This window comes from Phytobacter massiliensis JC163, assembly GCF_000321045.1.
GTDB classification, from domain to species: Bacteria; Pseudomonadota; Gammaproteobacteria; order Enterobacterales; family Enterobacteriaceae; genus Phytobacter_A; species Phytobacter_A massiliensis.
In genome coordinates this window covers 178439-233786 of sequence record NZ_HE578947.1, presented here as the reverse complement: position 1 = coordinate 233786, position 55348 = coordinate 178439, and the positions used below count along the sequence as shown (strand labels likewise).

General features: G+C 57.1%; 59 protein-coding genes, 2 tRNA genes and 2 pseudogenes (1 of these 63 only partly in view). 12 read left to right on the top strand and 51 right to left on the bottom strand.

Annotation, left to right across the window (positions count from 1 at the left end; translation table 11 throughout):
- Window positions 1-1685, top strand: the 3' portion of a protein-coding gene (locus ENTHG_RS15255; RefSeq protein ID WP_044181388.1) for a bifunctional 2',3'-cyclic-nucleotide 2'-phosphodiesterase/3'-nucleotidase. 259 nt of this gene lie to the left of the window's left edge; only the last 1685 of its 1944 coding nucleotides appear in the window; its start codon lies off the left edge, out of view; its stop codon occupies window positions 1683-1685.
- 40 nt (window positions 1686-1725) lie between these two features.
- On the opposite strand, the gene ENTHG_RS15250 is transcribed toward ENTHG_RS15255, so the two are convergent.
- On the bottom strand, window positions 1726-2109 hold the full coding sequence (locus tag ENTHG_RS15250; protein ID WP_044181385.1) for a winged helix-turn-helix transcriptional regulator: 384 nt from the start codon (window positions 2107-2109) through the stop codon (window positions 1726-1728).
- A gap of 84 nt (window positions 2110-2193) precedes the next feature.
- Here ENTHG_RS15250 and ENTHG_RS15245 point away from each other — a divergent pair, with 84 nt between their 5' ends.
- From ENTHG_RS15245 to ytfE, 4 genes are all read left to right on the top strand, one after another.
- Entirely contained in the window at window positions 2194-3042 is an 849-nt protein-coding gene (locus tag ENTHG_RS15245) for an SDR family oxidoreductase (protein ID WP_044181383.1), read from the top strand.
- Window positions 3043-3121: 79 nt separating this feature from the next.
- Window positions 3122-3946: an AraC family transcriptional regulator gene (locus ENTHG_RS15240; RefSeq protein WP_044181380.1), complete on the top strand. Its 825-nt coding sequence runs from the start codon at window positions 3122-3124 to the stop codon at window positions 3944-3946.
- A gap of 75 nt (window positions 3947-4021) precedes the next feature.
- Window positions 4022-4993 carry a DMT family transporter gene (locus tag ENTHG_RS15235; protein ID WP_044181377.1) on the top strand — a complete coding sequence of 324 codons (972 nt, stop codon included), beginning with the start codon at window positions 4022-4024 and terminating at the stop codon, window positions 4991-4993.
- Window positions 4994-5093: 100 nt separating this feature from the next.
- Complete coding sequence (ytfE, locus tag ENTHG_RS15230; protein ID WP_044181374.1) at window positions 5094-5756, top strand: iron-sulfur cluster repair protein YtfE; 663 nt, start codon at window positions 5094-5096, stop codon at window positions 5754-5756.
- 76 nt (window positions 5757-5832) lie between these two features.
- Here the strand turns inward: ytfE and cycA are convergent, their stop codons facing one another.
- Together cycA and bamJ are read right to left on the bottom strand one after the other, a co-directional pair.
- Complete coding sequence (gene cycA, locus ENTHG_RS15225) at window positions 5833-7242, bottom strand: D-serine/D-alanine/glycine transporter (protein WP_044181371.1); 1410 nt, start codon at window positions 7240-7242, stop codon at window positions 5833-5835.
- A gap of 296 nt (window positions 7243-7538) precedes the next feature.
- Complete coding sequence (gene bamJ / locus ENTHG_RS15220) at window positions 7539-8159, bottom strand: BamJ family beta-barrel-assembly machinery protein (RefSeq protein WP_044181369.1); 621 nt, start codon at window positions 8157-8159, stop codon at window positions 7539-7541.
- 266 nt (window positions 8160-8425) lie between these two features.
- Here bamJ and ENTHG_RS15215 point away from each other — a divergent pair, with 266 nt between their 5' ends.
- Complete coding sequence (locus ENTHG_RS15215; RefSeq protein WP_044181366.1) at window positions 8426-9076, top strand: LysM-like peptidoglycan-binding domain-containing protein; 651 nt, start codon at window positions 8426-8428, stop codon at window positions 9074-9076.
- Between the two features lie 34 nt (window positions 9077-9110).
- Here ENTHG_RS15215 and ENTHG_RS15210 read toward each other — a convergent pair whose 3' ends face one another.
- The 5 genes from ENTHG_RS15210 to rpsF all read right to left on the bottom strand — a co-directional run bounded on the left by ENTHG_RS15210 (window position 9111) and on the right by rpsF (window position 11639).
- Window positions 9111-10049 carry a DMT family transporter gene (locus ENTHG_RS15210; RefSeq protein ID WP_044181363.1) on the bottom strand — a complete coding sequence of 313 codons (939 nt, stop codon included), beginning with the start codon at window positions 10047-10049 and terminating at the stop codon, window positions 9111-9113.
- A gap of 151 nt (window positions 10050-10200) precedes the next feature.
- Complete coding sequence (gene rplI, locus ENTHG_RS15205) at window positions 10201-10650, bottom strand: 50S ribosomal protein L9 (RefSeq protein ID WP_044181360.1); 450 nt, start codon at window positions 10648-10650, stop codon at window positions 10201-10203.
- A gap of 41 nt (window positions 10651-10691) precedes the next feature.
- Window positions 10692-10919, bottom strand: coding sequence for a 30S ribosomal protein S18 (gene rpsR / locus ENTHG_RS15200; protein WP_000135199.1), 228 nt, complete (start codon window positions 10917-10919; stop codon window positions 10692-10694).
- Between the two features lie 4 nt (window positions 10920-10923).
- Window positions 10924-11238 carry a primosomal replication protein N gene (gene priB, locus ENTHG_RS15195; RefSeq protein ID WP_044181358.1) on the bottom strand — a complete coding sequence of 105 codons (315 nt, stop codon included), beginning with the start codon at window positions 11236-11238 and terminating at the stop codon, window positions 10924-10926.
- 5 nt (window positions 11239-11243) lie between these two features.
- Window positions 11244-11639, bottom strand: a complete 396-nt coding sequence (rpsF, locus tag ENTHG_RS15190) for a 30S ribosomal protein S6 (protein WP_044181355.1) — start codon at window positions 11637-11639, stop codon at window positions 11244-11246.
- 344 nt (window positions 11640-11983) lie between these two features.
- Between rpsF and ENTHG_RS15185 the strand changes: the two genes are divergently transcribed.
- Window positions 11984-12256, top strand: a complete 273-nt coding sequence (locus tag ENTHG_RS15185) for a DUF1471 domain-containing protein (protein WP_044181353.1) — start codon at window positions 11984-11986, stop codon at window positions 12254-12256.
- Between the two features lie 126 nt (window positions 12257-12382).
- On the opposite strand, the gene ENTHG_RS15180 is transcribed toward ENTHG_RS15185, so the two are convergent.
- The 6 genes and pseudogenes from ENTHG_RS15180 to ulaA form a co-directional block, all read right to left on the bottom strand.
- Window positions 12383-13069, bottom strand: a complete 687-nt coding sequence (locus tag ENTHG_RS15180; protein WP_044181350.1) for an L-ribulose-5-phosphate 4-epimerase — start codon at window positions 13067-13069, stop codon at window positions 12383-12385.
- Window positions 13069-13923 (bottom strand): L-ribulose-5-phosphate 3-epimerase, encoded by an 855-nt coding sequence (locus ENTHG_RS15175; protein WP_044181347.1) that lies wholly within the window; start codon window positions 13921-13923, stop codon window positions 13069-13071. The genes ENTHG_RS15180 and ENTHG_RS15175 overlap by 1 nt, the downstream gene beginning before the upstream one ends.
- 9 nt (window positions 13924-13932) lie before the next feature.
- On the bottom strand, window positions 13933-14586 hold the full coding sequence (gene ulaD / locus ENTHG_RS15170) for a 3-keto-L-gulonate-6-phosphate decarboxylase UlaD (RefSeq protein WP_106403282.1): 654 nt from the start codon (window positions 14584-14586) through the stop codon (window positions 13933-13935).
- Between the two features lie 12 nt (window positions 14587-14598).
- Window positions 14599-15063 (bottom strand): PTS ascorbate transporter subunit IIA, encoded by a 465-nt coding sequence (ulaC, locus tag ENTHG_RS15165; RefSeq protein WP_044181346.1) that lies wholly within the window; start codon window positions 15061-15063, stop codon window positions 14599-14601.
- A 9-nt stretch (window positions 15064-15072) separates the two neighbouring features.
- The gene (gene ulaB, locus ENTHG_RS15160; RefSeq protein WP_044181344.1) at window positions 15073-15378 is read right to left on the bottom strand and encodes a PTS ascorbate transporter subunit IIB; all 306 of its coding nucleotides are present in this window, start codon (window positions 15376-15378) and stop codon (window positions 15073-15075) included.
- Window positions 15379-15392: 14 nt separating this feature from the next.
- Window positions 15393-16789 (bottom strand): annotated as a pseudogene (gene ulaA / locus ENTHG_RS15155) (PTS ascorbate transporter subunit IIC).
- A 361-nt stretch (window positions 16790-17150) separates the two neighbouring features.
- Between ulaA and ulaG the strand changes: the two are divergent.
- Window positions 17151-18216: pseudogene (gene ulaG / locus ENTHG_RS15150) on the top strand (L-ascorbate 6-phosphate lactonase).
- Between the two features lie 118 nt (window positions 18217-18334).
- Window positions 18335-19090 carry an HTH-type transcriptional regulator UlaR gene (gene ulaR, locus ENTHG_RS15145; RefSeq protein ID WP_044181342.1) on the top strand — a complete coding sequence of 252 codons (756 nt, stop codon included), beginning with the start codon at window positions 18335-18337 and terminating at the stop codon, window positions 19088-19090.
- 9 nt (window positions 19091-19099) lie between these two features.
- On the opposite strand, the gene yjfP is transcribed toward ulaR, so the two are convergent.
- The gene (gene yjfP, locus ENTHG_RS15140; protein ID WP_044181340.1) at window positions 19100-19849 is read right to left on the bottom strand and encodes an esterase; all 750 of its coding nucleotides are present in this window, start codon (window positions 19847-19849) and stop codon (window positions 19100-19102) included.
- A gap of 209 nt (window positions 19850-20058) precedes the next feature.
- Between yjfP and bsmA the strand changes: the two genes are divergently transcribed.
- Entirely contained in the window at window positions 20059-20364 is a 306-nt protein-coding gene (gene bsmA / locus ENTHG_RS15135; RefSeq protein WP_044181339.1) for a biofilm peroxide resistance protein BsmA, read from the top strand.
- A gap of 139 nt (window positions 20365-20503) precedes the next feature.
- Window positions 20504-20779 (top strand): DUF1471 family protease activator YjfN, encoded by a 276-nt coding sequence (gene yjfN, locus ENTHG_RS15130; protein WP_044181336.1) that lies wholly within the window; start codon window positions 20504-20506, stop codon window positions 20777-20779.
- Between the two features lie 85 nt (window positions 20780-20864).
- Here the strand turns inward: yjfN and ENTHG_RS15125 are convergent, their stop codons facing one another.
- The 33 genes from ENTHG_RS15125 to nnr all read right to left on the bottom strand — a co-directional run bounded on the left by ENTHG_RS15125 (window position 20865) and on the right by nnr (window position 53646).
- Entirely contained in the window at window positions 20865-22484 is a 1620-nt protein-coding gene (locus ENTHG_RS15125) for an isovaleryl-CoA dehydrogenase (RefSeq protein ID WP_044181333.1), read from the bottom strand.
- A gap of 84 nt (window positions 22485-22568) precedes the next feature.
- Window positions 22569-23732 carry a glutathionylspermidine synthase family protein gene (locus ENTHG_RS15120; protein WP_044181330.1) on the bottom strand — a complete coding sequence of 388 codons (1164 nt, stop codon included), beginning with the start codon at window positions 23730-23732 and terminating at the stop codon, window positions 22569-22571.
- Window positions 23733-23734: 2 nt separating this feature from the next.
- Window positions 23735-24385 (bottom strand): DUF1190 domain-containing protein, encoded by a 651-nt coding sequence (locus ENTHG_RS15115; RefSeq protein WP_052332720.1) that lies wholly within the window; start codon window positions 24383-24385, stop codon window positions 23735-23737.
- The gene (locus ENTHG_RS15110; protein WP_044181326.1) at window positions 24385-24783 is read right to left on the bottom strand and encodes a DUF350 domain-containing protein; all 399 of its coding nucleotides are present in this window, start codon (window positions 24781-24783) and stop codon (window positions 24385-24387) included. The genes ENTHG_RS15115 and ENTHG_RS15110 overlap by 1 nt, the downstream gene beginning before the upstream one ends.
- Window positions 24784-24798: 15 nt before the next feature.
- On the bottom strand, window positions 24799-25458 hold the full coding sequence (locus ENTHG_RS15105; RefSeq protein ID WP_044181324.1) for a YjfK family protein: 660 nt from the start codon (window positions 25456-25458) through the stop codon (window positions 24799-24801).
- Window positions 25459-25461: 3 nt separating this feature from the next.
- A complete protein-coding gene (locus ENTHG_RS15100) occupies window positions 25462-26163 on the bottom strand; it encodes a PspA/IM30 family protein (RefSeq protein ID WP_044181321.1) in 702 nt (233 codons plus the stop codon).
- A 12-nt stretch (window positions 26164-26175) separates the two neighbouring features.
- Window positions 26176-26580 (bottom strand): YjfI family protein, encoded by a 405-nt coding sequence (locus tag ENTHG_RS15095; protein ID WP_044181318.1) that lies wholly within the window; start codon window positions 26578-26580, stop codon window positions 26176-26178.
- A gap of 212 nt (window positions 26581-26792) precedes the next feature.
- Window positions 26793-27524, bottom strand: coding sequence for a 23S rRNA (guanosine(2251)-2'-O)-methyltransferase RlmB (gene rlmB, locus ENTHG_RS15090; protein WP_044181313.1), 732 nt, complete (start codon window positions 27522-27524; stop codon window positions 26793-26795).
- 103 nt (window positions 27525-27627) lie between these two features.
- Window positions 27628-28161 (bottom strand): ATP-binding cassette domain-containing protein, encoded by a 534-nt coding sequence (locus ENTHG_RS15085; RefSeq protein ID WP_052332719.1) that lies wholly within the window; start codon window positions 28159-28161, stop codon window positions 27628-27630.
- Window positions 28158-28427, bottom strand: coding sequence for an ATP-binding cassette domain-containing protein (locus ENTHG_RS26285; protein ID WP_052332718.1), 270 nt, complete (start codon window positions 28425-28427; stop codon window positions 28158-28160). The genes ENTHG_RS15085 and ENTHG_RS26285 overlap by 4 nt, the downstream gene beginning before the upstream one ends.
- On the bottom strand, window positions 28424-29416 hold the full coding sequence (locus ENTHG_RS15080; protein ID WP_044181312.1) for an ABC transporter ATP-binding protein: 993 nt from the start codon (window positions 29414-29416) through the stop codon (window positions 28424-28426). Before ENTHG_RS15080 ends, ENTHG_RS26285 begins: the two co-directional genes overlap by 4 nt.
- Window positions 29409-30266 (bottom strand): ABC transporter permease, encoded by an 858-nt coding sequence (locus ENTHG_RS15075; RefSeq protein WP_044181309.1) that lies wholly within the window; start codon window positions 30264-30266, stop codon window positions 29409-29411. Before ENTHG_RS15075 ends, ENTHG_RS15080 begins: the two co-directional genes overlap by 8 nt.
- A complete protein-coding gene (locus ENTHG_RS15070) occupies window positions 30266-31222 on the bottom strand; it encodes an ABC transporter permease (RefSeq protein ID WP_044181306.1) in 957 nt (318 codons plus the stop codon). Before ENTHG_RS15070 ends, ENTHG_RS15075 begins: the two co-directional genes overlap by 1 nt.
- 12 nt (window positions 31223-31234) lie before the next feature.
- Window positions 31235-32797, bottom strand: coding sequence for an ABC transporter substrate-binding protein (locus ENTHG_RS15065; RefSeq protein WP_044181304.1), 1563 nt, complete (start codon window positions 32795-32797; stop codon window positions 31235-31237).
- Window positions 32798-32820: 23 nt separating this feature from the next.
- On the bottom strand, window positions 32821-34038 hold the full coding sequence (locus tag ENTHG_RS15060) for a M20 family metallopeptidase (RefSeq protein ID WP_044181302.1): 1218 nt from the start codon (window positions 34036-34038) through the stop codon (window positions 32821-32823).
- Window positions 34039-34092: 54 nt separating this feature from the next.
- A complete protein-coding gene (locus tag ENTHG_RS15055; RefSeq protein ID WP_044181299.1) occupies window positions 34093-34869 on the bottom strand; it encodes an ABC transporter ATP-binding protein in 777 nt (258 codons plus the stop codon).
- On the bottom strand, window positions 34869-35639 hold the full coding sequence (locus ENTHG_RS15050; protein WP_044181291.1) for an ABC transporter permease: 771 nt from the start codon (window positions 35637-35639) through the stop codon (window positions 34869-34871). Before ENTHG_RS15050 ends, ENTHG_RS15055 begins: the two co-directional genes overlap by 1 nt.
- Complete coding sequence (locus ENTHG_RS15045; protein ID WP_044181288.1) at window positions 35636-36637, bottom strand: taurine ABC transporter substrate-binding protein; 1002 nt, start codon at window positions 36635-36637, stop codon at window positions 35636-35638. Before ENTHG_RS15045 ends, ENTHG_RS15050 begins: the two co-directional genes overlap by 4 nt.
- A gap of 82 nt (window positions 36638-36719) precedes the next feature.
- Window positions 36720-37445, bottom strand: coding sequence for a cysteate racemase (gene cuyB / locus ENTHG_RS15040; RefSeq protein ID WP_044181286.1), 726 nt, complete (start codon window positions 37443-37445; stop codon window positions 36720-36722).
- Window positions 37438-38454 (bottom strand): D-cysteate sulfo-lyase, encoded by a 1017-nt coding sequence (gene cuyA, locus ENTHG_RS15035; RefSeq protein WP_044181281.1) that lies wholly within the window; start codon window positions 38452-38454, stop codon window positions 37438-37440. The genes cuyB and cuyA overlap by 8 nt, the downstream gene beginning before the upstream one ends.
- A 209-nt stretch (window positions 38455-38663) precedes the next feature.
- On the bottom strand, window positions 38664-41108 hold the full coding sequence (gene rnr, locus ENTHG_RS15030) for a ribonuclease R (protein WP_044181279.1): 2445 nt from the start codon (window positions 41106-41108) through the stop codon (window positions 38664-38666).
- Window positions 41109-41146: 38 nt separating this feature from the next.
- Window positions 41147-41572 carry a nitric oxide-sensing transcriptional repressor NsrR gene (gene nsrR / locus ENTHG_RS15025; protein WP_044181276.1) on the bottom strand — a complete coding sequence of 142 codons (426 nt, stop codon included), beginning with the start codon at window positions 41570-41572 and terminating at the stop codon, window positions 41147-41149.
- A gap of 150 nt (window positions 41573-41722) precedes the next feature.
- Complete coding sequence (purA, locus tag ENTHG_RS15020; protein ID WP_044181273.1) at window positions 41723-43021, bottom strand: adenylosuccinate synthase; 1299 nt, start codon at window positions 43019-43021, stop codon at window positions 41723-41725.
- A gap of 103 nt (window positions 43022-43124) precedes the next feature.
- Window positions 43125-43322: a DUF2065 domain-containing protein gene (locus tag ENTHG_RS15015; RefSeq protein ID WP_044181270.1), complete on the bottom strand. Its 198-nt coding sequence runs from the start codon at window positions 43320-43322 to the stop codon at window positions 43125-43127.
- 74 nt (window positions 43323-43396) lie between these two features.
- Window positions 43397-44401: a protease modulator HflC gene (hflC, locus tag ENTHG_RS15010; RefSeq protein ID WP_044181267.1), complete on the bottom strand. Its 1005-nt coding sequence runs from the start codon at window positions 44399-44401 to the stop codon at window positions 43397-43399.
- A gap of 2 nt (window positions 44402-44403) precedes the next feature.
- Entirely contained in the window at window positions 44404-45663 is a 1260-nt protein-coding gene (gene hflK, locus ENTHG_RS15005) for an FtsH protease activity modulator HflK (RefSeq protein ID WP_044181262.1), read from the bottom strand.
- Window positions 45664-45744: 81 nt separating this feature from the next.
- Window positions 45745-47025, bottom strand: coding sequence for a ribosome rescue GTPase HflX (hflX, locus tag ENTHG_RS15000; RefSeq protein ID WP_044181260.1), 1281 nt, complete (start codon window positions 47023-47025; stop codon window positions 45745-45747).
- Between the two features lie 75 nt (window positions 47026-47100).
- Entirely contained in the window at window positions 47101-47406 is a 306-nt protein-coding gene (gene hfq / locus ENTHG_RS14995) for an RNA chaperone Hfq (protein WP_044181258.1), read from the bottom strand.
- A 120-nt stretch (window positions 47407-47526) separates the two neighbouring features.
- Window positions 47527-48453 (bottom strand): tRNA (adenosine(37)-N6)-dimethylallyltransferase MiaA, encoded by a 927-nt coding sequence (miaA, locus tag ENTHG_RS14990; protein WP_044181257.1) that lies wholly within the window; start codon window positions 48451-48453, stop codon window positions 47527-47529.
- Window positions 48446-50302 carry a DNA mismatch repair endonuclease MutL gene (gene mutL / locus ENTHG_RS14985; protein ID WP_044181255.1) on the bottom strand — a complete coding sequence of 619 codons (1857 nt, stop codon included), beginning with the start codon at window positions 50300-50302 and terminating at the stop codon, window positions 48446-48448. The genes miaA and mutL overlap by 8 nt, the downstream gene beginning before the upstream one ends.
- 9 nt (window positions 50303-50311) lie before the next feature.
- Window positions 50312-51649, bottom strand: coding sequence for an N-acetylmuramoyl-L-alanine amidase AmiB (gene amiB / locus ENTHG_RS14980; protein ID WP_044181254.1), 1338 nt, complete (start codon window positions 51647-51649; stop codon window positions 50312-50314).
- A 16-nt stretch (window positions 51650-51665) separates the two neighbouring features.
- Window positions 51666-52127: a tRNA (adenosine(37)-N6)-threonylcarbamoyltransferase complex ATPase subunit type 1 TsaE gene (gene tsaE / locus ENTHG_RS14975; RefSeq protein ID WP_044181252.1), complete on the bottom strand. Its 462-nt coding sequence runs from the start codon at window positions 52125-52127 to the stop codon at window positions 51666-51668.
- Window positions 52099-53646 carry a bifunctional ADP-dependent NAD(P)H-hydrate dehydratase/NAD(P)H-hydrate epimerase gene (gene nnr / locus ENTHG_RS14970; RefSeq protein ID WP_044181250.1) on the bottom strand — a complete coding sequence of 516 codons (1548 nt, stop codon included), beginning with the start codon at window positions 53644-53646 and terminating at the stop codon, window positions 52099-52101. Before nnr ends, tsaE begins: the two co-directional genes overlap by 29 nt.
- Between nnr and queG the strand changes: the two genes are divergently transcribed.
- Window positions 53645-54784, top strand: a complete 1140-nt coding sequence (gene queG, locus ENTHG_RS14965) for a tRNA epoxyqueuosine(34) reductase QueG (RefSeq protein WP_044181248.1) — start codon at window positions 53645-53647, stop codon at window positions 54782-54784. The two genes, nnr and queG, sit on opposite strands and share 2 nt — an antisense overlap.
- Here queG and ENTHG_RS25855 read toward each other — a convergent pair.
- The 3 genes from ENTHG_RS25855 to ENTHG_RS14955 form a co-directional block, all read right to left on the bottom strand.
- A complete protein-coding gene (locus tag ENTHG_RS25855) occupies window positions 54767-54820 on the bottom strand; it encodes a hypothetical protein (RefSeq protein WP_202595307.1) in 54 nt (17 codons plus the stop codon). The genes queG and ENTHG_RS25855 overlap by 18 nt on opposite strands.
- 233 nt (window positions 54821-55053) lie before the next feature.
- Window positions 55054-55129 (bottom strand) — tRNA-Gly (locus ENTHG_RS14960).
- Window positions 55130-55211: 82 nt separating this feature from the next.
- Window positions 55212-55287 (bottom strand) — tRNA-Gly (locus ENTHG_RS14955).
- Window positions 55288-55348: the final 61 nt, after the last annotated feature.

Genomic DNA, 55348 nt, shown 5'->3' with positions numbered 1-55348 from the left:
TGGCGGCGAAAGGGCTGAAAGCGGGAGAAGTACACCCGGTTTATCAGGCCATGAACACGCTGGATTACGCCGTCGGTAACCTTGGCAACCATGAATTCAACTACGGCCTCGACTACCTGCATAACGCGCTGGCCGGCGCGAAGTTCCCTTACGTTAACGCCAACATTATTGACGCCAAAAGCAAAAAGCCCCTCTTCACGCCTTACCTTATTAAAGAGACCGCGGTGACCGATAACGAGGGCAAGCCGCAGACGCTGAAAATTGGCTATATCGGTTTTGTACCGCCGCAGATTATGGTCTGGGACAAGGCCAATCTGAGCGGCAAAGTGACGGTAAATGACATCACCGAAACCGCGAAGAAGTATGTGCCGGAGATGCGGGAAAAAGGGGCGGATCTTGTGGTGATCGTCGCCCACTCCGGCCTCTCTGCTGACCCTTACCAGGCGATGGCGGAAAATTCCGTTTACTACCTGAGCGAAGTGCCGGGCGTTGACGCCATTCTCTTCGGCCATGCCCATGCGGTCTTCCCGTCGAAAGATTTCGCCAGCATCAAAGGCGCGGATATCGAGAAGGGTACGCTGAACGGCGTGCCATCGGTGATGCCGGGCATGTGGGGCGATCATCTGGGCGTAGTGGACCTGGTACTTAACAACGACGGAGGCAAATGGCAGGTTACCTCGTCAAAAGCCGAGGCGCGGCCCATTTACGACGCCGCGGCGAAGAAATCGCTGGCGGCGGAAGACAGCAAGCTGGTTAGCATTCTGCAACCCTCTCACGACGCCACCCGGGAGTTTGTCGGCAAACCTATCGGCAAATCCGCTGACAATATGTACAGCTACCTCTCGCTGGTGCAGGATGACCCGACCGTTCAGGTAGTGAACAACGCGCAGACCGCCTACGTGCAGCACTTTATTCAGGGCGATCCGGATCTGGCGAAGCTGCCGGTACTTTCCGCCGCCGCGCCGTTCAAAGCGGGCGGCCGTAAAAACGATCCGGCAAGCTTTGTCGAGGTTGAGAAAGGCCAGCTTACCTTCCGCAACGCGGCGGATCTCTATCTTTATCCCAACACGCTGGTGGTGGTGAAGGCGACCGGCAAAGAGGTAAAAGAGTGGCTGGAGTGTTCCGCCGGACAGTTTAACCAGATCGATCCCAACAGCGATAAGCCGCAGGCGTTGATCAACTGGGACGGCTTCCGCACCTATAACTTCGATGTGATAGACGGCGTGCAGTATCAGATTGATGTGACGCAGCCCGCCCGTTACGACGGCGAGTGTCAGAGCGTAAATCCGCAGGCCGAGCGCATCAAGAACCTCACCTTTAACGGCAAACCCATCGATCCAAACGCTCTGTTCCTGGTGGCAACCAATAACTACCGCGCCTACGGCGGCAAATTTGCCGGTACCGGCGACAGCCATATCGCCTTCGCCTCGCCGGATGAGAACCGCTCTGTGCTGGCGAAGTGGATAAGCGACGAGTCGGCACGGGCTGGCGAAATCCACCCGGCGGCGGACAATAACTGGCGGTTAGCGCCCATCCACAGCGACAAAGCGCTGGATATTCGCTTCGAAACCTCGCCGTCAGACAAAGCGGCGGCCTTTATTAAGGAAAAAGCGCAGTACCCGATGAAAAAAGTCGGCAACGACGACATCGGCTTTGCGCTCTACCAGCTGGATTTAAGGAAGTAATGTTGGTTTACCCGGAGCGACGTGCGCGCATCCGGGTAAATCAGGCTGCAGCCTCATGATTCGCCAGCACCTGCGGCAGGTTCAGCTCAATCCAGTCCGCCAGGTCCGCCACCTTCGCGCTCACCTCTTCACCCAGCGGCGTCAGGCTGTACTCCACATGCGGCGGCACCACCGGATATGAGACGCGACGGAGAAAGCCGTCCTGCTCCAGCGCCTGCAATGACTGGGCCAGCATCTTTTCACTGACGCCGCCCATCTTGCGGCGTAAATCACTGAACCGGTGCGTACCGTCGCGCAACGCCACCAGAATCAACACGCCCCAGCGGCTGGTGACATGTTTAAGCACATCCCGCGACGGGCACGCCTCGGCAAAGAGGTTGCCTTCACGCAGCTGCTCGCTAAGGGTCAGATTCGCTGTTTTCATACTTACCTTTTTGTACGTACTTACTAAAAGTTAGTTAAGGTGCTAGTGTGCCACAACACCAGACAAAGACGAAGAGGAAACATCATGATCGCAGTTACCGGCGCAACCGGCCAGCTTGGCGCACTGGCTCTTGAAGCATTACTAAAAAACGTCAACGCTGGCGAACTTGTCGCTATCGTTCGTAATCCGGCCAAAGCCGACGGCCTGGCGCAAAAAGGGGTAAATGTGCGTAAGGCGGATTATACCGACCAGGCGGCATTTACCGCCGCGCTGGCCGGGGTGGACAAACTGCTGCTTATCTCTTCCAGCGAAGTGGGGCAGCGTGCGGCCCAGCACCGCAATGTCATCAACGCCGCGAAAGCCGCCGGGGTGAAATTTATCGCCTATACCAGCCTGTTGCATGCGGATAGCTCCCCGCTCGCGCTGCGCCTGGAGCATGTCGAAACGGAAAACATGCTGGCGGAATCCGGCATTCCCTTCACCCTGCTGCGTAACGGCTGGTACAGTGAAAACTACCTTGCCAGCGCGCCTGCCGCCCTGCAACACGGGGTATTTATCGGCGCGGCGGGTGAGGGCAAAATCGCCTCGGCGACCCGCGCGGATTACGCCGCTGCCGCCGCCCGCGTGGTGAGCGAAGACGGTCACGCTGGCAACGTATATGAACTGGCGGGGGATGAGGCCTGGACGCTCAGCGAGCTGGCGGCGGAGCTCAGCAAACAGAGCGGCAAGCCGGTGGTTTATCAGAACCTGAGCGAAGCCGATTTTGCCGCCGCCCTTAAAAGCGCAGGGCTGCCGGAGGCCTTTTCGGATCTGCTGGCGGATTCCGATGTCGGTGCCTCGAAAGGCGGGCTGTTTGATGACAGCCGCACCCTGAGCAAACTGATCGGCCGCCCCACCACGTCCATCGCCGAAAGCATCCGCAGCACGCTGTAACTGTTACAAACTGGTTAATTTTTGTAGCATGCCGCCGGGTCATCCTCAATAATAAGGTGTGACCAGGCGGAGAAGAACAGTGGAAGGCGTACCGGAACAGTTCATAGACGAAAGAGACAGCGCGCGATTTCGCCATCTACCCGCATTGCCGGGGGTGGAGCTTTATCATGCGCATATCTCCCGCTACGCCTTCGAACCCCATACCCATGAAGCCTTTGGCATCGGCGCGATAGAAGCCGGCGCAGAGCGGTTTCGCTACCGCGGCGCGCAGTACATCGCCCCGGCGAACTCTGTCGTCACCATGAACCCGGATGAGCTGCACACCGGTGAAGCGGAGACCGCTGACGGCTGGCGTTACCGGATGGTGTATCTCGATCCCGCCCTGCTGGAAGAGGCCATCGGCATTCGCCACTGGTGGTTTAACGACGTCACCCGCCACGATCCCCGCCGTACACGGCAAATTTGCACGCTTATTCACGGCCTCTGGCACACTGACGATGCGCTGGCGCAAAAGGGGATGCTGCTGGATCTAATCGACACGTTCCGCCCGCTGGCGCGCCATGCGCCCGCCCGCGCGGAAGGCGCGCACCGCTTTGAACGGGTACGCGACTATCTGCACGATAATTTCATGCGCCCGCTAACCCTGGACGAACTGGCGCAGGTGGTCTCCCTCAGCCCGTACCATTTTCAGCGCCAGTTTAAGGCCCATTTTCACGTCACGCCGCATCAGATGCTGATGGCTATCCGGCTGTGGCGCGCCAAAACGTTTCTTACCCAGGGAATGGCCGCCGCCGATGTCGCGGCCGCCACCGGTCTTAGCGACCAGTCCCACCTGACCCGCGCCTTTACCCGCCGGTATGGCATCACCCCCGTGCGCTACCAGAAACAGGTGGCGCCGCGTTAATGCGCAACCTCATACAATATTCCGCCCGCCCTCTGCCCTACACTCTTGCCGCAAACGGTAAACAGGAACGACGAAATGGTTAGCGGCGTGTTGTATGCCCTGCTTGCGGGGATGATGTGGGGGTTAATTTTTGTCGGGCCGCTGCTGGTGCCGGACTATCCGGCGGTATTGCAGTCTACCGGGCGCTATCTGGCGCTGGGGATAATCGCCCTGCCGCTGGCCTGGCTGGGCCGCCAGCGTTTACGCCAGCTTAAACGCGCGGACTGGCTGACCGCCCTGGCGCTGACCATGATGGGCAACCTTATTTACTACGTCTGCCTTGCCAGCGCTATTCAGCGCACCGGCGCGCCCATCTCCACGATGATAATCGGCACCCTGCCGGTGGTGATTCCCGTCTTCGCCAACCTGCTCTACAGCCAGCGCGACGGCAAGTTCGCCTGGCGTAGCCTGGCCCTCGCGCTGCTGTGCATCGCCGCAGGACTCGGTTGCGTCAATATCGCGGAATTGCGCGGCGGGCTGGTGGATTTTTCCTGGTGGCGCTACGGCTCAGGCATTCTGCTGGCGCTAATATCCGTCGTCTGCTGGGCGTGGTATGCCCTGCGTAATGCCCGCTGGCTGCGGGAAAACCCTGATAAAAACCCGATGATGTGGGCGACCGCCCAGGCGCTGGTGACGCTGCCGGTTTCTTTGCTGGGCTACGTTGCGGCCTGCCTGTGGCTTAACGTACAGCAGCCCGACTTCGCTCAGCCTTTCGGCCCGCGTCCCGCCGTGTTTGTCGGCCTGATGCTGGCTATTGCGGTGCTCTGCTCGTGGGTGGGCGCGCTGTGCTGGAATATTGCCAGCCAGCGGTTGCCCACGGTGATTGTCGGGCCGCTTATCGTTTTTGAAACGCTGGCGGGCCTGCTGTACACCTTTTTACTGCGTCAGAGCATGCCGCCTTTGCTCACGCTGTGCGGTATCGCCCTGCTGGTGTGCGGCGTGGTGATGGCGGTACGGGCCAAACCGCAAAAGCCGCGCGTAAAGTCCATTTCCGACGCTATCTCATAAGCGTCGGCTACGGACGATTTACCCCGCCCCGAAAGGGGTATATCATCGAATTAAAGATGCATTTAAAATACATGTTATAAATTCAGATGAGGTAATCGTTATGGCTTTCCGTGACCAACCGCTGGGCGAACTGGCGCTCTCTATTCCTCGCGCTTCCGCCCTGTTTCGCAAATACGATATGGACTACTGCTGTGGCGGCAAACAGACGCTGGAGCGTGCAGCGGCACGCAAGGAGCTGAATATCGACGCCATAGAAGCAGAGCTGGCGACGCTGGCCGAACAGCCAGTAGAGAAGGAGTGGCGCACAACCGCGCTGAGCGAAATCATCGATCATATTATCGTGCGTTATCATGACCGCCACCGCGAACAGCTGCCGGAGCTTATTCTGCAAGCGACCAAAGTGGAGCGCGTTCACGCCGACAAACCGAACGTGCCGAAGGGGCTGACCAAATATCTCTCTATGCTGCATGAGGAGCTCTCCAGCCATATGCTGAAAGAGGAGCGCATTCTGTTCCCGCTTATCAAACAGGGCATGGGCAGCCAGGCGAATGGGCCAATTAGCGTGATGGAAAGCGAGCATGACGAAGCGGGTGAACTGCTGGAGGTGATTAAGCACATCACCAATAATGTCACGCCGCCGCCGGAAGCGTGCACCACCTGGAAAGCGATGTACAACGGCATTAATGAATTAATCGACGATCTGATGGAACACATCAGCCTGGAAAATAACGTTCTGTTCCCGCGTGCCCTCGCTGGAGAATAAAAAAAGGCGCCTGAGAGCGCCCTGATTCATGGAAGTCTTCTGAGCCGCCTGCGCGGCTCTTTTTTATGGCTGCAAATTAGCGTTTGTCCGCCAGACGTTTTTTCCCAACGACCAGCCAGCCCAGACCCAGCACGATAAACCACAGCGGGGTCACCATCAGCGCCTGCCGCGTGTCCGCTTCCAGCGTCAGCAGCGCCAGCACGAAGACAAAGAACACCATGCAAACCCAGCACATCAGCTTGCCAAGCGGCATCTTATAGGTGGATGCGGCGTGCAGCTGCGGACGGTTTTTACGATAGGCCAGATACGAGCAGAGAATAATTGTCCAGACGAACATAAACAGGATCGCTGAGACGGTCGTGATCATGGTGAACGCGGCAATCGCGCTTGGATTCACATACAGGATCACTACCCCGCCCAACAGACAGATGCAGGAGAAGGTCAGCCCTTTTGCCGGTACGGCGCGTTTTGAGAGCTTACCAAACGCCTTCGGCGCGACCTTATCCTGCGCCAGGCCAAACAGCATGCGGCTGGTGGAGAAGACGCCGCTGTTAGCGGAAGAGGCGGCGGAGGTCAGCACCACAAAGTTAATAATGCTTGCCGCAGCGGGCAGCCCCACCAGCACAAACAGTTCCACAAACGGGCTCTTATCCGGCACCACCGAACTCCACGGCGTGACCGACATAATCACTATCAGCGCAAACACGTAGAACATGATGATACGAATCGGAATAGAGTTAATCGCACGCGGCAGCGACTTCTCGGGATCTTTAGTCTCTGCGGCGGTGGTGCCCACCAGCTCTATGCCCACAAAGGCGAAGACCGCTATCTGGAAACCGGCAAAGAAACCGCTGATGCCTTTCGGGAACCAGCCGCCGTCATTCCACAAGTGCGCGAAGGAGGCTTCCACCCCGGTCGGCGATTTGAAATGCATCAGTACCATCACCAGCCCGACCACGATCAGCGCCACGATGGCGACAATCTTGATCATGGCGAACCAGAACTCCATTTCGCCAAACATTTTTACCGTGGCGAGGTTCAGGCTCAGCAGCAGCACCACTACGGCCAGGGCCACGATCCAGTCGGAAAGACCAGGGAACCAGAACTGGGCGTAAGCGGTGATCGCCACCACGTCCGCCATACCCGTTACCACCCAGCAGAACCAGTAGGTCCAGCCGGTGAAATAGCCCGCCCAGGGGCCAAGCAGATCGGCGGCAAAATCGCTGAACGACTTATACTCCAGGTTCGACAGCAGCAGCTCGCCCATCGCACGCATAACGAAAAAGAGCATAAAGCCGATGATCATATAAACAAAAATGATCGACGGCCCCGCCAGACTGATGGTTTTCCCCGAGCCCATAAATAGCCCGGTCCCGATTGCGCCGCCGATAGCGATAAGCTGAATATGCCGGTTTGTGAGATTTCGCCGTAGCGATTGTTCAGTCGACGCCTCTTCACCGGCGACAACTTTAACCTGATCTACCATGTTTATTTCCTGTCTGTGTTGTTGGGCTCTTCTGGCCTTTATGTGCATCAATCGTCCTCTCGGGGACGCAACGATATTAGGTAAGAATCGGCGGGATGAATACTCTGAATTAAATGTGATGTTAAATATTTGTTTAAAGTGAGTAGCATATCACTCAGACGACGCGATATAGCTCACAAAAATACACCAGCTAAGCGCAGGTGCAAGATAATATATCGGTATTTATATCATTTATGAATGATTCGCGCAGAAAGCGCGCTTCCTCTCATCGCAGGAGGAGAGGAAGCGATGGAACATTACAGGATTTCCAGCAGTTCCACTTCAAAAACCAGGGTGCTGAACGGCGGGATAGAGGCACCCGCGCCACGCTCGCCATAGGCCAGGTTATGCGGAATGGTCAGTTCCCATTTAGAGCCTACCGGCATCAGGGTCAGCGCCTCGATCCAGCCTGCGATAACGCCGTTCACCGGGAATTCCGCCGGTTCGCCGCGGGCAACGGAGCTGTCAAACACGGTGCCGTCAATCAGCTTACCGGTGTAGTGCACACGCACGCGATCGGTGCGTGCCGGGATCGCGCCTTCGCCCTGGGTGATAACACGGAACTGTAAACCAGACTCGGTGCTGTTTACCCCTTCGCGCTCGCGGTTCTCATCAAGGTATTTCACCCCTTCCGCCGCCATCTCTTCAAAACGAGCACGACGCACCGCATCAGCACGTTCATGGATTTCACGCAGCGCGCGATGCACCACATCCACCGGCACCGCAGGCTGTTTGCCTGCCAGCGCGTCCGCGATACCTGCGACCAGCGCTTCCGGCAACAGCCCCTGCAGACCGGAGTCACTAAGCTGCTGACCGACCTGCAAACCAATGCCGTAGCTGGCCTGCGCTTCGATGGTGTCAAACGTTGGGGTTGTCATGGCTTTTCCTTTCATCGCTTTTTAAAGTAGCGCGCAGCATAACAGTCGTGCCGCGGCGGGTAAACTTTGTCGCGGGAAAGATGACAAATCGCAGAGAAACGGAAAGAATAGACCCGGTAAGATATTTCTCAATATCGTGCAGTGAAACAAAGCATTACGCCGACCAGCAGACTGTTCGCCATCTTCACGCGACATGTAACGCCCATTATTTAGCGTATATACTCAACCAGACAGGATAAAAAATGACGCGGAGCAGGAGGAAAGCCATGCCCGGGCGCTTTGAACTGAAACCTACCCTGGCGAAAATCTGGCACGCCCCGGATAACTTTCGCATTATGGACCCGCTGCCGCTCATGCATCGTCGGGGAATCATCATCGCCGCCCTGCTGATGATTATCGGCTTTCTGCTGCCTGCGAACGACGAGCAGCCTGTCTCCTCAACCAGCCGCGAAGCGCAGCTGGATTTGCAGTCCCAGTCACAGCCGTCCTCTTCCGGGCAGGCGTTCCCGGTACAAAATCAACAGACCGCGCCCGCGCTTAACGAACCGCAGCAGACGGCCCCTCTTGAGCCGGAGCCGGTGCAGGAGCAGCCGCAGGATGAGGTGCAGGACGAGGCACAGGCGCCCGTATCTGCACCTGCCGCGGGCGGCATTGAACAGCAGTGGCGCAGCTATCGTATCGAACAGGGGAAAACGCTGGCGCAGCTTTTCCGCGACCATAACCTGCCGCCAACCGACGTCTACGCGATGGCGAAAGTGGAAGGGGCTGGCAAGCCGTTAAGCAGTTTGCAAAGCGGGCAGATGGTAAAAATCCGTCAGAACGCCAGCGGCGTGGTCACCGGACTGACCATTGAAGGCGCAGATGGCCAGGTGCTGTTCACCCGGCAACAGGATGGCAGCTTTATTCGCGCTCGCTAATGAGTTACCCCGGCGCGCCGGGGTAACGCTTATCTTATGCGGCTTTCCTGCCGACTTTATTCACCCACCAGATGCCGGAGCAGACCAGCACCAGCGCAACCGCATATTTCCATTCGAGAATATTTTCCCCCAGGAACATAGCCGACAACAGCACGCCTGAGACCGGGATCAGGAAGTTGAACGGCGCAATCATGCTTACGCGGTTGTACTTGAGCAGTACGCTCCACAGCGCGAAGGCGATAGAGGAGAGCAGCGTCAGGTAGCCCAGAATAGCGACCGAGGCGATGCCGTGTACCGCCAGCGAACCGCCAAAAATATAGCCGCCCACCGTTAGCGCCACCCCGCCAAATGCCAATTGGTAGCCCGTCATGACCATCGGATCGATAGTCTGGGAGAGGCGTTTACCGTAGAGCGTAGACGCCGACAGAATCAGCGCCGCCAGCATCACAAACCCGTCCCCCATCAGGCTAAAGCTGAAATCCAGCAGGCCGTTGCTGAGGTTAACCACCATCACGCCGGCAAAGCCCAGCACGCAGCCGAGGGTTTTGTTATAGCTCAGCTTATCGTTGTGGTAGATAAAGTGCGCCAGCAGCACGCTAAAGAAGGTGCCGGTGGCATTAATGATCGAGCCTTTTACGCCGGTAGTGAAAGCAAGGCCGATATAAAAGAAGGTGTATTGCAGCGAGGTTTGCGTCAGCCCCAGAAGCACAAGCTGCCCGTACTGGCGAGGCGCCAGAATAGTCAGCGGCCTGCGCTGGGCGGCGGCAAGCATCAGCAGCAGCAATCCGGCGAAGATAAAACGATAACCGGCGAAGACGATCTTTGAGGGGATATCGTCCGCGGCAATCTGGAAAATTTCATAGCCGCTCTTGATCGCCGGATAGGCGCTTCCCCACAGCAGACAACATAGCGCCGCACCCGCATAGGCCGCATGCTTGCGGGCAAAAAGCGGCGGCTGGCAGACATTTTCCATGCTTGCACCATTTCAAAATAACGTTTTATTTTGGATTATCGCGGAAAGGATAAGGAATAGCTATGAAGAAAACCGGGAAGCGGGAAGGCGCACGCAGAAAAGCAAAACGCCGGCACAGGGCCGGCGTTTTTACGCAACGTCAGAAACTGAATTACTCAGCAACAACGTTAACGATCAGTTTAGCGAATACTTCGCTGTGAACCTGGAAGTCCACTTCGTGTTCGCCAGTGGTACGCAGAACGCCGTTCGGCAGACGAACTTCGCTCTTAGCCACTTCAACGCCAGCTGCAGTTACAGCGTCAGCGATGTCGCGAGTACCGATGGAACCGAACAGTTTACCTTCGTCGCCAGCTTTAGACGCGATGGTTACAGTTTCCAGGGCGTTGATTTTCTCAGCGCGTGCATTGGCAGCAGCCAGAACGTCAGCCAGTTTAGCTTCCAGTTCAGCGCGACGTGCTTCGAAGTATTCAACGTTTTTCTTGGTAGCCGGAACAGCTTTACCCTGCGGTACCAGGAAGTTACGAGCATAGCCCGCTTTAACGTTAACCTGATCACCCAGGCTACCCAGGTTTGCTACTTTATCAAGCAGAATAACTTGCATTACCTTATCCTCTCAAAGTCGTATTAATGGACCGTGACCGATTACTGATGACGATCAGTGTACGGCAGCAGGGACAGGTAGCGAGCGCGTTTGATAGCGCGAGCCAGCTGACGCTGGTATTTTGCACGGGTACCGGTGATACGGCTCGGGACAATCTTACCGCTTTCGGTGATGTAGTTTTTCAGCGTAGCGATATCTTTATAGTCGATCTCTTGAACGCCTTCCGCGGTGAAACGGCAGAACTTGCGACGACGGAAATAACGTGCCATTTGGCTAGTCTCCAGAATCTATCAATTCAATCTGCTCGGCATGCAGAACCATTTTGCTCAGGCCGTTCTTTGCCTTGTGGCAAGAGATGAACCCCTGAACGGTTATGCTGCTGCCGACCGTTATACTGTGAGTAATGGCCTGGTTTTCGTGTCCGCTAATGATAACGGGCATTTGGCACCATGCCTGCCGGTGAAAACCGGCTTCCTCCTGCACCGAACGATGCTCAAGCATCAACTGGCAGTGAGGAATTCCTGACGGGCTGACCTTACGAAGTGGGGTCCTGCATACAATGCCGGACAGCACCAGACGGTTGGTCATCAGGATTACTCTTCAGAATCCCCAGCATCAGCATCGTCTGCGGTTTCGTTGGCGAAATCATCGCGACGCTCACGGCGCTCGTCTTTCGCTTTAACCATCGGAGATGCTTCGGTAACAGCGTGCTTAGTACGCATTACCATGCTACGGATAACGGCATCGTTGAAGCGGAAAGTCGTTTCCAGCTCATCGATAACTTCCTGCGGTGCTTCAACGTTCAGCAGAACGTAGTGAGCTTTGTGCAGTTTGTTGATCGGGTAAGCCAGCTGACGGCGGCCCCAGTCTTCCAGACGGTGGATCTTGCCTTCTGCACCAGTGATGGCAGCAGAGTAACGCTCGATCATGCCCGGAACCTGTTCGCTCTGGTCAGGATGGACCATAAAAACGATTTCGTAATGACGCATCGAATTGCTCCTTACGGATTATTCAGCCTCCTGTCTGGGTCAGCCGAGGCCCGGGGAGGCAAGGAACGTGTTAAAGGTCGGCTGAAAAATTGACGCGTCATAATACTTATCTACCCCACCAAACTCAAGCTGATTGCGTAAATAATTCGCACTAAGCGCAAAGCTGCTCTACAACGGCGAATTAAAATTAACCATCATGCGTTACGGCAATTTTTTGAACGACTGCATCAGAAATGGTCGCGATAGGTTTTGCCGCAAACGCGTAGACTTTAAACAAACCTCAAGACGACGGGAGGATGCATGTTCTGACGGTCTCGGTGTAAGCAGTTTTGGAGCGCAATACTATGAAAAACATCGCAATATTACTTACGGCGCTGCTTATCAGCGCAAACGCGGCAGCGGCCATCAATAGTGACGGTCAGCAAGCCCAAAATATGGATGATGTGCGAAGCCTGGGCGTTATTTACATTAATCATAAACTCGCCACGGACAGCGAAGCAGATCGCACACTAAAAGAAGAAGCAGAAGCCAGGGGAGAGAAATATTACCACTCTGCTCTGTTCCGCCTGGCTGGCAGCCGCGGTGTTATTGCCGCCGGTGCCGATATTTATCGCTAGACGCAGACAGTTTACCCTTGCCATCACAATTTCGCCCCCGCAAAGCGGGGGCTTTTTTTGCCTGAAAATGGCCCCGGACGACCGGTTACGTTCACCCGAAGATGAGGTTATCCGGGGCGCTATCCTTTACTTCTGCCCGTAGTAGGCGTTGGGGCCATGCTTGCGCATGAAATGTTTGTCCATTAACCAGCCGTCGATGGGCTTAAGCTGCGGATTAATCCCGCGCGCAATCCACGCCATTCGCGCTACCTCTTCCATGACAACGGCGTTATGTACGGCATCGGCGGCATCCTTACCCCACGCGAAGGGGCCGTGCTGATACACCACTACTCCCGGCGTATGCAGCGGTTCAACATCGCCCAGCGTTTCAACGATCACCTTGCCGGTATTCGACTCATACGCCTCTGCCACCTCTTCCGCGCTTAGCCCCCGGGTACAGGGAATGTCGCCATAGAAGTAGTCAGCATGCGTCGTACCGAGCGCCGGAATCGGCAGCCCCGCCTGAGCCCAGGCCGTCGCATGCGTTGAGTGGGTGTGAACAATGCCGCCAAGCGACGGATAGCGCAGATAGAGCGCCAGATGCGTCGCGGTATCGGATGAGGGACGATAGCGCCCTTCCACCACCTTGCCATCTATATCGACAACGACCATATCCTCCGCCGACATGGTTTCATAGGCGACGCCGCTGGGCTTGATTACTACAAGGCCACGCGCGCGATCGATGGCGCTCACGTTCCCCCAGGTAAAGGTCACCAGCCCATGACGCGGCAAGTCCATATTGGCCTCGAACACCTGCTGCTTTAGCTTTTGCATTATGCCGCCTCCACCAGGCCTGCACGGGCCATACGCGCCTTCACCCAGTCGCGGGCTTTCGCCACTTCCGCTATCGGGTCTTCCGCCGTTTCACTCCACATCTCAATCAGATACGGACCGCAGTAGCCGCTTTGCCTGAGCGTGGCGAAGCAGCTTTCGAAATCCACGACGCCTGTGCCGAAAGGAACATTTTTAAATACCCCCGGGCGGGTGTCTTTAACATGCACCGCCACGATATGCCCGGCACCAGCCAGCAGCTCCATCTGCACGTCGTTATCCCAGGCGGAAAGGTTGCCGATATCAGGGTAGAGCTGAAACCACGGGTTGTTCAGGTAGTGGGCATAGCCCAACGCCTTGCTGATGGAGTTCATCAGGGGATAATCCATGATCTCCATCGCCAGCGTCACCTGCGCGCGGCTGGCCATCTCAACGCTCTCTTTCAGGCCGTCACGGAAACGGCGACGCGTTTCATCGTTGGCCTCCTGATAGTAGACATCGTAACCCGCAAGCTGAATCACCCGAATGCCGACATCCTGTGCGAACGCGATGGCCTTGCGCATGATCTCCAGCCCCGTGGCGCGGATTGCATCGTCTTCGCTCCCCAGCGGAAAGCGCCGGTGCGCGCTCAGACACATGGACGGCACGCGCACGCCCGTTTCAGCAATGGCCTGCACCAGCGCCAGCCGCTCTTCCCGGCTCCAGTCCAGACGCGCCAGCCGCAGATCGGTTTCATCAACTGACATTTCGACAAAATCGAACCCTAACTGTTTTGCCAGCTGCAGCCGTTCCAGCCAGCACTCCCCGGCGGGGAGCGCTTTTTCATAGATACCAAGCGGATTCTGTTTCGACAGCATATCCACTCCTTAACCCCATAGCTGGGCGATGGAGCGTTTGAACTGCCGGGCGGCTTCCACCGGTGAAGCCGCATCGCGGATGCTGCGACCGGCGATAAAGACATGGATCGGAATGCCCTTGAACAGCGGGAGATCCTCCAGCGCCAGGCCGCCCGTCACCGTTACTTTGAAGCCCATGTCCGCCAGGCGTTTAATGGCGCTGATATCCGCCTCGCCCCAGGCGACGCCTGCCGCCTGCGCATCACGGCTGCGGTGGTACACCACCTGCTGAATGCCCGCGTCGCGCCACTGCTGCGCCTGCTCCCAGGTCCAGAAGCCGGTCAGTTCAATTTGCACGTCGCCGTTGAACTCTTTCGCCACGTCCAGCGCGCCTTTCGCGGTATTGATATCGGCGCAGCAGATGACGGTGACCCAATCGGCGTTAGCCTCAAAACACATTCTGGAGAGGATTTTCCCGGCGTCGGCGATTTTAGCGTCCGCCAGAACAATTTTATGCGGATAGAGCGCCTTAAGGTCGCGTACTGCGCGCACCCCTTCGCCAACGCATAAAATGGTGCCGACCTCGATGATATCCACCTCTTCGGCAATTAAACGGGTAGTTTCATAAGCGTCAGACAGCGTCTGGTTATCCAGCGCTACCTGCAACATCGGTAAATCAGACATGGTTAATGCTCCTTATGCCGCCGCCGTGGCGTTATCAATCAGTTCCAGCACTTCCTGCGCGGTACGGCAGGCGCGCAAACGGTCAAAATTCTCTTCATCTTCAAACAGATTGACGATCTGCATGATCCCTTCCTCCTGGTGCGTGCGCGCATCTACCGCCGCCAGGGTGATAAGAATATCGACCGGATCGTTGTCTTCATGGTTAAAGGCGAGAGGCGTTTTTAGCGTCACCAGCGCGAAGCCATTTTTCTTCACCCCCTCCTCAGGACGCCCGTGCGGCATGGCAAGCCCGGGCGCGATCACAAAGTAGGGACCGAACCGCGCTACGCCATCCAGAATCGCCTGGTAGTAACAGGGCTCGACAACATCCGCCTCTACCAGTAAATCCACGCCAATCTTCACGGCTTCCTGCCAGGTGCTGGCTTCGGCCTGCAGGCGAATAGCGTTATTTTCCGCCAGCGAATCTCGTAGTTTCATGGCGAATCCTTATTTCACATCCTGCGGAAAATGGGCGCCGATCACTTCCATTAGCTTCGGGCCAAAATCCGCAGCGGAGAGCATATTGCGAACCCCAACGACATATTTGTTGCCGCTGACTTCAATTTCGCTGGCGACGTGAGTAGACGCGATAATAATGTCCGCTCCGTTGAGCTCGCTCTTATATTCCCCTACCGCACAACTGTTTACCGTGTGATCGACCTTCTGCTGGGTAAGGAACTGGTCGACTTTCATTTTCATAATCATGGAGCTGCCTTGCCCACAGCCGCATACGGCAAGAATACGAACGGTCATAATTAAACTCCTTGTTAAACAGTGTGTTCTGTCAGTTGTTTTTCCGCGTCTTCCTCAGCGCGCAGAGCGCGTCCGGCGAAGAACATATAAGCCAGTGCAATCAGAATAATGACGGCCATAAACACCAGGCCAAGCGACGCGAACCCTTGCATCATCGGCGGTGCCAGAATTGACCTGTCTGCCATCCCCATCCACGCGCTCATGCCGGTCAGTTTTACCGCCCATACGCAGCCAAAGATTTCGATCATGCCCATCACCAGGCAGATCTTGATAGCCGCACGCCAGCCGCCAAAATGGTTAGCGAAGACGCCAATGGTGGCGTTGGAGAAGAACATGGGGATAAAGCCAGGAATGATCAGGATAGAGGAGCCGCACCCAACAAGGATGCCCACCGCAATAAGCTGCCCAATGGTGCCCCACATAAAGCCCCATACCACCGCGTTGGGCGCGAAGCTATAGATAGCCGCGCAGTCAATGGCCAGTACGGCGCCGGGAATTAAACGCTGTGAAATTCCGTTAAAGGCCTCTGACAGTTCCGCCACGAACATGCGCACGCCCTGAGTGATGATGAAAATCGCCACCGCGAACTGAAAGCCGGTTTGCAGGATATAGATGGACCAGTGTGTCGCCCCGGCCATTGCCTGGAGCGTATCAAGGCCGAACGAAAGGAGGATTGCGCCAAAAAAGACCGTCATGACAATGGCGGTGGAGACGATGTTGTCATGGAAAATGTTAAGCCAGCCGGGCAGTTTCAGCTCTTCGACGCTCTCTTCTTTTTTGCCCAGCCAGGGCGCAACTTTGTAAGCTATCCACGAGGCAAACTGCTGCTGATGGCCGATGGAAAAACCGCAGTTATCCGTGACCTCCTGCGTAGGTTTAAACATCATATTGGAGGTAATACCCCAATAGAGCGAAACCAGCACCGCGGTACAGATAATCGTGGTCCACATGGAGTAGCCGAAGATAAAAAAGAACACCGCGATCAGCCCGGCCTGCTGGAACATGATATGCCCGGTGAGCATGATGGTGCGAATACCGGTAATGCGGCGCAGCAGGACGTAAATGATGTTTAACGCCAGCGCGAGAAGCACCGCGTACCCGACCCAGCTGTACGCCTCGCCCATCCGTTCGATGGTCGCCATCATAGAGGCGTAAGTGTCAGAGATAGCGCCGTTAATGCCGTAAACCTCGGACATTTTGGCGACAACAGGCTTAAACGTGCTGGTCAGTATCCCTGACCCTGCCTGCAAGAGCATAAAGCCGATTATCGTCTTTATCGTTCCCTTCACGATAACGCTGGCGCTTTTACGCAGCAGGATATAACCGATGCAGGTCACGATACCCAGTAACAACGGGGCATTCGTCATAACCTGGTTAAAAAAACGGTGAAGATGTTGTAGAGGATCTCCATAACTCGCTCCAGTATCAAATTGCCGCATCTGCGCAACACAGCAGAAAGAGATGTCACTCTATCAATCACAAATAATCACCAAAAGATTGGATATGATTATTTGTGATGTATCACGCAAATTATTTGCTGATTTGCACTGATGAATACATCGCCGCTATTACATCAATTAAAAAAATATTCAAAATCATAAATATAAACACGAAAAGCAACTTCACCCGGCGGCGGAGATGGTTGTTTACCTCGCTGTTGCCGCGCTTTTTTAGGCCGTTACCCCCATTGCAACCGTGATAAAACTATGAAAATATAAATCATAAGTTGTCATTTTATGATTGTTAATGAATGTAACGGCAAGGAGCGAACGATGAGTAAGATTGACACCATTACACGGGAATCGTGGATACTGAGCACCTTCCCGGAGTGGGGAAGCTGGCTGAATGAAGAGATCGAACAAGAGCGCGTAGCGCCGGGCACCTTTAGCTATGTGGTGGCTGGGGTGTACCGGTATATGGCTAAAATCGGAAGGCGGCGCGAATGTGTGCGTCGATTTCTGGTGCGGTACGGGCAAACAGACGCACGGCAATCCGCTCATGAAAACGGGCCATCAGATGCAACGTATGGCGGGGGTTAAAAAGCTGCAGCCCAACCTGCGCACGACGCCGTTTGTTCTCGATCCGTTTGCTATTCGCCAGGTAGATGCCATCCTTGCGACCCACGATCATAACGATCATATTGATGTCAATGTCGCCGCTGCCGTGCTGCAAAACTGCGCGGATGACGTGCCGTTTATCGGGCCGCAAACCTGTGTCGATCTGTGGGTTGGCTGGGGCGTGCCGAAATCACGCTGCATCGTGGTGAAACCCGGCGACGTGGTGAAAGTAAAAGATATTGAAATTCACGCGCTTGATGCCTTTGACCGCACGGCATTAATTACCCTTCCCCCGGAGCAAAAAGCGGCGGGCGTCTTACCCGACGGTATGGATCTGCGTGCGGTTAACTATCTCTTTAAAACGCCGGGCGGCACGCTCTACCACAGCGGTGATTCGCACTATTCCAACTACTACGCCAAACACGGCAATGAGCATCATATTGACGTGGCGCTCGGCTCCTACGGCGAGAACCCACGGGGCATTACCGACAAAATGACCAGCGCGGATATCCTGCGTATGGCGGAGTCGTTGAAGGCGAAAGTGGTTATCCCTTTCCACCACGATATCTGGTCCAATTTCCAGGCCGATCCGCAGGAGATCCGCGTGCTGTGGGAAATGAAAAAAGACCGGTTGCAGTACGGCTTTAAGCCCTTTATCTGGCAGGTTGGCGGCAAATTCACCTGGCCGCTCGACAAGGATAATTTTGAGTACCATTACCCGCGCGGCTTTGATGACTGCTTTACCATTGAGCCAGATTTACCGTTTAAATCATTCCTGTAAGAAAAGCGGGCATGGAAACATGCCCGCCACTGCCCCGTTGATATTGTGCACTTACTTTTAGTATTTTCAGGCTATTTCAAATATCATCTTTCGACATCATTTATTATCGGAATAGCTCATGACGGAAGCGCAACGACATCAAATACTGCTGGATAAACTGGCGCAAACGGGCTTCATCACGGTGGAGCAAGTCATCGCCAGCCTTGGTGTTTCGCCTGCGACGGCTCGCCGTGACATCAATAAGCTTGATGAGAGCGGTAAATTAAAAAAAGTGCGCAACGGCGCAGAGGCTATCAGCCAGCAACGCTCGCGCTGGACGCCAATGAATATTCACGAGGCGCTACATCACGATGAGAAGGTGCGTATCGCCAAGGCCGCTTCGCAGCTGGTTAACCCGGGCGAAAGCGTAGTCATCAACTGCGGTTCAACCGCCTTTTTGCTTGGCCGCGAAATGTGCGGTAAACCGGTGCAAATCATCACTAATTATCTGCCTCTCGCTAACTACCTGATTGATCAGGAGCATGAGAGCGTGGTGATCATGGGCGGGCAGTACAATAAAAGCCAGTCGATTACCCTTGGCCCGCAGAGCAGTGAAAACAGCCTTTATGCCGGGCACTGGATGTTCACCAGCGGCAAAGGACTGACGGCAGAAGGGCTTTATAAAACCGATATGCTTACCGCCATGGCCGAGCAGAAGATGCTCAATATGGTCGGTAAGCTGGTGGTGCTGGTCGATAGCAGCAAAGTCGGCGAACGGGCAGGCATGCTGTTTAGCAGCGCCGAGCAGATAGACTTAGTGATTACCGGTAAACAGGCCAACCCCGACATCCTCAGCAGGCTGGAGGATCAAGGGGTGAAAATTATGCGCGTGTAGCGGCTTCACTCAGAGGTGACGGGAGAAAAAACGCACCGTCGCCTCCAGCGCATCGGGGGTAATACGGTGTTTAACCCCCGCCTCCCACAGGCAGGTGAGCTGTTTATCCAGCTTCTGTTCTGACATCGCCTGCTGCAGGCGCAGGGTCTCAACGGCAGGCACGACATCATCCTCTTCACCGTGCCATAGCAGGAGCGGCCGATCCGCAAGCGTCGACAGCTGCGAGGAAACATCCCATTTTGCCAGCGGCGCGGTGATAGCATCGAAGCGTGCCTGCTCTTCCGGCGACGTTACCGTAAGGGGCGGAAAGAGGCTGCGCGACAGCGTTGAGAAATAGCCCGACCCCATCAGGCTCGCCACGCAGCGAATCTGGGGGAACTGCGTCATCAGGCCAAGCGCCGTCATCCCGCCCATTGAAGCGCCGCCAACCGCCAGACGATCGGCGTCAACTAACCGCCGGGCATGGAGCGCTGCGCAAAGCCCGGCAAACTCATTGAAATTGCCCTGCAGGATTTGCCAGAAATGGGATAAGCGCTGCCGGGCATCGCCGTTAAAACGGGCGCCATGCTCTGGCGCATCCGGCATAATGACCCGCATCCCCGCCTGTGCAAGCGCCACCGCGAAATAGCTGTATACCAGTTTGGATGAGGTAAACCCGTGGTAGAAAATAACACAGGGTAACGGCTCCACGCTTTTCCCCGTCGGAAAGGCATGCAGCGTTTCGATATTCGCAAAATGAGTTACTTCGAGTTCAACCATTATTCCCCCGTGATCTATAGTGCAGATATGCCACCGGTCTTTAAACGATGCAAGCGGGAATATGTCAGCGATTTTCTTTTGTCCACACAAAAATTACGCCTGGATCGCATTTTCATTCGAAAGTCTGGCGCCTGAGCGCAAAATGGGAACATTCCCCCTAATACAGATTTATTACCTCACTACACTATGGCTATCAGGAGACATAAAAGATGATTCGCTGGTTCATCCCTTTTATTTTGGCGCTGTTGTTAAGCGGATGTAGCGTGCTGGAAGGTAAGCCGCAACCCGCGCCGCCAGTAAGCGATCGTCCGCAGGAAATTAGTCGCAATCAGACGCAGGGCCTGCAGGAGATTGGCGCATTCAGCGTGACGGTGCTCGGTTCGCCGATGGATGTGGAAGATGAAATTAAAGCCAGAGCCACCGACGCCAAAGCTGATTACTACGTCATATTAATGATGGATGACACTGTACTTCCGGGCCGCTGGTATGCAAGAGCGCTGTTATATCGTCAATAACGCGTAACGGCTTGCGGGTTTAAGGAAGATTTACACTGATTTGCGTCCTTTTATGTTTGCCTGTGCACAATGGAATGTATGGATTTTCGCGCGAAGGAGTGCCCTGTCATCAATCGGGGTAACGTGAAATGGAGCGGATATGAAACGATCTCTTGCCTTAAACTCACTGTTGTTTTCTCCGGGGCTATCCGGCGCAGCAGCGCAGTCAGCAGAGTTCGCGAGTGCGGACTGCGTTACCGGGCTGAATGAAATCGGTCTGATTTCTGTTGATAACATCTTTGGCAGCCCCCAGGATGTTGAACGGGTCATCGCGCTGAAAGCGGATGAACAGGGCGCGTCCTGGTACCGCATTATTCATATGCAGGAAGAGCAGCGGGTTGATAACTGGCGCGCGCAGGCCATTCTGTACGCCTGACGGCCCTTTAAACAGCAGCATTGGGATCGTTGCCCGGGTAGCGACAGCGCCCCCGGACTCCCGGATGTGGGCGACAGGGTTTAAATCAGCCAACGCCGCCCGTCGCGCGCCCGAGCACGTCTGCACGCACCTTTTCCTCTAGCGGAGTAACGCCGCGTGAGTCGAGCATCAGCCGACACCAGGCCTGGGCTACTGGCGGCGAGGCAAAGCGCAGCATCTGTGCGCCGGCGGCCAGCAAAAACAGCTGCTGAGTCACTTCGCATCCCTGGGTTTCATTGAGTTTATGCAGCCTTTGCTGTAGCTGTCGCCAGGCCCGATCGAAATGGCGATCCTGGCCTTTCACCGCGCCAAACTCCTCCTGCAGCATGGCATGAATGCCCGGCTGTTTACTGATGACCCGCAGCACATCCAGGCACATAATATTGCCGGCCCCTTCCCAGATACTGTTTACCGGCATTTCACGGTAGAGGCGCGGTAACTCGCTCTCTTCGCAGTACCCGATACCTCCCAGCACCTCCATCGCCTCCGCCACAAAAGGTATGCCAGCCTTACAGACGGCAAACTTGGCAACTGGGGTAAACAGCCGCGCCCATAGCGCCGCCTCTGGATTGGCCCGGTTATCCCATGCCCGCGCCAGGCGGAAGAGAAACGCGGTTTGCCCTTCAAGCTGTAACGCCATGCGGCTGAGCACTTCACGCATCATCGGCTGGTCAACAAGGTTTTTACCAAACGCCTGACGCTGATGGGCATGATACAGCGCCACCGAGAAGGCGCGCCGCATCAGGCCATGGCTACCCAGCGCACAGTCAAACCGCGTCAGGCCGCCCATTTTGAGGATCTGCCGGACGCCATCGCCCTCTTCACCCAGCAGCCAGCCGTGAGCGTCGGGAAACTCGGCTTCGCTGCTGGCATTGGAACGATTGCCCATTTTCTCTTTTAGCCTTTCCAGACGAACAGTGTTTCGCTGTCCATCCGGCAAAAAACGCGGGACGAAAAAGCAGGAGAGTCCCCCTTTCGCCTGCGCCAGCACCAGATGCGCATCGCTTTGCGGCACCGAGAAAAACCATTTATGCCCCACCAGCCGGTAAAAATCGCCGCATTTATCGGCCCGGGTGGTGTTGCTGAGAACATCCGATCCCCCCTGCTTTTCGGTCATCCCCATGCCAATCAGCAAGCCCCGTTTCTGCCCACCGGGCGCGAGATGAGGATCGTAACGATCGCTTAATAAGGGGCCGATCCAGTCGGCAAACGGCGCGGGCAGGCACTGTTGCAGCAGCGGCGTAGCGGCAAACGTCATGGTGACAGGACACAGCGATCCCGCCTCGACCTGCGCGTGAAGAATAAAACGGGCGGCGCGGGCGACAAACGCCCCGCTGCGCGCGTCTTCCTGCCAGGCAAGATTATGTACCCGGTTGGCGCACAGCCCCTGCATCAGTAGATGCCAGGCCGGATGGAAACGCACATCGTCCAGCCGCGCTCCGGTCGCATCGTAGCGCAGCAGTTCAGGCGGATTAGCGTTCGCCAGCCTGCCGAGCTCCAGCGATTCCGCTGTACCCAGTTGCTGGCCGATACTGGCGAGCAGTTCAGCATCCCAACCGGCACCCTCACGCATTACGGCGTCGTACAGCGCGCGGTCTGAAAGGAAAAGGTTACTGTTATTAAGCGGCGTGGGCTGGTTGAAAACGGTGTGGGTTTGCCAGTGCATTGTGTCTCCCTCCGTTGCAAGCGGTAGCGAACAGTATGAACAGCTTTCCGCGATACTGAACGAAGGGAGGTCACAAAATGAGGATTAGCCCGCGATATAGTGCGGAACAAACCGCGAAGTATCTTTTGTAATCAGTGAATTATCTTCGCGGATGCCCATTCCCACCGCTTCATCATCCACAATCCAGCTACCCAACAGGGTATAGCTATCGCCAAAACGGGGCAGCGGCGCAAACGCCTGATAGATAACCGGTTCTTCGGCATAGTCGCCGTCGGCGCTATCGATGATATTTTGCATGCCGTCATAAATGGTGATGTTGCCCCCTTCGCGGGAAAAAAGCGGCTTCTGTACGTAGCTGCCGCCAGCGGGGATCGCGGGTGACTCGCCATCAAACCAGGCGGGCAGCAGGTTTGGATGGTCAGGGAAGTAACGCCACAGCAGCGGCAATAAGCCTTTGTTGCTTAAGATGCTTTTCCACAGCGGCTCAAGCCACTGCTCGCGGCGCTTACACAGCAGCGGGCCGTTTTCATCGCGCATCATCCACTCCAGCGGATAAAGCTTGAAAGCCCGGCGGATCACGTTGTCATCAAGGTCAGTAAGCACGCCGCCAACGCCAAGGCCAAGCTCTTCCACATAGAGAAAACGGGTATCCAGCCCGGCCTGGCGGGCGCAGTCCTCCAGATAGAGAACGGTACCGCGATCTTCCGTCGACTCCTGGCAGCAGCAGAAATAGAGCGGGTCGCTACCGTAGAGCTCGCCAAAGCGGGCAATCAGTTTGTCCTGAATAGCGTTGTACTGATCGGCATCGCGCGGAATAATGCCGGCACTGGCGGCATCCGTCATCCACAGCCACTGGAAATAGGCTGACTCATACAGCGAGGTAGGCGTATCGGCGTTGTACTCCAGCAGCTTCACCGGCCCGTTTCCACACCAGACAAAATCCATACGCCCATAGAGAGACGGATCCCCATCGCGCCAGCTCTGCGCGATGGCGTCCCAGTAAAGCGGCGGGATCGCCAGCTGCTCCATAATATGCTCATCCTTTACCGCCCGCCCGACGATATCCAGACACATCTGGTGCAGTTCTGCGGTGGGCTTTTCGATCTGCTCCTCAATCTGGCGCAGAGTGAAGCGATAAGCGCGACTTTCATCCCAGTAGACTTCGTCATCAATAATGTGAAAATCGAAGCCGTGGTCCTCGGCGATTTTATCAAGCCCGGGCCGGACCGGTACGTTATGGCGTAGCATCTTTAGCCTCCCCAGCTGCCGCGGGCGCTGGAGGAGCGGCCATAGCCGCCGCGTGAGACGGTCGCCACTTTTTTGGTGGCGTAGCCGGCGTGGCCGTCCGCCGAGGTACCTTTGTTCCCCGTTCGCCAGGTGTAGTCGCCCGCAGTGGTGCGCCATACCGCACGGGAGGCGTAAGAAGAGCCGCCGCTGCTGTAGGTGTACTCTTCGTCACGATCTTTACGTATCGCTTTGCTGAGCAGGAACCCGGTAAGCACCGGCGCCCAGCTGTTGGCAACGTTATCGTAGTAGCAGTGATCGTAAGTGTGCGCACACTGCGACTGTGACATGCGGTGCGGAATGCCAGCCTCGAATTTCGCTTTTGCGTTGTTCCAGGCGTCCGTACACAGCTGTGCGCTGTTGCCGTCGTTAACGCAGTCCTGCGGCGAGGTATAAAAAACGCCGTCCCCGTCGTTGTCGTTACTGCTGTCGCTGCTGCACCCTTTCAGTACAAAAAAGGCCGCGCCGCCCATAATCGCCAGAGTTAAAAAGCGCCCGCTTTTACGTCCTGACTGGCTATTCCTGTAGGTGCCGTTATAGCGCTGCCCCCGGCTCTGCGCCGGCGACATGACAGGTTTATTCTGTCTTCTCTGTTTTTTCTTGCCATGATCGTCCATTACCATGTCATACACGCTGCGTTAAAAATACCGCCTGCCAGCGCCGCGGTGCCCATAAATAACCCGGCGGCGAAGTTGCGGTTAATGATCTTTTCACTCAGCTTCGGCATATACAGGCGCACGCCGCCGTAAACCAGAAGCTGCACAATAAGCGCAATAAAGCCCCATGCGAGGTAATCGGGAATGCTGACGGAGTTAATCGCCGCGCTGGATAACGGAATAACGTAGCCCAGCAGCGTGCCGCTAAAGGCCAGCGAGGCCGCAAAGTTATTATTTTTGATCAGTTGCCATTCATCATGCGGCGTCACGCGTGAATAGACGAAAAGAAAAACCATAACCATTGCCAGACCAATAAAAAAGTAAGAGCAAAACGCCAGCAGTGAATCCAGGATATGCATATTTTTTTCCTTAAATTAGCCAATAACGCTCAATGAGGTCAGGGGAATATCAACGCCTAACGCCCGGGAAAAGAGCCACTCCGGCTGGTTTCTGTCGTTAAATGTCTCTTCGCCATTAAGCAGCAGATACTCATACAGGCCGTCAGCCGCCTCGCGTTGGTACGCCATCATAAAGTTATGAATTTCCCAACGCGCGCCCGCGGGGTTTTCCACCTTTTCGAGGGTGTAAATCGGCTCGATATTGCCTGCTTCTTCTTCGTTGAATACCCGCTGCCAGCAATGGTCGGCCCACTGCAATCGGCGCGCGCCCATGGATTTGGCGCTAATCCGCTCAAGCCACGCCTTCTGACCAGAGATCCCGTCGCTATCCTCGTAAACGAAAAGCTTAATATCATCGATATTCTCCGCGCCCTGGCCGCCGGAGGTGCTAATTTGCAGGAACTCATCCCCCGTCGTGTAATAGCGGTAAAGCGTGCACCCTGCGCCAAGATCGAATGTTCCGCAGGCACCGATGGTGTACTCTTCGCCGGGCAGTTCCACCAGTAGCTGGTCAGCGCACAGGCGAAACATCATCACGTCGAGGGTAAAGCCCGCATTGACATGCAGGCCGAGGGGGCCGCGCGCAGGGCCTGGCTGCGCGGGCTTGCCGAAAAGATTTTTGAACAATCCCAGCATTTTTTATTTTGCGTCCCGCTCGCGCTGCAGCCGCGCCAGCACATCCTGCGCTGAACTCTTTTGCGGCCCGCCAATACCCGCTTCGGCAAGTTTCTGGTCAAGATCGCGGCCATCGGCCACTTTTTCCAGCTGCTCTGCGGCATCCAGCCGCGCCTGCCGCTCAGCCTGGCGTGCCTGCAGGCGTTTTAATGACTCTGCCGCCGTTGCGACGTTGGAAGAGGCTCCCAGCGTGGAAGTGGAAACCGCCTGCTGCGCCCGCTGCATCGCCTCGGTGGCTTTCACCACCTCGAGCTGCTGCTCAAACTGGGAAATACGCTGGGCAGTCGCCGCTACCGCACGCTCGACGCTATCGCGTGAGGCCTCGAGGTTAGTAAGCACTTGCTCTTCTGCGCTAATGGTATTTTCAAGGCGCGCGATCTCTTCGGCCACCTCGTTAAGCAAAGAAGCATCAACGTTTTTGCTTATCGCCTGCATCGCTCGCGCTTCGAGGCTCTCTTTACGCTCACGCAGGTCTTTCAGCTTGTCGTTGCTGAGTTTGACGCGGGCCAGCAGGTCAACCCGTGATTTACCCGCTTTCTCCAGTTCTGTTTTCGCATCGCGGATATGCTGCTCCAGCATCCGCACGCCCTGCGCCTCTTCCAGAGAGTCCCCGGCCTGGGCAATCACCGATTTTCCTAATGTAAACAAGCTCTTTAAGATACCCATACTCGTCTCTCCTTATTGGTGAATGTAGTCGTCCATCACTTCCGCGATATCCAGCGCGTTTTCCGCCAGAGTGGCTATCTCAAGGGCGATATCCTCCAGCGTGGAGTTCAGCGATAACGCGCCGAAGGCGATGTAATAATCTTCATTTTGCACCTGCGAGATGCCCACCGACGTCAGCGGCAATATTTTCTGGTGGCGCAACAAGAAGTGGTTAAGCTCCGCCTGACGCGGAATTGTGCTCAGCGGGCAGATGTACGTTTCAACAATAATTTGCCGTGTGGTGAGCAGAAGGTGTAGTTGCAGGTCGCCATAATCACGCATCTCAATAATTAATGATTCGTCAGTATTATGAATAGCGATGTTTAATTGCGGCAGCGTTTGCAGCGCTTCGGTCAGGGAGGAGTAAGTCCATGCCATCTTTTATTTCCCTATATTTAAACGTTAATAATAAATACGGTGAATGCGTTAATGTGGAATACATTTTATCAGTCCGCACATATTAAAAACTACTGCAAAATAAAGCGGGTCGCGCTACGACGGGCGGTGAAAAAGGTCAAAGAAGGCACGGAGAGGATAGCCCGGATAAGGCATTGTGAACTGCGCCGCATCCGGGACAAGACGCTGAGAAATCAGCTGCGCTGGCGCACGGCTTCAAACAGGCAGATACCGGTGGCGACCGAGACGTTAAGCGAAGAGACGCTGCCCGCCATCGGAATACTGATCAGCTCATCACAGTGCTCCCGGGTCAGACGACGCATACCTTCCCCTTCCGCACCCATCACCAGCGCCATCGGGCCGGTCATTTTACTCTGAAACAGGGTATGGTCCGCTTCACCCGCCGTACCGACGATCCAGATGTTCTCTTCCTGCAGCAGGCGCATGGTACGCGCCAGGTTGGTCACGCGTATAAGCGGAACGCTCTCCGCCGCGCCGCAGGCCACTTTCTTTGCCGTGGCGTTAAGCTGGGCGGATTTGTCTTTCGGTACAATCACCGCATGCACGCCAGCGGCATCCGCGCTGCGCAGGCAGGCCCCCAGGTTATGCGGGTCGGTGACGCCGTCCAGAATCAGCAGGAAAGGCTGGTCGAGGCTGGCGATCAGATCCGGCAGGTCGTTCTCCTGATACTGACGGCCCGGTTTCACGCGGGCAATGATGCCCTGATGCACCGCCCCTTCGCTTTTTTCATCCAGATATTGACGGTTGGCGAGCTGAATCACGACACCCTGCGCTTCCAGCGCGTGGATCAGGGGCAGCAGGCGTTTGTCTTCACGCCCCTTTAAAATAAACACTTCCTGAAAACGCTCCGGGGCGCGTTCCAGCAGGGCCTGCACCGCGTGGATGCCGTAAATCATTTCACTCATGAATGGTACTCATTTGAGGCGTTATCGCCGGGTTGAAAAGGCTGTGAAGGGTTCACATCGCCACATTATAACCGACCCGGCCCGCAAATCGACTGCCGATCGCTTAACCGTTCGCCGCCGCCCGCACTTCATCAGCCATAACGGGATGTGCCGGAAGGATAGCATCCAGCAAATAGCGTGTGTATTGGTGGGCGGGCCGGGTAAATAGCTGCTCGCGCGTCCCCTGTTCGACGAGCCTGCCGCGATGCATGACGCCAACGCGATCGGCGATATGCCTCACCACATTTAAATCATGGGAGATAAACAGATACGCCAGCCCATATTCCCGCTGCAGCGACATCAACAGATTGAGGATTTGCGACTGAATGGAGACATCCAGCGCCGAGACGGGCTCATCACAGATAATGAGCTTAGGCCGCAGAATCAACGCTCTGGCGATGCCAATACGCTGACGCTGCCCTCCTGAGAACTCGTGAGGATAGCGGGCCGCATCCTGCGGGCGTAATCCTACATGTTCCAGCATCTGCGCCACCTGCATTTTGCGGTTGCCAAGGCCGTGAATAATTAACGGCTCTTCCAGGCTATAGCCAATGCTGCGTTTAGGATCGAGAGATGAGAGCGGGTCCTGGAAAATCATCTGCATCTCCCTGCGTACGCGCCGCCACTGCCCGGCGCTCCGGCCAGAGAGCGGCAGGCCGTCAAAATCACCTCACCCGCGCTGGCGGCAGTCAGCCCAAGAATCAACCGACCGGTGGTGCTTTTACCGCTGCCCGACTCGCCCACCAGCGCCCAGGTCTCCCCCGCGTTAATGGAAAAGCTGACGTTATCCACTGCCTGTACCGCCTGCCCACGGCGATGGAAGGTTTTCGATACATGTTGTACCTGTAGTAGCGGCGTGTTCATAATCTCTCCCCTTCTGTCTCGTCCGCCCGCCAGCAGCGAACGGCATGATGCCCCCAGCCAGAGACACGCAGCGATGGCGGCTGCTCACGACAGCGCGGCTGCGCCAGCGGGCAGCGGTCGGCATAGGCACAGCCCGCAGGCAGTGCGTGTAGCGACGGTACCTGGCCGCGAATCTCTGTGAGCGTCGTTTTCGGCGTGCTGTCTGCCGAAGGGCGCGCGGCCAGCAGCGCCCGCGTGTAGGGATGGCGCGGTCTGGAAAAGAGCGTATGCACGTCGGTCTCTTCCACCACCTGGCCTGCGTAAAGCACCACAACGCGCTGGCACAGCCGCGCCACCACGCTCAGATCATGAGTGATGATGACGATGCCCATTCCTGTCTGCTGTTGGATCGCCTCCAGCAGATCGAGAATTTGCGCCTGGATGGTGGCATCCAGCGCCGTCGTTGGCTCGTCGGCGATAAGAAGACCGGGGGAAACGGCGATCGCCATCGCGATCATCACCCGCTGGCGCATGCCGCCGGAAAGCTCATGGGGCCAGGCGCTGGCGCAGCGCACAGGATCAGCGATCCCCACCTGCGTTAGCAGGCTGAGGATCTTCTCCTGCCGCTGGGCGCGTCCAAGGGCGGTGTGCAGCCGCAGGCTTTCATCTATCTGATAACCAACTGTCATCACCGGGTTGAGGCTGGCAAGCGGATCCTGAAAGATCATCGCCATATCCCGCCCGCTGAGCTGGCGGCGCGCGCGGGAGGAAAGCGTATCCAGCCGTTTACCTGCCAGTGCTATTTCGCCGTCAACGCGGCTGGTTCGGGGTGACAGCAGGCCCATTACCGCCTGCGCGGTGACGCTCTTTCCGCAGCCGGACTCGCCGATAATGCCCAGCGTTTCATGGGCGTTAACCGTAAAGGAAATGCCACGCACCGGTGAAACCACTCCCTGGCGGGTGGCGAACCTTACCGCCAGTTGTTCCACACGCAGCCTGGGTTCAGCCATAACGCCCCCCTTGTTTTAACTGGCGCAGCACGCGACGCGGCAACGGTTTCAGCCCCGGATCGGCGCGGTCGCGCAGATCGTCGCCAATGACATTCAGTCCGAGGATCAGCAGCACAATGGCGATGCCGGGAAAACAGGTCATCCACCAGGCGGTGAAGATCACCGCTTTGCCTTCCAGCAGTAAATTACCGAGGCTCGGCATCGGTGGCGGTACGCCCGATCCCAGAAAGCTGAGGGCGGCCTCGGTAAGGATCGCCACGGAAAAGACCCAGCTTACCTGGACAATAAAGGGCGATATCACGTTTGGCAGCAGATGCAGCCAGATGATGCGCGACGCCGATGCCCCCTGCGCCCGCAGCGCCTCGATAAAGTTTTTCTCTTTTATGACCATCGCCGCGCCGCGGATCACCCGTGCGATAGAGGGCACATAGACCAGCGACAGCGCCAGCACCACATTGCTGATTTTCGGCCCCAGCACGCCCACAATCGCTATCGCCAGCAGCAACGACGGAAAGGCAAACAGGCCGTCGCAGACCCGCATCAGGATACGATCAACCGGACGATACCAGGCACACAGCAGGCCAATCGCCATCCCCGTTACGCCTGCTATTATCGCCACCGCCGCACCGACCGACAGTGATACCCGCACCGCCAGCGCCACGCGGACAAACAGATCGCGGCCAAAGTTATCGGTGCCGAACCAGTGTTGTAACGAAGGCGGCTTAAGGCGGCTCAGCGGATCGATGCTGTAAGGATCGTAGGGGCCGATCGCGCTGGCGAAAAACGACAGCAGCACGATCGCCACCAGCAGCGCTGGCCACAGCAGCAGCCCCGTATTTTTGGTGAACATTAGTGGTCTTCTCCCTCAACCGAGAGACGCGGATCGGCCAGATAGCTCAGCAGATCCACCGCCAGGTTGATCAGTACGTAGCAGACGGTGATCAACAGCACCACGCCCTGGATCACCGTCACGTCGCGCCGTTCGATCGAATCGACGATCAGCGACCCGACGCCCGGAATACCGAACACGCTTTCGATAACGATCGTGCCGGTCACCAACGAAGCGAACGACTCGCCGCAGATAGTCAGCACGGGAATCAGGGCGTTTTTCAGCGTATGGCGCAACAGCACCAGCCGTTCCGGCACCCCTTTCGCCCGCGCGGTGCTGATGAAATGCTCCTGCATCACGTCCAGCATGACCGCACGCGTCATCCGCGCAATAAGCGCGGCAATGCGCAGCCCCAGCGCGAAGGCGGGCAGCGTCAGATACCAGACATTCAGCCACAGCGAATTGTTGGTGGAGCGATACCCCACCACGGGAAACCAGCGCAGCTGTACCGCAAAAAAGAAGATCAGGAACAGCCCCAGCAGGAAGCCGGGAACCGACATGCCGAAGGTCGCCAGCGCGCGGATAACGCTGTCCGTCACGCCGCCATGCCGCCATGCGCTGAGCACGCCGCCCGCCAGCCCCAGCAATAACGCTATCGCCTGTGCGTAAAGCGCCAGCGCAAGCGTCGGCGTCAGATGCTGTAAAAAGAGGCTCATCACGCTGGTATTAAGAAACAGCGAATTGCCGAGGTTACCCGTCAGAATATCGCCAGACCAGCTGATAAACTGCGCCAGCAGCGGGCGGTCCAGCCCCATCTGCTGACGCAGGGCGGCGATGTCTGCGGGGCGGGCATCATTGCCGAGAATAACCAGCGCCGGGTCGCCCGGTGCCAGATGAATCAGGCAAAACACCACCACCGAAACCACCAGCAGCACCGGCAGCAGCGCCAGCAGTCGGTGAAAGAGGTATCGCTTCATCGCCTTCTCCCGTCAGGGCTGAGTTACGCTTACGTTCCACAGCACCGGCCCGCTCAGGTCCTGATAACCTTTAACGTTATTTTTGATCGCCACCGCATCCGGCGTCGTCCGTCCCAGCACGACCACCGGCAGGTATTGCCAGAGCAACACGTTGAGTTTATCCACCAGCGGGCGGGTCTCTTTCAGCGTGGCGGCCTGCTTAATGGCATCCAGCACGCCGTCTATCTCCGGGCTGTCGCTAAGGCCGGGGAATTTCGCTCGCGAATCAAGAAATGGATACTGGTGCAGCACCTGGCGCATGGTGAACTCCAGTGCGCAAAGATCGAAGTTTTTCGGATCCTGCCGACGCTGTAGCACGGTGGGCCAGTCGTAAACGTCCAGCCGGGATTTCACGCCGATCTGTTTGAGCACCTGCTGGGCGACGATCGCCAGGTTGTAGAGTTCGGCATACTCTTTGGTGGCGATAATCACCACCTCCTCGCCTTTGTAACCAGACTCCTGCACCAGCCTGCGCGCCTCCTCCAGCTTATGCGGGTTCCAGTACGGCTTGCCCGCGTCGCTGTACCAGTCTACCTGGTCGGGGAACCCCAGCGATGGCCCCTCTTTAAAGAAGCGCGGATCGCTGTAGCCCGCCAGCAGCGTCTGATGCACATCAAGCGCCAGGTTAAACGCCTGACGCAGTTTCAGGCTGGCAAAAGGCCCCTGATGTTTATTAAACAGATAGGTAATCAGTGAACCGCCACTCTGCGGCTGGAATAGTGAGATATCCGGCGCGCTGGCGAGGGTGTCGATATTGTCCTTCGGTAGCTGGAACACCATGTCATACTCGCCGGTCATTGCGCCTGCCAGGCGGGTCGACTCATCGGTGATATAACGAATCCAGATATCCTTCACCTCCGCTTTTTTCTGCCCGGCAAGCCCGCTTGCCGGCTCGGTGCGCGACTGATACTGATCATAACGGGTGAGGTGCAGATAATCGCCCGCTTTAAACTCCGCCAGCTTATAAGGCCCGGTGCCAATCAGCTCGCTGACCGGCTTTTTGCTGCTGTTAGCCTCGTCAATAATGCGTTTGGGCATGATGGCGGCAATGTTTTTCACGTCAGCCAGCACGTTCAGGGTGATGAGCGACGGCGCAGGCAGAGTAAAAGTCACGGTTTTGTCATCCACCTTGCTGAACTGCACGCCCGGCAGGTTTGCTTTCCCCTGGGTCGAAACGCTCAACCAGCGGTTCATCGAGGCCACCACGTCATCGGCGGTCAACGGCTGCCCGTCATGGAAGCGGATGCCGTCGCGCAGCACAAAGGTATAGGTTTTACGATCGTCGCTCAGGGTATAGCTCTGCACCAGTTCCGGCACCGGCTCATAGCGGGCGTTGATGGTAAATAGCGTCTCGAAGATATGCCTGTCCACATCGGAGGTCGCGTTATTGGTGGTCAGATACGGATCCAGCGTACCCGGACGGTTGCCGTAAGCGATATTGAGCGTGGCGTTGCGATTTACGCTTTCCGCCTGCGCATTTTCCCAGGGTAAAACCGCCGCCAGCATCAGCGCGGCGGCAGAAAATAGCATTTTCATTATGATGTTGCTCCGGTCAGCTCTCAGGCGGCCTGGGTCGCGGTAGCGCGCCCGGCGAATTCATCTTTGGTTTCCTGCAACAGCGCCGCGTCGGTCAGCAAACGCAGGCCGGTACGCGCCAGCACCCGTGCGCCAGTGACCAGTGCCTCGTAGCCCTGAACCGAGTTGGCCGCTTCGCGAAACGCCACGGTATGGCCAATCAGATCGTCCGGGCCAATTTTGATATAGGGATGTCCGGTTGGCACCGCGTGGCTGATATCCCCCGCGTCCGTGGAGCCCAGCCCCTCTTTCTCTTTCAGCTCGACCGCTTCCCCGGCGGCGGTAAACTCTTCCAGCAGCACGCTATTAAGGGTGTGGTTGATGTTGAAATCGCGCGGGCCGACCTGATGCTCGATTTTCACCGTAGTGCCGGTCGCCAGCGCCACTCCTTCGGCGATGGCACGGATGCGAGGCTCCAGCGCAACCACCTCTTCACGGGTATGGGCGCGAATGTAGTAGTGAGCGGAGGCGTACTCCGGGATCACGTTCGGTGCCTGGCCGCCGTTGGTGATAATGCCGTGAACGCGAATGCCGTCCGGCAGTTGCTGGCGCAGCACGCTGATGCCGTTATAGAGCAGTATGAGCGCATCGAGCGCATTCACCCCTTTATGGGGCGAACTGCCCGCGTGCGAGGGCTTACCGTAAAAGTGGAAATAGAGGTGGTTATTGGCCAGCGACGGGCCGGAAAGGCGGGTTTTGCCTGCCGGATGCACCATCAGCGCCACGTCCACATCGTCAAGAAAGCCGTGCTCGACAAAACGGGCTTTAACATTGCCATTTGGCCCGCCTTTGCCGCGTAGTCCGCCCTCTTCGGCAGGCGTGCCCAGCACCACGACTTTACCGCCCGTGTTATCCAGCACCTCGCTCAACGCCACGGCGGCGGCCACGCTGGTGACGCCGATGATGTTGTGCCCGCAGGCGTGACCAATGTCGATCAGCGCGTCATATTCCGCCAGATAGGCAATCGTCGGCCCAGGTTTACCGCTCTCTTTGACGGCGTAAAAGGCCGTCTCATGCCCGGCCACATTGGTGGTGACGGTAAAGCCATGCTGCGCCAGCAGGCGGGTCAACAGGCCGCTGGCATAATACTCATTGTTCCCGGTTTCAGGATGGGCATGGATATCTTTAGCTATCGCTACATACTCATCGCGGTGCTGATGAATGCTCTCTTCCAGACGGTCTCGTAATTCGCTTGTGCTCATTGCTTCCACCTCAGTAATGACAGTTGATTCATTCCCGACACCGGGAACACAGGGTTAACCTAAATGGCGCTTCGCCTCCTGGCGCACGCGATGCAGGACGTGTTGCTTGATTTCGCCGTAGCACGGGTGTTCCGCGAGCGTTTCTATATCCCGCTCGCGGCCAAAAGGCAGGGCAATCTCTTCGACGATCTTTCCGGGCTTCGCCGACATCACCAGGATGCGGTCGGCCAGGAACAACGCCTCCTCCACATCATGGGTAACAAACAGCAGGGTGGTGCCGGTGGCAAGCCAGGCCTCCCGCAGCAGTTCCTGCATCATCAGCCGGGTTTGCGCGTCCAGCGCGCCGAAAGGCTCATCCAGCAGCAGAACTTCCGGCTCCGGCAGCCAGGCGCGGGCCAGCGCCACGCGCTGCTTCATGCCGCCGGAAAGCTGCCACGGGGCATGATTTTCGAAGCCTTTAAGCCCAACACGCTTAAGCCAGCCCAGCGCCCGCGCGTTGACCTCTTCTTTTTGATAGCGCCCCAGCCGGGGGCCGAAGGTGACGTTATCCAGCACCGTCAGCCAGGGGAACAGGTTGGGCTGCTGGAAGATCATGCCGCGCTCCGGCCCGGGCTGACGCACTGGTTTTCCGGTCGCCAGTACGCGGCCACTGTCGGGTTGAGTAAAGCCAGCCACCAGGTTGAGGATGGTAGATTTGCCGCAGCCGGACGGCCCCAGCAGCACCACGAACTCGCCTTTTTCCAGCGTAAGGTTGATGCCTTCCAGCACGGTAAACGGCTGCGGTTTTGCCGCAAACGAGAGCGATACATTTTCAAGCGCGATGGCACTCATTATTCTTTCCCCGCCCACGGGACAAACAGGCGTTGCAGTCCCAGCAGTAATAAATCCAGCAGATAGCCCGTCCCGCCCAGCAGCAGAATGCCGAGCATGACGATATCGGTACGTAAGTAAGAGCTGGCGTTAATCACCATCCAGCCAAGACCGGAACTGGCGGCGACCATCTCAGCGGCGATCAGCGATGTCCAGCCGATGCCAATGGAGAGCCTGACGGTGGTGAAGAGATCCGGCAGCGCATCCGGCAGCACCACGCGCAGAAAGATCTGCCCTTTGCTGGCTCCCAGGGTCTGGGCCACGCGAATGCGCGCCCGGCCAATTCGCTCTACCGCCGCCGACGCCCCCACCACCACGCTCAGGAAGGTGGCGATAAAGATCAGGAAGAACTTCGACGCCTCGCCAATTCCCAGCCAGACCACCGCCAACGGGATGAGGGCAATCTTCGGCAGCGGGCGCAGAAACTGCACAAAAGGGTTGAGCGCGGCGGAAAGACCGGCCGATAACCCCATCAGCAGCCCCAGCGGAATGCCAAGAACAATCGCCACGGCAAACGCGCTCAGCGCGCGGGCGAGGCTTACCGCCACGTGCTGCCAGAGCGGCACCTGCCGGTAGCCGTCCGCCAGCAGCTCCTCTGCCGTCAGGCCGATATCCGTCAATGACGGCAGCAGCAGCGGGTCTACCCATTGCCGGGTGGCGGCCAGCTGCCAGAGCGCAAAGAAAATCGCCACCGACACCACGCTGATAGCGACATGTTGACCTAATTTCATTTTGCCGCCGCGTCCCTGATATAACGGGAGTCGATAGCTGCATCCCAGTTGGCGGGAATGTCACGCTTGCGGATCTCGCCAATGCCCGCAAGGAAGTTTGAGGTTTTCGTCAGCGCCTTGCCGATGCCGCTTTGGGAGGTGGCAGAGCCGTTACCCAGCCAGTCGGCGGTGCCCTGCTCGGCAAGGGTCGGGTATTCCAGTCCGCCCAGGGTGTTTGCCGCGGTGGTGACCGGTGCCCCGACCTCCTTCGCTACAATCGCCGCGGCGCGTTCCGGGTCTTGTTTGAACTCATCCACCTTTTGCTGATGCACGCGCAGGAAGGCGCTCACCGCCTCCGGGTACTGTTCTGCAAAGGCTTTGCGCACCACATAGTTGTTGTAAATCAGGTAGCCGTCTTTCTGCAGATCTTTGGTGGCGAAGACCTGATGACCGCCGGAGGATTCCAGCTCCTGAGCGAAGGGCGCCCAGACGTACCCTGCATCGATATCGCCACGTTTCCATGCGGCGACCATTTCCGCCGGACGCAGCGGCAAAAGGGTAATTTTGCTGCGGTCCAGTTTGTTGACGCTGATAGCCGCTTCCAGCGCATATTGTGCGGTAGAGTTAGGTGGGTAGCCGACGCGTTTCCCTTCAATATCTTTAATCGTGTTGATGCCGTCTTTGCCAATTAAACGCTCATAGCTGGCGATGACCCCAGAGACGCCAATAATCTCCACTGGTAATTTACGTACGATACCCGCTGTCGCCGGGCTGGAGCCGAAATTAGCAATATCAATGGCGTTGCTGGCGAAAAAATTAAGCGCGTCCGCGCCGGAGGCAAATTGCACCCACTTCACCTTGCTGTTCAGGGCTTTATCCAGGGAGCCATCCGCTTTAGCCAGCATTAATACCTGCGAGCCGCCGCTGTAGGCGACGCGTACCTCATCGGGCGCGGCGGCAAAGGTAATATTGGCCCACAGGCTGCCTGCCGCCAGTAATAAACTGAGAGTTGTTTTCATCTTTTATTCCTTTCGCTAAGTGCGAGTCATAGTCATATCGCCCGGCAATACGGGTGAAAATAGCGGGTTAATGCATGGCAAATTACGCCAGTTGGGTAAGACGATATTCTTGCCAGAGACGGGAACATCGCTCCGCCAGCGCCTGCGCGGGATCGTGCGCAAGCGAAAGAGATGGCGCGTTAACCGCCCGCAGCGCCACCGGCACCTCCGTACAGGCCAGCACCAGCTGTTGTGCGCCGCGTGCCAGTAGCGCCTGCGCCTGACGGGAGAGCAACTCTCCCCCTTCATGCAGCGCGCCACGTTTCACGGCATAGCAGCCGGGCACAAACCACTCCGTCAGCTCCTGCTCCTTCGGCAGCACGGCTTCAATGTCATGGCTGGCCAGTTTTTGCTGATACCATCCGGCATCCAGCGTGCCTTTGGTGGCGATAATGCCAACGCGCTGCGGCCTTTCTGCCGTCTGCAGCAGGGCATCGACCGTAGCATCCACGATGTGCAGCACGGTCGCATCGCTGGCGGCCCTGAGCGGCTCATACCAGTGATGCGCCGTATTGCAGGGAATAACGATATGGCTCGCTCCTGCCTGGTTGAGCTTGTTGATGCCCGCCAGCAGCTCAGGCAACGGCGACGGCCCTGTCCCGGCCAGTGCCTTTTGCCGATCGGCGATCTGCGGCACATTCCATACCACCGAGGGAAGATGCTGCTGGTCGCTAAGGGCTGGCGTCGCTTCCAGCAACTTATGTTGAAAATCGAGGGTAGCGAGCGGCCCCATGCCGCCCAGCACGCCCAGTAAAAAAGGCTTAGCCATGACGGGCGCGGGCCTCCAGCACCTGACGATAACCAAACAGGCCAACCGCGCCGCCGGTATGGATAAAGACCACGTTCTCATCCTGGCGGAAGTGGCCTTTGCGGATTAAATCGATAAGCCCGGCAGCGCCTTTACCGGAGTAGACCGGGTCCAGCAAGATCCCTTCATGGCGGGCAAACAGCGTTAACGCCTCCAGCATGCTGGCGGTAGGCAACCCATAGCCATCGCCCACGTAGTCGCTGTTCGCCACCACCGCATCACGCGGCAGCTCCCCCGCCACGCCCAGCAGTTCACGGGTACGCGAAGCCAGATTCCAGACGTTCTCTTCCTGCTTTTCCTTCGGGGCGCGTACGCTGATACCGAGCACCGGCACGTGACTGTGGGTGGCGGTAAATCCGGCGACCAGCCCGGCCTGGGTTCCGGTACTGCCGGTAGCGTGCACGATATGATCGATACGCAGGCGCAGCTGCGAAGACTGGTAAAGCAGCTCTTCTGCGCAGGCCACATATCCCAGCGCCCCCGTCGGGTTTGAGCCGCCGCCGGGGATAACGTAAGGGTTATGTCCCTGTTCGCGCAGTTCCGCTGCGTAGGTTTCCATCGCCTGCTGCATATCGATGCCGCCGGGCAGATGAGCGACAATCTCGCCGCCGAGCAGCTCATCCAGCAGCACGTTGCCGGAGCGCTGGTAATCTTCACCAAAATCGGTAACGCGTTTCTCCAGCAGAACTTTTGCCTTAAGCCCCAGCTTCGCCGCGCCGGCGATAGTCTGGCGTACATGGTTTGACTGGGTAGCGCCCTGGGTGATAATCACATCGGCTTTTTTCGCCAGCGCATCGGCCAGCAGGAATTCAAGCTTACGGGTTTTATTCCCGCCGGTGGCAAGGCCAGTCGCATCGTCACGCTTAATCCATATTTTCGGACCGCCGAGTAACTCAGAGAGATTATTCAGCGGCTCAAGTGGGGTGGGAAAATGGCCGAGAGAAAGTCGGGGAAAACGCGCCAGATGCATGACTGCTCCTTGCTTAAATAAACGAATAAGTGTTCGAAAGTCACTATACACATCCGTTTCTGGCGGCTAATCACTAATACTAAATATCGATTTGCGGTTTTGAGATAAGCAGGAAAATAGACGTCTGGCGGGCTGTTGCTATTACGGAAGGGAATATATTACGCTAAAAAAGAATAACCCCTCTGCGCACAGAGGGGTTATTTATCGGGTTATTCAGCCGTTTTCTTTTTGGCTGCTCTTTTGGCTTTCGTGGCGGCGGCGATCTTTTGCGTTTTCGCCGACGGCTTTTTGGCTTTTTTCTCTTTCTTCACCTTCGCGCCGCCCTCTTTTCCTTTGCGAAACGCGCTGTCAGGTTCGAAATTGGCTTTTTTACCCACCTGCCGACGCTGCCCGGAAGGTTTGCCTGCGGGTTTCGCGCCGCCTTTCTTACTGCGCTCGCGCTCGGTTTTACCGACGTTACGCGGGCCGCGTTCGCTGGAAATCAGCGAGAAGTCGATTTTACGCTCGTCCATGTTCACCGCCTCAACACGCACCTCAACCCGGTCGCCCAGGCGGTAAGTCTGCCCGCCGGACTCGCCGATCAGGCGCTGGCCTACCTGGTCGAAACGGTAGTAGTCATTATCCAGCGAGGAGACATGCACCAGACCGTCGATAAACAGTTCATCAAGACGCACGAAGAAGCCAAAACCGGTGACGCTGGCGATAACGCCTTTAAAGACGTTGCCCACCTGATCGAGCATAAAGTCGCACTTGAGCCAGTCCGCAACGTCACGGGTCGCTTCGTCAGCGCGGCGTTCGGTCATGGAGCAGTGCTGGCCCAGCTGCAGCATCTCTTCCAGCGAATAGTGGTAGCCGCCCGTTGGGGTGGTGTTGCCCTTGTTGCCCTGCTCTTTCGCCAGCAGATACTTAATGGCGCGATGCAGCGACAGGTCAGGATAGCGGCGAATCGGCGAGGTAAAGTGGGCGTAAGATTGCAACGCCAGGCCGAAGTGCCCCCGGTTTTCCGGATCGTAAATCGCCTGTTTCATGGAGCGCAGCAGCATGGTTTGCAGCATTTCCGCGTCCGGGCGATCGGCAACGGACTCCAGCAGCTCGGCGTAATCACGCGGCTCCGGCTTGTTGCCGCCGGGCAACTCCAGCCCCAGCTCCGCCAGCACCGAGCGGAAAGAGGTGATCGCCTCAGTGGTCGGTTTATCGTGAATACGGAACAGCGCAGGCTCCTGGGCTTTCTCCACAAAACGGGCGGCGGAGATGTTGGCGAGGATCATGCACTCTTCAATAAGCTTGTGGGCGTCGTTGCGCTGGGTCTGTTCGATACGTTCAATGCGGCGCTCAGCGTTAAAAATAAACTTCGCTTCTTCGCTCTCAAAAGAGATGCCGCCGCGCTCGGTGCGCGCCTCATCCAGCGCTTTGTAGAGGTTATGCAGCTCTTCGATATGTTTCACCAGCGGCGCGTACTGCTCGCGCAGATCCTGGTCGCCCTGCAGCATATGCCACACTTTGGTGTAGGTCAGGCGCGCGTGAGAGCTCATTACCGCTTCATAGAATTTCGCCCCGGTCAGACGGCCTTTGGCGGAAACGGTCATTTCACACACCATGCAGAGCCTGTCCACCTGCGGGTTAAGGGAGCATAGGCCGTTAGAGAGCACTTCCGGCAGCATCGGTACGACCTGCGATGGGAAGTAGACCGAGGTGCCGCGGCTGCGGGCTTCGGCATCCAGCGGCGTGCCCGTACGCACGTAGTAGCTGACGTCAGCAATTGCCACCCATAAGCGCCAGCCGCCGCCGCGTTTTTTCTCGCAGTAAACGGCATCGTCAAAGTCGCGGGCATCTTCGCCATCAATGGTGACCAGCGGCAGCTTACGCAGATCCACGCGCCCCGCTTTGGCCTCTTCCGGCACCTCTTCTTTCAGCCCGGCAACCTGTTCTTCGACCGCCTTCGGCCAGATGTAAGGAATTTCATGGGTGCGCAGCGCCATATCAACGGCCATGCCGGTGCCCATATTGTCACCCAGCACCTCAACAATTTTACCCACGGCTTTGGTACGGCGCGTGGGGCGCTGCGTCAGCTCAACCACCACCACAAAGCCCATTCGTGCGCCCATAACCTCTTCCGGCGGGATGAGGATGTCAAAGCTCAAACGGCTGTCGTCCGGCACCACAAAGCCGACGCCCGCGTCGGTAAAGTAACGCCCGACAATCTGGCTGGTTTTCGGTACCAGTACGCGCACCACGCGCGCTTCGCGGCGGCCTTTGCGATCGGCACCCAGCGGCTGCGCCAGAATTTGATCGCCATGAATACACATTTTCATCTGCTCGCTGGAGAGGTACAGGTCGTCTTTGCGCCCTTCAACGCGCAGAAACCCGTAGCCATCGCGGTGGCCGATAACGGTGCCTTTTAGCAGGTCGAGACGTTCCGGCAGGGCATAGCACTGACGGCGGGTAAAGACCAGTTGCCCGTCGCGCTCCATAGCGCGCAGGCGGCGACGCAGCGCTTCATGCTGCTCTTCGCCTTCAATATTGAGTTCAACCGCCAGCTCATCGCGGCTGGCCGGTTTTTCACGTTTAGTTAAATGTTCGAGGATAAATTCGCGGCTGGGGATGGGGTTAGCGTATTTTTCAGCTTCGCGTTCCTGGAAAGGATCGTGTGACATGGCGGTTCCTCCGTTGTCATCTCCGGTGGCGAACAGCGTCATTCCACCAGTAATAATTTATAAAGCGGTTGATTCTCTTCAACCAAATCGGCCAGCGTGTAGTTATCCAGCTCCTTAAGGAAACTCTGCACGGCCTTTGCAAGCGCCCGCTTGAGGCGGCAGGCGGAAGTAATATGGCAAAACTCACTATTACAGTTAACCAGGGCCAGCGGCTCAAGGGAGCGTACGACATCGCCAATAACAATGTCTGACGCGGCTCGCCCAAGGCGAATACCGCCGTTTTTGCCCCTGACGGCGGCAACGTAGCCTTCCCGACTCAACTGGTTAATGATTTTGACCATATGATTACGGGAAACGCCATAGATATCCGTGACTTCGGTGATGCTGGTCATCTTTCCTTCTGGCAAAGAGGCCATATAAATCAGCGCACGTAATCCGTAATCCGTAAAACTTGTTAACTGCACATCTACCTCAGTAGCAGTAAGAAAGGTGAGATACCCGCAGGTATTGACTCTATTGATGATAAACCAGCCAACAGGAATGCCGCTAATTTATTTGATCCGAAGGGAAAAAAGCAGGAAGAAAGGGGCTTGCCGAACAAGCCCCTGCAATCATTATGCGTCGAACGGGTCGCGCAGGATCATTGTTTCAGTGCGGTCCGGGCCGGTAGAGATAATATCAATCGGCACGCCGGTCAGTTCTTCAATACGTTTGATGTAGTTCAGCGCCGCCTGCGGCAGGCCGCTGCGCTCTTTCACGCCAAAGGTGGATTCAGACCAGCCAGGCATGGTTTCATAAACCGGCTCAATACCTTCCCAATTATCGGCAGCCAGCGGCGTGGTCGTCACTTCGCGGCCATCCGGCATACGGTAAGCAACGCAGATTTTCACCTCTTTCAGGCCGTCCAGCACGTCCAGCTTGGTCAGGCAGAAGCCGGACAGGGAGTTAATCTGCACGGCGCGACGTACGGCAACCGCATCCAGCCAGCCGGTACGACGGCGACGGCCAGTGGTAGCGCCGTACTCGTTGCCCTGTTTGCACAGGAACTCGCCGGTGTCGTCAAACAGTTCGGTCGGGAACGGACCCGCGCCCACGCGAGTGGAGTAAGCCTTGATGATGCCCAGCACGTAGTCCACATAGCGCGGACCCAGGCCGGAGCCGGTCGCCACGCCGCCCGCTGTGGTGTTGGAAGAGGTCACATACGGGTAGGTGCCGTGGTCGATATCCAGCAGCGTGCCCTGCGCGCCTTCGAACATCACGAAATCGCCGCGCTGACGCGCCTGATCCAGCAGGTCGGAGACGTCAACGACCATCGCGGTCAGGATGTCGGCAATCGCCATGACATCATCCAGCACTTTCTGGTAGTCAACGGCGTCGGCTTTGTAGAAGTTCACCAACTGGAAGTTGTGATATTCCATCACCTCTTTCAGCTTGTCAGCAAAGGTGGCTTTGTCGAACAGGTCACCAACGCGCAGGCCGCGACGGGCAACTTTATCTTCGTAAGCCGGGCCGATTCCGCGACCGGTCGTGCCGATGGCTTTCGCGCCGCGCGCTTTTTCACGCGCCACGTCCAGCGCGACGTGATAATCAAGGATCAGCGGGCAGGCTTCGGAAAGCAGCAGACGTTCACGAACCGGGATACCACGGTCTTCCAGTTCTTTCATCTCTTTCATCAGCGCGGCAGGAGAAAGCACCACACCGTTGCCGATGATGCTGGTCACATTGTCACGAAGAATGCCTGATGGAATAAGATGAAGGACGGTTTTTTCACCGTTGATTACGAGAGTATGGCCTGCGTTATGTCCGCCCTGGTAGCGAACTACATATTTGGCCCGTTCAGTCAGAAGATCGACGATCTTTCCTTTACCTTCGTCACCCCATTGGGTGCCCAGTACGACGACGTTGTTACCCATTTTTTCAAAATCACCGTTTGCTTAAAAATGGATTCTACCATCGCTTTTTCAGATATACAGCCCTTTTTGTACCCAAAAAATGGCAAAATCGGCTGATTTTTGATCAGCCAATCGTTTTCCTCAACATGTAGTAGATAACCACGCCTGCAACCACAAGTCCGCCGCCAAAACGACGCAGCAAATTATCCGGTAAGGTGCTCATGGTGGCGATCATCCGCCGCCATGCGCGCGGATAGAGCAGCGGGCCAAGCCCTTCAAGAACCAGTACCAGCGCCAGCGCCAGCAACACCGTCGCGTTCATTTTTTATCCCTGTAAAAAGAAAACCACCGCTCGGGTATGAACGGTGGTTTGTATCGTAAACCGCTTACGGCAGTTTAGCGTGTCGCGGTAGCGGGTGTCTTCATGTAGCGGAAGAAATCGCTGTCCGGGCTGAGCACCATGACATCCTGGTTGCCCTGGAAGCTGCTCTCGTAGGCGCGCAGGCTACGGATGAAAGCGTAGAAGTCCGGGTCCTGGCTGAACGCGTCGGCGAACAGTTTGGCGGCTTCGGCATCGCCTTCACCACGCAGGATACGGCCCTGACGCTCGGCTTCCGCCAGCGTTTTGGTCACTTCGTAATCCGCCGCCGCACGCAGTTTCTCAGCCTCTTCCTGGCCCTGAGAACGGTGACGACGCGCAACCGCTTCACGCTCGGCACGCATACGGTTGAAGATCGCTTCCGAGACTTCGGTCGGCAGGTTGATCTGTTTGATGCGCACGTCAACCACTTCGATACCGAGCGCCGCCATGCTGTTCGGGTTCACCACCGGCACTTTACCGTTGGTTTCCGCCGTCACGCGCTCTGCCGCTTTGGCAATCTCGTTATCCGCCGCCGTGGTGGTCACTTCGTCTTCCGTACCCGCAGAGCCGGAGTTCAGCGCGTCACGCACCTCCAGCGTCAGGCGGCCACGGGAGTCGGTCACGATGTCTTTCACATCAAGACGACCAATTTCAGAACGCAGACGGTCCGAGAACTTACGTTTCAACAGCACTTCCGCCTGAGAGACATCGCCGCCGCCCGTTGCCAGGAAGTAACGGCTGAAATCGCTAATGCGCCACTTGATGTACGAGTCGACGATCAGGTCTTTCTTCTCTTTGGTGACAAAGCGGTCGGCCTGGTTATCCATGGTCTGGATACGGGCGTCCATCATTTTCACCGACTGAATGAACGGCACTTTAAAATGCAGACCCGGCTCGTAGATCACCGGCTTTTTATCGCCGTCACGCACGACGCTGCTGAACTGGAACTTGATCCCACGCTCACCCTCTTTCACGACGAAGATAGAGGTGTAGAGCACTACCAGCACGATGATGATAATCGCAATAACTGACTTACGCATCGTTATTCCCCCTGACGCTGGTAGTCGTTACGCTGCGCGTTGGCGCGGCGTTGGTCCATAATGTCGCCCTGGCTGGCCGGGGCGTTGTTGCTTGCTCCGCTATTGCCGGATGAAGACGCAGGCGGCAGGCGCAGCAGGTTGTTTGCGCCGCTGTTGTCACTCTTTGCCGCAGGAGCGTTACCCCCTTTCAGCATTTGATCGAGCGGTAACACCATCAGGTTGCCGCCTTTATCGTTGACCAGCACTTTACGCGTATGGCTCAGTACTTTTTCCATGGTCTCGATATAGAGACGCTCGCGGGTAATTTCCGGCGCGGCTTTGTATTCCGGCAGGATCTTAGCGAAACGGGCCACTTCACCCTGCGCTTCCAGAACGGTCTGCGTTTTGTACGCGCGCGCCTCTTCGAGGATACGCTGCGCCTGACCGTTAGCACGCGGCTGGACTTCGTTGGTGTAGGCTTCGGCTTCACGGATGTACTGCTGTTCGTTTTCACGGGCGGCAATCGCATCGTCAAACGCGGCTTTGACCTCTTCCGGCGGACGGGCAGCCTGGAAGTTGACGTCCAGCAGGGTGATACCCATGTTATACGGACGAATGGTCTCTTCCAGCTCACGCTGGGTATCGCTACGAATCACGGTACGCCCTTCGGTGAGGATGCGGTCCATGGTGTATTTACCGATGACGCCGCGCAGGGCGCTGTCGGTGGCCTGACGCAGGCTATCGTCCGCGCTGGTAACGCTAAACAGATAGCGCTCCGGATCGGTCACCCGGTACTGGACGTTCATCTCAACGCGCACGACGTTTTCGTCAGAGGTCAGCATCACGCCGGAGGCAGCGAGTTCGCGTACGGACTCGACGTTAACCGCCGTCACGCTGTCAATAAAGGTCGGTTTCCAGTTCAGACCCGGCTCGACCAGATGGTCGAACTTACCGAAACGGGTCACGACGCCGCGCTCCGCTTCTTTAATGGTATAGAACCCGCTGGCGGCCCAGATGATTACCGCGGCGGCGGCAACGATAGTAACCACGCGCCCGCCGATATGCCCGCGCGGGCCTGAAGGCTGCTGGCTTGTGCCACCGCCGCCTTTACCTCCGCCCAGACCGCCGAGTTTTTTGCTCAACTTACGGAAAATATCATCCAGATCGGGCGGCCCCTGATCGCGACCGCCTTTATTTCCATTTCCCTCAGGGTTGCCGCCAGGTTTGCTGCTCCCCCACGGGTCGCGGTCTTGTCCGTTATTACCGGGCTGGTTCCACGCCATGTATGTGCTCCATATTCGTTATACGGTTTTACCCTTACTGCATCGGGTACCCCAAAGGGGAAAATTCATCAGGCCAACCGGTCAGACGACATAGTCTTCCAGTGCCGGTTCTTGTTTACAGAGACGCCGCCAGTCCACAATCGGCATACGCACCTGTATGCCAAGACTGCCGTCCTCCTCCATCCACTCTTTTTCAATGGCCTGAAGCTGATAAAAACGGCTTCTCAAACGCCCCTCGGCCGCAGGCAGCAGTAATGTGTGCTGCGCAATCTCACCGGACAGTCGCTCTGTTAAAGCCTGGAATAACAGTGGTACGCCAACCCCGGTCTGGGCAGAAAGCCAGACCCGAATTGGTTTATTTTCATCGTCCCTGTCGATACGCGGCTCGAAGTCGTCCAGCATATCGATTTTGTTCATCACCAGCAGGGTCGGAATTTCATGCGCGTCGATCTCTTCCAGCACAATATTCACCGCTTCGATATTGTCCTGTACGCGCACGTCGGCGGCGTCGATCACGTGCAGCAGCAGCGTCGCCTGCCGGGTCTCCTGCAGGGTAGCTTTAAATGCGGCCACCAGGTCATGCGGCAGGTGGCGAATAAACCCTACGGTATCCGCCAGCACCGTCTCACCCACGTCCGTCACGTCAATACGGCGCAGCGTGGGGTCCAGGGTCGCAAACAGCTGGTCTGCGGCATAGACCTGCGCCTCGGTGATTTGGTTAAACAGGGTGGATTTTCCGGCGTTGGTATACCCCACCAGCGACACCGTTGGGATGTCCGCTTTGGTGCGGGAACGGCGGCCCTGCTCACGCTGCTTCTCCACTTTTTCGAGACGCGAGAGAATCTGGGTAATACGGTTTCTTAACAGCCGACGGTCGGTTTCGAGCTGAGTTTCCCCCGGCCCGCGTAAACCAATCCCGCCTTTCTGCCGTTCAAGGTGGGTCCAGCCGCGCACAAGGCGCGTCGCCAGATGGCGCAGCTGCGCCAGCTCAACCTGCAGCTTACCCTCATGGGTACGCGCACGCTGGGCGAAAATATCTAAAATAAGGCCTGTGCGATCGATAACGCGGCATTCGCACAGTTGTTCCAGGTTACGTTCCTGGGCTGGGGTCAGCGCATGATCAAAAAGCACGACGGAGGCACCCGTTGCTTTTACGGCGTCCGCAATCTCAACGGCTTTACCTTCACCTACAAAATACTTTGGGTGCGGTGCTTTACGGCTACCGGTAATCACCTGCATTGCTTCGACACCGGCGGAAGAGACCAGAGATTCAAACTCCTGGAGGTCTTCCATATCTTTGTCTTGCGAAAAATAGATGTGTACCAGTACCGCCTGCTCACCGGCGTCATAACGGTCAAACAAGCGTAAACCCTCAAAAAAGATCAGCGGGGAACGCAGATATTCTGGCTCCCCGATGTAAATAAACAGCCAGCAACCTTATTCGGTCTCTTCGCTGTCCTGCTGCGAAGAAGGCTGGGCATTGCTACCATGATGATAGTTGCTGCTTGTACCGCCACCCGCATTGTTACTGTGATGAGAAACCGGGCGAGACGGAACAACCGTAGAAATAGCGTGCTTATAGACCATCTGGCTGACCGTGTTTTTCAACAGGATCACGAACTGGTCAAAAGACTCGATTTGCCCTTGCAGCTTAATACCATTCACCAAATAAATTGAAACTGGAACACGTTCCCGACGCAGTGCGTTCAGGAACGGATCTTGTAAAGATTGCCCCTTAGCCATTCTATCTTTTCCTTATATGCTTGTTTTGTACTTAGAACCCGGGAGTTCTGAAAACTGCGTAAAATTTTGCGCACGATTCAACTTAATTGTACACATTCAACTCGCGATAGCACCAATAACCTATAACACTTCGTTGTAAGACTGCTGCGGCTTTTCACTGTCGAGCCAGTGAACGCCATCCCAGCCTCGCAACCAGGTTATTTGCCGCTTTGCCAGCTGTCTCGTGGCGCAAACACCTCGGTAAACCATTTCGTCGTATGAAATTTCGCCTTCAAGATATGACCACATCTGGCGATACCCCACACACCGAATGGAAGGCATGTCCTTATGCAAATCTCCGCGAGCAAAAAGCGCCCGCACTTCTGCTTCAAAACCTGAAGCCAACATCTGATGAAAACGCTGCTCGATTCTTTGATGGAGCAGTTCACGGCTCGCCGGGGCGATGGCGAACTGATGCACCTGGTAAGGCAGAGCGTCTCCTGACGTTTGCGTCAGATCTGTTAAAGTTTTACCCGAAATGAAAAAAACTTCCAGTGCCCGGGAAAGCCTTTGCGGATCGTTTGGGTGGATTCGCGCAGCGGCGACAGGGTCAATCTCCTGTAACTGCTGATGTAACGCGTTCCAACCCCGCTCTGCCGCCTGTTTTTCAATCTCTGCTCTGACCTTCGGGTCGGCGGAGGGCAGCGGTGAAAGCCCCTCCAGCAGCGCCTTAAAGTAGAGCATCGTGCCGCCCACCAGCAGCGGGATTCGCCCGGCGGCGGTAATCTCCGCCATCGCCGCCAGCGCATCGCGGCGAAAATCGGCGGCGGAATAAGCCTGCGCCGGGTCGAGAATATCCAACAGCCGGTGCGGCGCGGCGCGTAATTCTTCGGCACTGGGCTTCGCCGTGCCGATATCCATTCCCTGATAAATAAGGGCTGAATCCACGCTTATCAACTCAACTGGCAAAACTTTACGTAACTCAATGGCTAACGCCGTTTTACCGGAGGCCGTCGGCCCCATCAAAAAAATCGCCTTAGGCAGGCCAGCCTTACTTACATCACTCATGTTTCAGGGCGTTCATCGCCAAAGATAAATCAACAGGTTGTAGTAAACCATCCGGCGGGGTCTTCACCAGATGCGGACAGAGACGCTCAACATCGGCTAACAGGCTGATGGCCTGCGCCATATTCCACTGGGCGTGTTCGCTGGCAAGGTGACGCGCGAGCCAGTGGGATATATTCACCACATCAATCTCTGTCTGCTGCGCCAGGTAGCCTATCAGTTCAGGAATCAAGTTTTGTAAATTTTGTTGGCGTAAGGGTAAAGGCACGGCGCGAATCGTGACGTACTGCCCATCCGGTAAAAATTCCACGCCCATTTGGGCAAGGACAGGCTGCGCGCCACGCAGCGCCGCAAGCTCAGGGGCCGATGCTTTGATCCGCACCGGAATAAGCAGCGGCTGGCCGCATGCCGTACCGTCGGAAGGCAGCAGCTGCGCCTGCCGGAGCCAGCGCTCCGCCACCGTCAGCGACAGTAACGCCAGCCTGCCGTCGCGCTCAAGCAGCGCATAGTCCGGGGTCAGCACCGTTAATACGCGGCCAAAGCTCTGGCTGTGGGCGTCCGGGGCGGGAGCGGCCACGGTGGCCGGTTCGGCTCTCCCTTTTGCTTCCGGGGTTTCCAGTAGCTGACGGTAGAGCGCCCCTTGCTGCTTCTGATATCCCGGCTGGGCATGCGGCCAGCCGGGCGCGCCGGAAGCGTTGCCACGGCTTGCCCCGGAGGGGGCTGACGGGCGCGACGGCGCAGGCTCACGCATTACGGACGGCTCAGCAAACTGGTTGCGCCCTGCCGCCACGCGGTTTTCCGGCAGCGAACGCGGCGCGGGGGCTTCTGGCTCCAGCGGCAGCGTGGGCGCAGCGCGCTGCTGGAAGACGCTCAGCACGCCCTGATAGATAAAGTCGTGGACCAGCCGCGACTGATGAAAACGCACTTCGTGCTTCGCCGGGTGGACGTTGACATCCACCTGATGAGGATCGATATCCAGATAGAGCACAAAGGCGGGTTGCTGGTCGGCCCCGAGCTTATCTTCGCAGGCCTGGCGAATAGCGTGGTTGATCAGGCGGTCGCGCATCATCCGGCCGTTCACGTAGCAATATTGAATCTCGGCAAAAGCAGAGGTGGTGGCGCCAGGTTCAGCGACCCAGCCGCGCAGCGCCAGATCGCCGTGCTGCCACTCTATCGCCAGCGCCTGTTCCAGAAATGGCGTACCGCAAATGGCTCCCAGCCGACGCTCTTTCTGCCCGCCCTGCGCTACGGCGCGGTATTGCCGCATCAGCTTCCCGTTATGGGTAAGATTGATGGTGACGTCAAAACGCGCCAGCGCAATGCGGCGAACCACTTCATCAATATGGCCAAACTCGGTTTTTTCCGTGCGCATAAACTTGCGGCGGGCGGGGGTGTTATAGAAGAGATCCAGCACCTCAAGGGTGGTGCCGACCGGGTGCGCTGCGGGCTTGACGGTAACATCCATATCACGCCCTTCCGCATAGGCCTGCCAGGCTTCCGCCTGGTCGGCGGTGCGGGAGGTGAGCGTAAGGCGTGAGACGGAGCTGATACTGGCCAGCGCCTCGCCGCGAAAACCCAGGCTGATGATGGCTTCAAGATCGTCAAGGGAGGCGATTTTACTGGTGGCGTGGCGGGCAAGCGCTAACGCCAGCTCCTCTTTTTTGATACCGCAGCCGTTGTCGCGGATACGAATAAGTTTCGCGCCGCCGCGCTCGATATCAATATCGATGCGGGTTGCCCCCGCATCAATACTGTTCTCTACCAGCTCTTTGACCACCGACGCAGGGCGTTCCACCACCTCGCCAGCGGCGATCTGGTTCGCAAGCTGCGGCGGCAGAACCTGAATCGGCATGAATGCTCCTTAATTAAACAACCCGCGTGAAGACGTTTCCGCGCTGGCCATCTGCGCCCCGCCGCCCTGCGGCGACGACTGTAGCGGATGCGCCTGGAAATAGTTGCGCAGACCGCTGTAGATGGCTTCGGCAAGCTGCTGCTGATAGGCATCGCTTCCCAGCAGGCGCTCTTCACCGTTGTTACTGATAAAGCCGGTCTCCACCAGCACCGACGGAATATCCGGCGAGCGCAGCACGCCCAGGCTGGCATGTTCCGGCCTGCGCTTGTGCAGCGAACCGATCCGGCCAAGCTGGCTGAGCATATTAGTCGCGACATCATACCCGACGCGCTGAGAATGGCCGAATTGTAAATCAAGCACCGCCTGGCTCAGGTAGGGATCGGCCTGGCTGTTCGCCAGTACATCCCCCGCGCCGCCCAGCAGTTCGGACTGCTTCTCATGCTGTTCCAGCCAGCCGGCCATTTCGCTGTTCGCGCGGCGGTTAGAGAGCACCCACACGGATGCGCCCGTCGCGTCGCGGTTGGGCGCGGCGTCAGCGTGGATAGAGACCAGGAAATTGGCGTTCTGCTTGCGCGCCACGTCCGAGCGCCCCATCACGGAAATAAAATAGTCGCCGTCACGGGTCAGCACGGCTTTAAACATCGGATCGTCATTCAGTAAAGTACGCAATTTGCGGGCGATGGCGATGGTAACGTTTTTCTCCCGCGTGCCGCCGGGGCCTATCGCGCCAGGGTCCTGACCGCCGTGACCGGCGTCAATGGCGATGATCACTTTATCGCCAGAAACCGGACGCGACTGCGAGGCAGGCCGCGTCACCGTGTTGCTGCTGGTGACGCTGGTGATACGGTCGTTATCGGTTTTAAACGGATTACGCGCCGGCTGCGCGGGCCGGGGAGCGACAGCGACGGCGGGCGTTTGTGTGTGCTGCACCACCACCTTCGGCGGCGGCGGGGGCGGCGGAACATCGGCGTCAATGGTGAAGACCACCGTATAGCCCGCGCCGCTTTGCTGTTTTACCGCGCGGGTTTTGCCGTTTTGCGTTAAGTCGACCACCAGCCGCAGAGACTGGTTATCCTTCGGCGTACCGGAGCGAATACTCTTCACCAGATTGTTGCCGCTAAACTGCAGCGGCAGCCCCTGAATAACGCCAGTCTGCTTGATATCCAGCGCCACGCTGCGTTTGCCCTCTTGCGAAAAGGCATACTCCGGGTCGCCCATAAAACTAAAGGTGATGCGGGCCTGTGTGTCCCCGTTGGAAACCTGGATATCCGATAAACTCGCCGCGCCAGCCTGCAGGCTGAACATCATCAGCGCGGCCATCAGCCAACTTGTTACGCGATACATCATCCCGCCATCCCTTAAATTAACCTGCTAAACGCGCCAGTAACGCATCACCCGCGGCAGAGACAGCGCAAACCCGCGCCTCACGTCCCTGCCCCTGGTAATCGATATGAATTTCTACATCCGGCTCAGGCAGGACGCCTGCGCCCTGCTGCGGCCACTCCACCAGACAAATCGCGTCGCTGACGAAATAGTCACGAATGCCCATAAACTCCAGCTCTTCCGGGTCCGCAAGGCGGTACAGGTCGAAGTGATAGACATTGAGATTCGCCAAAGCATACGGCTCAACCAACGTGTAGGTGGGGCTTTTGACATTACCGTTATGGCCAAGCGCCTGCAAAAAACCCCGGCTGAAGGTGGTTTTACCCGCGCCAAGATCGCCGTAAAGATAGATAACGGCGGCGCCGCTGCATGCCTGCGCCATATGTTGACCCAGCGCGAGGGTCGCCTGCTCGTCAGGTAAAGGAATTACTCGGTTCATCATCTTCTGTATCAAACACATCCGGGTTAACGACACGCACCAGCGTGGAAAAAAGATCGGTTGCCAGCATCCCCCGCGTACCCTGACGCGCCGCCAGAAGATCGGCAGCGACGCCGTGGGCAAGGCATCCGGCACAGGCCGCGTCATACAGGCTGTGCTGCTGGCCTAAGAGCGAACCAATAATGCCGGAGAGCACGTCGCCCATGCCGCCGCTGGCCATGCCGGCGTTGCCTGCATCAATGATACTGATTGCGCCTTCATCACCGGCGACAACCGTGCCCGCGCCTTTTAACACCACTACGCCTGCGTAACGTTGTAGCAGACGCTGGGCAGAAAGTAAGCGATCGCTTTCAATTTCTGCAACGGAACAGTTCAGCAGCCGCGCGGCTTCGCCGGGATGCGGCGTCAGAATGCGATTGTGACGTTTATCGGGATTGATTGCCAGAAGGTTAAGCGCGTCCGCGTCCCAGAGCATCGGTTTGCGAAAATTCTCAATTTTTTGTAGCGCTTTTTTGCCCCACTCCGCCTGCCCCAGTCCGGGGCCGATCACCGCTACGTCGGCCCATTCCAGGCTCTCTTCCAGCGACGTCGCCGTAAGCTCATGGACCATCAGTTCGGGGCGGGCGGTGACGATGGGCGCAATGTTCTCAGCGCGGGTGAGAATCCGTACCAGCCCCGCTCCTGCGCGCAGCGCCGCTTCGCCGGTCATGCGGATCGCCCCGGCCGTGCCGTGATCGCCGCCGATAATCACCAGCTTACCGTGGTCGCCTTTGTTGGATGTTGGCCTGCGCGGCGTAAACCAGCGCGGGAGCAGCGCGGCGTCCACGCGGGTCAGGGCGGTCTGCTGGCCCGCGAGCCAGCTCTCCAGCCCCAGCGCGTGATGGTGCAGTTGCCCAACCACATCCCGCGCTTTACCGGTTAGCAGGCCTGGCTTGAGGGCGATAAACGTGACGGTATGCGCGGCATTGATTACCGCGCCGGGCGTCGCGCCGGTTTGCGCCAGCAGGCCAGAGGGAATATCAAGCGCCAGCACCGGCGCGGCATGAGCGTTCGCATGGTCAATCAGCGCGGCGATATTTTCCCGCGGGGCGCTGTTCAGGCCGGTGCCCAGCAGGCCATCGATAATCAGGTCAGCGCCTTCCGGCCAGGCAGCCGTTTCAGCATGGATCTCGCCGCCCGCGTTGAGCCAGGCTTCCCGCGCCGCCTGCGCCTCTTCCGGCAGCGGCTTGTCGCTTTCCACGGCAAGCACCGTGACCTCAAGCCCCGCCGCGGCCGCCAGCCGGGCCACAATGTAGCCGTCGCCGCCGTTGTTGCCATGCCCGCAGAGAATGAGCCAGCGGCGGCTGTCAGGGTAGTGCTGCCGGGCAACGTTAAAGGCCGCCTCTCCCGCGCGCTGCATCAGTTCGAAAAGGGTAATGCCCAGCGCGTCGGCGGCCTCCTTTTCCGCGTCTCTTAGCGCATCCGCAGGCCAGATGGAGTGTGGTATACTTGCTGCGTTTTTCTTCATTGTATGGTCCGTCATGTCACAGCCCCTCGATCTCAATCAGTTAGCGCAAAATATCAAACAGTGGGGAATGGAGCTGGGTTTCCAGCAGGTCGGCATTACGGACACCGACCTTTCCGCCAGCGAGCCTCAGTTACAGGCATGGCTGGACAAACAATACCATGGCGAAATGGCGTGGATGGCCCGTCACGGCATGATGCGCGCCCGCCCGCACGAGCTATTGCCCGGCACGTTACGGGTTATTAGCGTGCGCATGAACTACCTGCCCGCCCGCGCCGCCTTCGCCAGCACGTTAAAAAACCCGGCGCTGGGCTATGTCAGCCGCTACGCGCTGGGTCGTGATTATCATAAGCTGCTGCGCAACCGGTTAAAGCAGCTCGGCGAAAAAATTCAGCAGCACTGTGCTTCGCTGAATTTTAGACCCTTTGTCGATTCCGCGCCCATTCTTGAACGGCCGCTGGCAGAAAAAGCGGGGCTTGGCTGGACAGGTAAGCACTCACTTATCCTCAACCGCGAGGCGGGCTCGTTCTTTTTCCTCGGGGAATTATTAATCGATCTGCCCTTGCCCACCGACACGCCGGTTGAAGAAGGCTGCGGCCGCTGCGTGGCCTGCCTCACCATCTGCCCCACCGGGGCGATTGTCGAGCCGTATACGGTGGACGCGCGTCGCTGCATCTCGTACCTCACCATTGAGCTTGAAGGGGCTATTCCGGAGCCGCTCCGGCCGCTTATCGGCAACCGCATCTACGGCTGCGATGACTGTCAGCTTATCTGCCCCTGGAACCGTTTCTCGCAGTTAACCGACGAAGCGGATTTCAGCCCGCGTAAACCGTTGCACGCGCCGGAGCTGATCGAACTGTTCGGCTGGAGCGAAGCGTGGTTTTTAAAAGTCACCGAAGGGTCGGCCATTCGCCGTATTGGTCATTTACGCTGGCTGCGAAATATTGCCGTTGCGCTGGGCAATGCCCCCTGGAACGAAGCGAACCTGCGCGCGCTTGAGCAACGCCGAGGTGAGCACCCACTTCTTGATGAGCACATAGAATGGGCGATTGCGCAGCAGATAGCGAAGCGGAACGAAGGGGTTGTGGAAGTACAACTGCCGAAGAAACAGCGGCTGGTCAGAGTCATTGAGAAGGGGCTAGCACGTGACGCCTGAATCGTCCACAGCTTGTGTATAAAAATAAAAACACATTGTGATTCAACGCGCAGAAATAGTTCAAGCGATCAAATTAACAATTTGAAATCCTATTTTATTCAATAATTTCAACACGTTATGAAGTTACTATTCACCGGTCGAACGATTTTATCGTTTTTGCGATCTGTTACAGCCTGTGGATAACTCTGTTCACAATACTTTAAAAGAAAGCGACAAATCGTCCGCAGCGTGCGCTTAGCGCTGTGGATAATTTTATAGAGAAAGAAATTTGGAGCGGGAAACGAGACTCGAACTCGCGACCCCGACCTTGGCAAGGTCGTGCTCTACCAACTGAGCTATTCCCGCATAATCTTCGGCTTCAAACTGCGCTATCGCAGATTAAACACCGTGATCTGGATGGTCCGTGTTTTTCAACACTTTCAAATTTTGGAGCGGGAAACGAGACTCGAACTCGCGACCCCGACCTTGGCAAGGTCGTGCTCTACCAACTGAGCTATTCCCGCTTAATCTTCGTCTTTCAGGCTGCCAGCGCAACATGAAACGTCCGATTAGGATGGTGCATTC

Bases quoted from the DNA above. Each gene is read 5' to 3' on its own strand.
- ENTHG_RS15250 (WP_044181385.1), bottom strand. From the start codon at position 2,109: ATGAAAACAGCGAATCTGACCCTTAGCGAGCAGCTGCGTGAAGGCAAC.
- ENTHG_RS15245 (WP_044181383.1), top strand. From the start codon at position 2,194: ATGATCGCAGTTACCGGCGCAACCGGCCAGCTTGGCGCACTGGCTCTT.
- ENTHG_RS15235 (WP_044181377.1), top strand. From the start codon at position 4,022: ATGGTTAGCGGCGTGTTGTATGCCCTGCTTGCGGGGATGATGTGGGGG.
- ytfE (WP_044181374.1), top strand. From the start codon at position 5,094: ATGGCTTTCCGTGACCAACCGCTGGGCGAACTGGCGCTCTCTATTCCT.
- cycA (WP_044181371.1), bottom strand. From the start codon at position 7,242: ATGGTAGATCAGGTTAAAGTTGTCGCCGGTGAAGAGGCGTCGACTGAA.
- bamJ (WP_044181369.1), bottom strand. From the start codon at position 8,159: ATGACAACCCCAACGTTTGACACCATCGAAGCGCAGGCCAGCTACGGC.
- ENTHG_RS15215 (WP_044181366.1), top strand. From the start codon at position 8,426: ATGCCCGGGCGCTTTGAACTGAAACCTACCCTGGCGAAAATCTGGCAC.
- ENTHG_RS15210 (WP_044181363.1), bottom strand. From the start codon at position 10,049: ATGGAAAATGTCTGCCAGCCGCCGCTTTTTGCCCGCAAGCATGCGGCC.
- rplI (WP_044181360.1), bottom strand. From the start codon at position 10,650: ATGCAAGTTATTCTGCTTGATAAAGTAGCAAACCTGGGTAGCCTGGGT.
- rpsR (WP_000135199.1), bottom strand. From the start codon at position 10,919: ATGGCACGTTATTTCCGTCGTCGCAAGTTCTGCCGTTTCACCGCGGAA.
- priB (WP_044181358.1), bottom strand. From the start codon at position 11,238: ATGACCAACCGTCTGGTGCTGTCCGGCATTGTATGCAGGACCCCACTT.
- rpsF (WP_044181355.1), bottom strand. From the start codon at position 11,639: ATGCGTCATTACGAAATCGTTTTTATGGTCCATCCTGACCAGAGCGAA.
- ENTHG_RS15185 (WP_044181353.1), top strand. From the start codon at position 11,984: ATGAAAAACATCGCAATATTACTTACGGCGCTGCTTATCAGCGCAAAC.
- ENTHG_RS15180 (WP_044181350.1), bottom strand. From the start codon at position 13,069: ATGCAAAAGCTAAAGCAGCAGGTGTTCGAGGCCAATATGGACTTGCCG.
- ENTHG_RS15175 (WP_044181347.1), bottom strand. From the start codon at position 13,923: ATGCTGTCGAAACAGAATCCGCTTGGTATCTATGAAAAAGCGCTCCCC.
- ulaD (WP_106403282.1), bottom strand. From the start codon at position 14,586: ATGTCTGATTTACCGATGTTGCAGGTAGCGCTGGATAACCAGACGCTG.
- ulaC (WP_044181346.1), bottom strand. From the start codon at position 15,063: ATGAAACTACGAGATTCGCTGGCGGAAAATAACGCTATTCGCCTGCAG.
- ulaB (WP_044181344.1), bottom strand. From the start codon at position 15,378: ATGACCGTTCGTATTCTTGCCGTATGCGGCTGTGGGCAAGGCAGCTCC.
- ulaR (WP_044181342.1), top strand. From the start codon at position 18,335: ATGACGGAAGCGCAACGACATCAAATACTGCTGGATAAACTGGCGCAA.
- yjfP (WP_044181340.1), bottom strand. From the start codon at position 19,849: ATGGTTGAACTCGAAGTAACTCATTTTGCGAATATCGAAACGCTGCAT.
- bsmA (WP_044181339.1), top strand. From the start codon at position 20,059: ATGATTCGCTGGTTCATCCCTTTTATTTTGGCGCTGTTGTTAAGCGGA.
- yjfN (WP_044181336.1), top strand. From the start codon at position 20,504: ATGAAACGATCTCTTGCCTTAAACTCACTGTTGTTTTCTCCGGGGCTA.
- ENTHG_RS15125 (WP_044181333.1), bottom strand. From the start codon at position 22,484: ATGCACTGGCAAACCCACACCGTTTTCAACCAGCCCACGCCGCTTAAT.
- ENTHG_RS15120 (WP_044181330.1), bottom strand. From the start codon at position 23,732: ATGCTACGCCATAACGTACCGGTCCGGCCCGGGCTTGATAAAATCGCC.
- ENTHG_RS15115 (WP_052332720.1), bottom strand. From the start codon at position 24,385: ATGGACGATCATGGCAAGAAAAAACAGAGAAGACAGAATAAACCTGTC.
- ENTHG_RS15110 (WP_044181326.1), bottom strand. From the start codon at position 24,783: ATGCATATCCTGGATTCACTGCTGGCGTTTTGCTCTTACTTTTTTATT.
- ENTHG_RS15105 (WP_044181324.1), bottom strand. From the start codon at position 25,458: ATGCTGGGATTGTTCAAAAATCTTTTCGGCAAGCCCGCGCAGCCAGGC.
- ENTHG_RS15100 (WP_044181321.1), bottom strand. From the start codon at position 26,163: ATGGGTATCTTAAAGAGCTTGTTTACATTAGGAAAATCGGTGATTGCC.
- ENTHG_RS15095 (WP_044181318.1), bottom strand. From the start codon at position 26,580: ATGGCATGGACTTACTCCTCCCTGACCGAAGCGCTGCAAACGCTGCCG.
- rlmB (WP_044181313.1), bottom strand. From the start codon at position 27,524: ATGAGTGAAATGATTTACGGCATCCACGCGGTGCAGGCCCTGCTGGAA.
- ENTHG_RS15085 (WP_052332719.1), bottom strand. From the start codon at position 28,161: ATGATTTTCCAGGACCCGCTCTCATCTCTCGATCCTAAACGCAGCATT.
- ENTHG_RS26285 (WP_052332718.1), bottom strand. From the start codon at position 28,427: ATGAACACGCCGCTACTACAGGTACAACATGTATCGAAAACCTTCCAT.
- ENTHG_RS15080 (WP_044181312.1), bottom strand. From the start codon at position 29,416: ATGGCTGAACCCAGGCTGCGTGTGGAACAACTGGCGGTAAGGTTCGCC.
- ENTHG_RS15075 (WP_044181309.1), bottom strand. From the start codon at position 30,266: ATGTTCACCAAAAATACGGGGCTGCTGCTGTGGCCAGCGCTGCTGGTG.
- ENTHG_RS15070 (WP_044181306.1), bottom strand. From the start codon at position 31,222: ATGAAGCGATACCTCTTTCACCGACTGCTGGCGCTGCTGCCGGTGCTG.
- ENTHG_RS15065 (WP_044181304.1), bottom strand. From the start codon at position 32,797: ATGAAAATGCTATTTTCTGCCGCCGCGCTGATGCTGGCGGCGGTTTTA.
- ENTHG_RS15060 (WP_044181302.1), bottom strand. From the start codon at position 34,038: ATGAGCACAAGCGAATTACGAGACCGTCTGGAAGAGAGCATTCATCAG.
- ENTHG_RS15055 (WP_044181299.1), bottom strand. From the start codon at position 34,869: ATGAGTGCCATCGCGCTTGAAAATGTATCGCTCTCGTTTGCGGCAAAA.
- ENTHG_RS15050 (WP_044181291.1), bottom strand. From the start codon at position 35,639: ATGAAATTAGGTCAACATGTCGCTATCAGCGTGGTGTCGGTGGCGATT.
- ENTHG_RS15045 (WP_044181288.1), bottom strand. From the start codon at position 36,637: ATGAAAACAACTCTCAGTTTATTACTGGCGGCAGGCAGCCTGTGGGCC.
- cuyB (WP_044181286.1), bottom strand. From the start codon at position 37,445: ATGGCTAAGCCTTTTTTACTGGGCGTGCTGGGCGGCATGGGGCCGCTC.
- cuyA (WP_044181281.1), bottom strand. From the start codon at position 38,454: ATGCATCTGGCGCGTTTTCCCCGACTTTCTCTCGGCCATTTTCCCACC.
- rnr (WP_044181279.1), bottom strand. From the start codon at position 41,108: ATGTCACACGATCCTTTCCAGGAACGCGAAGCTGAAAAATACGCTAAC.
- purA (WP_044181273.1), bottom strand. From the start codon at position 43,021: ATGGGTAACAACGTCGTCGTACTGGGCACCCAATGGGGTGACGAAGGT.
- ENTHG_RS15015 (WP_044181270.1), bottom strand. From the start codon at position 43,322: ATGAACGCGACGGTGTTGCTGGCGCTGGCGCTGGTACTGGTTCTTGAA.
- hflC (WP_044181267.1), bottom strand. From the start codon at position 44,401: ATGCGTAAGTCAGTTATTGCGATTATCATCATCGTGCTGGTAGTGCTC.
- hflK (WP_044181262.1), bottom strand. From the start codon at position 45,663: ATGGCGTGGAACCAGCCCGGTAATAACGGACAAGACCGCGACCCGTGG.
- hfq (WP_044181258.1), bottom strand. From the start codon at position 47,406: ATGGCTAAGGGGCAATCTTTACAAGATCCGTTCCTGAACGCACTGCGT.
- miaA (WP_044181257.1), bottom strand. From the start codon at position 48,453: ATGAGTGATGTAAGTAAGGCTGGCCTGCCTAAGGCGATTTTTTTGATG.
- mutL (WP_044181255.1), bottom strand. From the start codon at position 50,302: ATGCCGATTCAGGTTCTGCCGCCGCAGCTTGCGAACCAGATCGCCGCT.
- amiB (WP_044181254.1), bottom strand. From the start codon at position 51,649: ATGATGTATCGCGTAACAAGTTGGCTGATGGCCGCGCTGATGATGTTC.
- tsaE (WP_044181252.1), bottom strand. From the start codon at position 52,127: ATGATGAACCGAGTAATTCCTTTACCTGACGAGCAGGCGACCCTCGCG.
- queG (WP_044181248.1), top strand. From the start codon at position 53,645: ATGTCACAGCCCCTCGATCTCAATCAGTTAGCGCAAAATATCAAACAG.
- nnr (WP_044181250.1), bottom strand. From the start codon at position 53,646: ATGACGGACCATACAATGAAGAAAAACGCAGCAAGTATACCACACTCC.